Annotated in this window: 25 protein-coding genes, 3 tRNA genes and 39 pseudogenes (2 of these 67 cut by a window edge); 35 read left to right on the top strand and 32 right to left on the bottom strand. The window is 72.1% G+C overall.

Annotated features, from left to right (window positions below; all coding sequences use genetic code 11):
- A pseudogene (locus QIY60_RS19770) lies at positions 1 to 753 on the bottom strand (phosphoribosyltransferase); it reaches 2105 nt to the left of the window's first position.
- Positions 750 to 1908: pseudogene (locus tag QIY60_RS19765) on the bottom strand (HpcH/HpaI aldolase/citrate lyase family protein). The pseudogenes QIY60_RS19770 and QIY60_RS19765 overlap by 4 nt, the downstream one beginning before the upstream one ends.
- Positions 1909 to 2147: 239 nt before the next feature.
- Between QIY60_RS19765 and QIY60_RS19760 the strand changes: the two are divergent.
- Positions 2148 to 3037: pseudogene (locus QIY60_RS19760) on the top strand (TerD family protein).
- Positions 3038 to 3088: 51 nt separating this feature from the next.
- Here QIY60_RS19760 and QIY60_RS19755 read toward each other — a convergent pair.
- The 6 genes and pseudogenes from QIY60_RS19755 to QIY60_RS19730 form a co-directional block, all read right to left on the bottom strand.
- On the bottom strand, positions 3089 to 3823 hold the full coding sequence (locus QIY60_RS19755) for a Tellurium resistance (protein ID WP_283143611.1): 735 nt from the start codon (positions 3821 to 3823) through the stop codon (positions 3089 to 3091).
- A 134-nt stretch (positions 3824 to 3957) separates the two neighbouring features.
- Positions 3958 to 5101: pseudogene (locus QIY60_RS19750) on the bottom strand (DUF475 domain-containing protein).
- Between the two features lie 86 nt (positions 5102 to 5187).
- A pseudogene (locus tag QIY60_RS19745) lies at positions 5188 to 5745 on the bottom strand (TerD family protein); the annotation flags it as partial.
- A 105-nt stretch (positions 5746 to 5850) separates the two neighbouring features.
- Positions 5851 to 6412, bottom strand: a pseudogene (locus QIY60_RS19740) (TerD family protein); the annotation flags it as partial.
- Positions 6413 to 6534: 122 nt separating this feature from the next.
- Positions 6535 to 6993 carry a peroxiredoxin gene (locus QIY60_RS19735; protein WP_283143610.1) on the bottom strand — a complete coding sequence of 153 codons (459 nt, stop codon included), beginning with the start codon at positions 6991 to 6993 and terminating at the stop codon, positions 6535 to 6537.
- Between the two features lie 116 nt (positions 6994 to 7109).
- Positions 7110 to 7531: pseudogene (locus QIY60_RS19730) on the bottom strand (DUF3052 domain-containing protein).
- 389 nt (positions 7532 to 7920) lie between these two features.
- On the opposite strand from QIY60_RS19730, the pseudogene aceE reads away from it, so the two are divergent.
- Both aceE and QIY60_RS19720 read left to right on the top strand, forming a co-directional pair.
- A pseudogene (gene aceE, locus QIY60_RS19725) lies at positions 7921 to 10660 on the top strand (pyruvate dehydrogenase (acetyl-transferring), homodimeric type); the annotation flags it as partial.
- Between the two features lie 106 nt (positions 10661 to 10766).
- Positions 10767 to 11491, top strand: a pseudogene (locus tag QIY60_RS19720) (ion channel); the annotation flags it as partial.
- Between the two features lie 72 nt (positions 11492 to 11563).
- Here the strand turns inward: QIY60_RS19720 and QIY60_RS19715 are convergent.
- Positions 11564 to 11989, bottom strand: coding sequence for a peptidase inhibitor family I36 protein (locus QIY60_RS19715; protein ID WP_349253935.1), 426 nt, complete (start codon positions 11987 to 11989; stop codon positions 11564 to 11566).
- A 320-nt stretch (positions 11990 to 12309) separates the two neighbouring features.
- Between QIY60_RS19715 and QIY60_RS19710 the strand changes: the two are divergent.
- The 7 pseudogenes from QIY60_RS19710 (at position 12310) to QIY60_RS19685 (ending at position 19097) form a co-directional block, all read left to right on the top strand.
- Positions 12310 to 13448: pseudogene (locus QIY60_RS19710) on the top strand (alpha/beta hydrolase).
- Between the two features lie 95 nt (positions 13449 to 13543).
- Positions 13544 to 14395, top strand: a pseudogene (locus QIY60_RS19705) (DUF4429 domain-containing protein); the annotation flags it as partial.
- A gap of 106 nt (positions 14396 to 14501) precedes the next feature.
- A pseudogene (locus QIY60_RS19700) lies at positions 14502 to 15762 on the top strand (sensor histidine kinase); the annotation flags it as partial.
- A 36-nt stretch (positions 15763 to 15798) separates the two neighbouring features.
- Positions 15799 to 16472 (top strand): annotated as a pseudogene (locus QIY60_RS19695) (response regulator transcription factor).
- A gap of 217 nt (positions 16473 to 16689) precedes the next feature.
- Positions 16690 to 17288 (top strand): annotated as a pseudogene (locus QIY60_RS32785) (hypothetical protein); the annotation flags it as partial.
- Positions 17289 to 17347: 59 nt separating this feature from the next.
- Positions 17348 to 17674: pseudogene (locus tag QIY60_RS32780) on the top strand (alpha/beta hydrolase); the annotation flags it as partial.
- Between the two features lie 214 nt (positions 17675 to 17888).
- A pseudogene (locus tag QIY60_RS19685) lies at positions 17889 to 19097 on the top strand (acyltransferase).
- 203 nt (positions 19098 to 19300) lie between these two features.
- On the opposite strand, the gene QIY60_RS19680 reads toward QIY60_RS19685, so the two are convergent.
- A complete protein-coding gene (locus QIY60_RS19680; protein WP_283143609.1) occupies positions 19301 to 19762 on the bottom strand; it encodes a MerR family transcriptional regulator in 462 nt (153 codons plus the stop codon).
- A gap of 68 nt (positions 19763 to 19830) precedes the next feature.
- Here QIY60_RS19680 and QIY60_RS19675 point away from each other — a divergent pair.
- Positions 19831 to 20648, top strand: a pseudogene (locus QIY60_RS19675) (serine hydrolase domain-containing protein).
- 164 nt (positions 20649 to 20812) lie between these two features.
- On the opposite strand, the pseudogene QIY60_RS19670 reads toward QIY60_RS19675, so the two are convergent.
- Positions 20813 to 21468: pseudogene (locus QIY60_RS19670) on the bottom strand (pirin family protein).
- 190 nt (positions 21469 to 21658) lie between these two features.
- Here QIY60_RS19670 and QIY60_RS19665 point away from each other — a divergent pair.
- The 8 genes and pseudogenes from QIY60_RS19665 to QIY60_RS19630 form a co-directional block, all read left to right on the top strand.
- Positions 21659 to 22740 (top strand): annotated as a pseudogene (locus QIY60_RS19665) (helix-turn-helix domain-containing protein).
- A gap of 89 nt (positions 22741 to 22829) precedes the next feature.
- Positions 22830 to 23767, top strand: a pseudogene (locus QIY60_RS19660) (ACP S-malonyltransferase).
- Between the two features lie 13 nt (positions 23768 to 23780).
- Positions 23781 to 24706, top strand: a pseudogene (locus QIY60_RS19655) (ketoacyl-ACP synthase III); the annotation flags it as partial.
- A 125-nt stretch (positions 24707 to 24831) separates the two neighbouring features.
- Positions 24832 to 25080 (top strand): acyl carrier protein, encoded by a 249-nt coding sequence (locus QIY60_RS19650; protein ID WP_283143608.1) that lies wholly within the window; start codon positions 24832 to 24834, stop codon positions 25078 to 25080.
- A gap of 99 nt (positions 25081 to 25179) precedes the next feature.
- The gene (locus QIY60_RS19645; RefSeq protein WP_283143607.1) at positions 25180 to 25647 is read left to right on the top strand and encodes a beta-ketoacyl synthase N-terminal-like domain-containing protein; all 468 of its coding nucleotides are present in this window, start codon (positions 25180 to 25182) and stop codon (positions 25645 to 25647) included.
- Positions 25644 to 25811, top strand: coding sequence for a beta-ketoacyl synthase N-terminal-like domain-containing protein (locus QIY60_RS19640; protein ID WP_283143606.1), 168 nt, complete (start codon positions 25644 to 25646; stop codon positions 25809 to 25811). The genes QIY60_RS19645 and QIY60_RS19640 overlap by 4 nt, the downstream gene beginning before the upstream one ends.
- Positions 25808 to 25873 (top strand): annotated as a pseudogene (locus QIY60_RS19635) (hypothetical protein); the annotation flags it as partial. The gene QIY60_RS19640 and the pseudogene QIY60_RS19635, both read left to right, overlap by 4 nt.
- Positions 25874 to 25965: 92 nt before the next feature.
- Positions 25966 to 26436, top strand: a pseudogene (locus tag QIY60_RS19630) (beta-ketoacyl-ACP synthase); the annotation flags it as partial.
- 97 nt (positions 26437 to 26533) lie between these two features.
- Here QIY60_RS19630 and QIY60_RS19625 read toward each other — a convergent pair.
- Positions 26534 to 27028 (bottom strand): DUF3145 domain-containing protein, encoded by a 495-nt coding sequence (locus QIY60_RS19625; protein WP_101388175.1) that lies wholly within the window; start codon positions 27026 to 27028, stop codon positions 26534 to 26536.
- A gap of 315 nt (positions 27029 to 27343) precedes the next feature.
- On the opposite strand from QIY60_RS19625, the pseudogene QIY60_RS19620 reads away from it, so the two are divergent.
- A pseudogene (locus tag QIY60_RS19620) lies at positions 27344 to 28266 on the top strand (SGNH/GDSL hydrolase family protein).
- A 153-nt stretch (positions 28267 to 28419) separates the two neighbouring features.
- Positions 28420 to 29679, top strand: a pseudogene (locus tag QIY60_RS19615) (pyroglutamyl peptidase).
- Positions 29680 to 29954: 275 nt separating this feature from the next.
- Here the strand turns inward: QIY60_RS19615 and QIY60_RS19610 are convergent.
- Both QIY60_RS19610 and QIY60_RS19605 read right to left on the bottom strand, forming a co-directional pair.
- Positions 29955 to 30386 (bottom strand): hypothetical protein, encoded by a 432-nt coding sequence (locus tag QIY60_RS19610; protein WP_283146005.1) that lies wholly within the window; start codon positions 30384 to 30386, stop codon positions 29955 to 29957.
- A gap of 14 nt (positions 30387 to 30400) precedes the next feature.
- The gene (locus QIY60_RS19605) at positions 30401 to 30751 is read right to left on the bottom strand and encodes an NAD(P)-binding domain-containing protein (protein WP_283143605.1); all 351 of its coding nucleotides are present in this window, start codon (positions 30749 to 30751) and stop codon (positions 30401 to 30403) included.
- 58 nt (positions 30752 to 30809) lie between these two features.
- Here QIY60_RS19605 and QIY60_RS19600 point away from each other — a divergent pair, with 58 nt between their 5' ends.
- Together QIY60_RS19600 and QIY60_RS19595 are read left to right on the top strand one after the other, a co-directional pair.
- Entirely contained in the window at positions 30810 to 31547 is a 738-nt protein-coding gene (locus QIY60_RS19600; protein ID WP_283143604.1) for a LysR family transcriptional regulator, read from the top strand.
- A pseudogene (locus QIY60_RS19595) lies at positions 31544 to 31651 on the top strand (LysR family transcriptional regulator); the annotation flags it as partial. The gene QIY60_RS19600 and the pseudogene QIY60_RS19595, both read left to right, overlap by 4 nt.
- Here the strand turns inward: QIY60_RS19595 and QIY60_RS19590 are convergent.
- From QIY60_RS19590 to QIY60_RS19580, 3 genes and pseudogenes are all read right to left on the bottom strand, one after another.
- Positions 31636 to 32514, bottom strand: a pseudogene (locus tag QIY60_RS19590) (EI24 domain-containing protein). The pseudogenes QIY60_RS19595 and QIY60_RS19590 sit on opposite strands and share 16 nt — an antisense overlap.
- A 125-nt stretch (positions 32515 to 32639) precedes the next feature.
- Positions 32640 to 33065, bottom strand: a complete 426-nt coding sequence (locus QIY60_RS19585; protein ID WP_283143603.1) for an organic hydroperoxide resistance protein — start codon at positions 33063 to 33065, stop codon at positions 32640 to 32642.
- 114 nt (positions 33066 to 33179) lie between these two features.
- Positions 33180 to 34220, bottom strand: coding sequence for an NADP-dependent oxidoreductase (locus QIY60_RS19580; protein ID WP_283143602.1), 1041 nt, complete (start codon positions 34218 to 34220; stop codon positions 33180 to 33182).
- A gap of 116 nt (positions 34221 to 34336) precedes the next feature.
- Here QIY60_RS19580 and QIY60_RS19575 point away from each other — a divergent pair.
- Positions 34337 to 34809 (top strand): annotated as a pseudogene (locus QIY60_RS19575) (MarR family transcriptional regulator).
- Here the strand turns inward: QIY60_RS19575 and QIY60_RS19570 are convergent.
- The 3 genes and pseudogenes from QIY60_RS19570 to QIY60_RS19560 form a co-directional block, all read right to left on the bottom strand.
- Positions 34778 to 35211, bottom strand: a pseudogene (locus QIY60_RS19570) (IS5 family transposase). The pseudogenes QIY60_RS19575 and QIY60_RS19570 sit on opposite strands and share 32 nt — an antisense overlap.
- A gap of 14 nt (positions 35212 to 35225) precedes the next feature.
- A complete protein-coding gene (locus QIY60_RS19565) occupies positions 35226 to 35525 on the bottom strand; it encodes a transposase (protein WP_283143601.1) in 300 nt (99 codons plus the stop codon).
- A gap of 264 nt (positions 35526 to 35789) precedes the next feature.
- Positions 35790 to 36428: a hypothetical protein gene (locus QIY60_RS19560; RefSeq protein ID WP_283143600.1), complete on the bottom strand. Its 639-nt coding sequence runs from the start codon at positions 36426 to 36428 to the stop codon at positions 35790 to 35792.
- Positions 36429 to 36628: 200 nt separating this feature from the next.
- On the opposite strand from QIY60_RS19560, the pseudogene QIY60_RS19555 reads away from it, so the two are divergent.
- The 7 genes and pseudogenes from QIY60_RS19555 to QIY60_RS19525 form a co-directional block, all read left to right on the top strand.
- Positions 36629 to 37171, top strand: a pseudogene (locus QIY60_RS19555) (hypothetical protein); the annotation flags it as partial.
- Positions 37172 to 37672: 501 nt separating this feature from the next.
- Positions 37673 to 38705: pseudogene (locus QIY60_RS19550) on the top strand (rod shape-determining protein).
- Positions 38706 to 38776: 71 nt separating this feature from the next.
- Positions 38777 to 40288: pseudogene (locus tag QIY60_RS19545) on the top strand (GAF domain-containing protein).
- Between the two features lie 201 nt (positions 40289 to 40489).
- Complete coding sequence (locus QIY60_RS19540; RefSeq protein WP_283143599.1) at positions 40490 to 40801, top strand: hypothetical protein; 312 nt, start codon at positions 40490 to 40492, stop codon at positions 40799 to 40801.
- 160 nt (positions 40802 to 40961) lie between these two features.
- Positions 40962 to 41387 carry a hypothetical protein gene (locus QIY60_RS19535; RefSeq protein ID WP_283143598.1) on the top strand — a complete coding sequence of 142 codons (426 nt, stop codon included), beginning with the start codon at positions 40962 to 40964 and terminating at the stop codon, positions 41385 to 41387.
- Positions 41388 to 41477: 90 nt separating this feature from the next.
- Positions 41478 to 42879 (top strand): annotated as a pseudogene (locus tag QIY60_RS19530) (acyl-CoA synthetase).
- A pseudogene (locus QIY60_RS19525) lies at positions 42872 to 44189 on the top strand (carboxyl transferase domain-containing protein); the annotation flags it as partial. The pseudogenes QIY60_RS19530 and QIY60_RS19525, both read left to right, overlap by 8 nt.
- Before the next feature lie 320 nt (positions 44190 to 44509).
- On the opposite strand, the gene QIY60_RS19520 reads toward QIY60_RS19525, so the two are convergent.
- The 11 genes and pseudogenes from QIY60_RS19520 to QIY60_RS19470 form a co-directional block, all read right to left on the bottom strand.
- Positions 44510 to 45553: a hypothetical protein gene (locus tag QIY60_RS19520; RefSeq protein WP_283146151.1), complete on the bottom strand. Its 1044-nt coding sequence runs from the start codon at positions 45551 to 45553 to the stop codon at positions 44510 to 44512.
- Positions 45478 to 45789 (bottom strand): hypothetical protein, encoded by a 312-nt coding sequence (locus QIY60_RS19515; protein ID WP_283143597.1) that lies wholly within the window; start codon positions 45787 to 45789, stop codon positions 45478 to 45480. Before QIY60_RS19515 ends, QIY60_RS19520 begins: the two co-directional genes overlap by 76 nt.
- Complete coding sequence (locus tag QIY60_RS19510) at positions 45690 to 46442, bottom strand: hypothetical protein (protein ID WP_283143596.1); 753 nt, start codon at positions 46440 to 46442, stop codon at positions 45690 to 45692. Before QIY60_RS19510 ends, QIY60_RS19515 begins: the two co-directional genes overlap by 100 nt.
- The gene (locus tag QIY60_RS19505) at positions 46415 to 47311 is read right to left on the bottom strand and encodes a S8 family serine peptidase (protein ID WP_283143595.1); all 897 of its coding nucleotides are present in this window, start codon (positions 47309 to 47311) and stop codon (positions 46415 to 46417) included. Before QIY60_RS19505 ends, QIY60_RS19510 begins: the two co-directional genes overlap by 28 nt.
- A complete protein-coding gene (locus QIY60_RS19500; protein ID WP_283143594.1) occupies positions 47218 to 47589 on the bottom strand; it encodes a S8 family serine peptidase in 372 nt (123 codons plus the stop codon). The genes QIY60_RS19505 and QIY60_RS19500 overlap by 94 nt, the downstream gene beginning before the upstream one ends.
- Positions 47590 to 47663: 74 nt before the next feature.
- Positions 47664 to 47966 carry a hypothetical protein gene (locus QIY60_RS19495; RefSeq protein ID WP_283143593.1) on the bottom strand — a complete coding sequence of 101 codons (303 nt, stop codon included), beginning with the start codon at positions 47964 to 47966 and terminating at the stop codon, positions 47664 to 47666.
- 320 nt (positions 47967 to 48286) lie between these two features.
- A pseudogene (locus QIY60_RS19490) lies at positions 48287 to 49488 on the bottom strand (MFS transporter); the annotation flags it as partial.
- 338 nt (positions 49489 to 49826) lie between these two features.
- On the bottom strand, positions 49827 to 50582 hold the full coding sequence (locus tag QIY60_RS19485) for a class I SAM-dependent methyltransferase (RefSeq protein ID WP_283143592.1): 756 nt from the start codon (positions 50580 to 50582) through the stop codon (positions 49827 to 49829).
- Positions 50583 to 51213: 631 nt separating this feature from the next.
- Positions 51214 to 51290: transfer RNA gene (locus QIY60_RS19480), tRNA-Ile, on the bottom strand.
- A 163-nt stretch (positions 51291 to 51453) separates the two neighbouring features.
- Positions 51454 to 51526: transfer RNA gene (locus QIY60_RS19475), tRNA-Asn, on the bottom strand.
- Positions 51527 to 51529: 3 nt separating this feature from the next.
- A tRNA-Asn gene (locus QIY60_RS19470) sits at positions 51530 to 51602 on the bottom strand.
- A gap of 193 nt (positions 51603 to 51795) precedes the next feature.
- Between QIY60_RS19470 and QIY60_RS19465 the strand changes: the two genes are divergently transcribed.
- The 4 genes and pseudogenes from QIY60_RS19465 to QIY60_RS19450 all read left to right on the top strand — a co-directional run bounded on the left by QIY60_RS19465 (position 51796) and on the right by QIY60_RS19450 (position 57472).
- The gene (locus QIY60_RS19465; protein ID WP_283143591.1) at positions 51796 to 52098 is read left to right on the top strand and encodes a YtxH domain-containing protein; all 303 of its coding nucleotides are present in this window, start codon (positions 51796 to 51798) and stop codon (positions 52096 to 52098) included.
- Positions 52099 to 52181: 83 nt separating this feature from the next.
- Positions 52182 to 53663, top strand: a pseudogene (locus QIY60_RS19460) (FGGY family carbohydrate kinase).
- A 109-nt stretch (positions 53664 to 53772) separates the two neighbouring features.
- Positions 53773 to 55547, top strand: a pseudogene (locus tag QIY60_RS19455) (ABC transporter ATP-binding protein).
- Positions 55544 to 57472, top strand: a pseudogene (locus tag QIY60_RS19450) (ABC transporter ATP-binding protein). The pseudogenes QIY60_RS19455 and QIY60_RS19450 overlap by 4 nt, the downstream one beginning before the upstream one ends.
- A 31-nt stretch (positions 57473 to 57503) precedes the next feature.
- Here QIY60_RS19450 and QIY60_RS19445 read toward each other — a convergent pair.
- Positions 57504 to 57671, bottom strand: a pseudogene (locus tag QIY60_RS19445) (RNA polymerase sigma factor) (it continues 923 nt past the right edge of the window).

Genomic DNA, 57671 nt, shown 5'->3' with positions numbered 1-57671 from the left:
CAGCAGGGCCGGGCGCGGGTCCGGCTCGATCGCGGCCTCGCGCTCGGCCACCAGCGCCATCCCCGGTTCCAGCACCCTCCGGCAGGAGAACCGTTCCTGCCGCCAGGGTCACCAGGGACACCTCCGCGCCGATCTCCGTCGCGAACGCGGTCAGGCGGGAGCGGTCCGCCGGGGAGCGCATGTCGACCAGGGCGACTATCACGTACCGGGAACGGGGGTAGCGCGCGTGCAGCGCCCTGATCGTGTTCAGGACCGTGTTGCCCGTCGAGAACTCGTCGTCGACCAGCACCAGCACCCCGTCCCCGCAAGGAGCGCCGGATCCTCCGGCAGCAGCGGGTGGAGGTCGCGTGGGAGTGGGACTCCTCGAAGCCCCGCCCGCGCGACCCCCTCGACGGGGCGGCGCGTGGAGTGGAGGTAGGGCGCCGTGCCCAGGCCGTCCGCCACCGCGTGGCCGAGGCCCGTCGCGGTCTCCGCGTACCCCAGGACGACCGCCCCGGCCGCCTGCGGGCCGAGCAGTTCCCGCACCTCCTCACCCAGCGCGAACCCCGCCCCGTACACCCGCGAGGGCTGCTGGGGCACGTGCTTGCCCAGCACGTTGGAGACCAGCAGATGTGCCCGCTTGGGGTTGCGGCGCAGGGCGAGGCCCAGCAGCTCGGGCAACTGCTCGTCACCCTGGAGTTCGACTCCGAGCCGCTCGGCGACCCACGTTCCCGACCAGACCACCACGTTGTCGACGCTCTCCGTCTTTGTCATCCGGCCGAGCCGGCGGTCAGCAACTCCACGAAGCCGGTGTCCTCGTTCGCGACGCCGAAGACCTCGGCGCGCAGCAGAATCCGCTCGGCCCACGCGCGGTGCGGCTTCACCTCGTTCATCTTGTTCGTATACGCGGAGCGCAGCACTCCGCCGCCGCCCGCTCCGGCCGCAGGATGTCCTGGGCGTCGCTGTACTCCTCGTGGCTGACCACCGACAGCGCGTGCACCGGCACCACGTGCGAGGGGTGGATGCAGGTCTTGCCGAGCAGCCCGTTGGCGCGGTCGAGCTCTATCTCGCGCAGCAGGCCGTCGATGTCGTGCTCGATCAGCGCGTCGCGCAGCTCCTCCGCGCGCCCTTCGAGGAAGGGCTGCGGCGCAGCTGGGGCTTGAACATGCGCTCCTGGAGCCTGAAGTACTCCCACACCGGGCCGGTGATCGTGAAGCCCGTGCCGTCGGCGCGGCCGAGCACGTTGACCACGTCCGCGATCACCCCGGCCACGATCTGCACGTCGTACGCCGTCATGTCCGGCGAGCGCCGCGGCCCGTACGCCGAGCAGAAGTCGGTCACGCCGAGCCGCAGCGCGAGGACCGGTCGCGGTACTTGTCGACGGTCCGGGCGATGCCGGTCAGCGTCTCGCAGCAGGTCTCCAGATGCAGCAGCTCGGGCGATTCGAGCACCGGCATGGCGAAGAGCCGCCGCCCGCCGGCCGCCTCGGCCGTGCCCAGAACCTCCAGGAACGGCACCCCGCGCTCCTCGGTGAACTTCGGCAGTACGAATCCGGACAGCAGCCGCACCGAGGAGCCGAGCGCCGCACCAGATCGGGGATCTGGGCGGGCTCGCGGACCCGGATGAACAGCAGCGGGTCTGCCCGCCGCGCGCGTCGAGGTCGGCGAACTGGCGGACCAGATTGGCCTCCGCCCCCGCCACCTCGGCGTCGTCGATCGAGTCCTCCAGGCAGAGCACCATGGACACGACACCCCGGCGGGCCTGCTTGAGCACGTCGTCGGCGAGCGTGGGGCGGGTCGCGGGGCTGTAGAGCGTGGCCCCCAGGGCGGCGGACAGCACGCGCGCGGGAGAGTCCGAGTCGAACTCGGCGGGCTCCCGGTGGAACAGGTCCTTACGAGCAGCAGGCGGAACGTGCCCGAAGTGACGCATATGGATTCCCCTGTACTGCAACGATGGCCCGGACTGAGTGAGGGTGGGTGGCCGGTAATAGTACGTAAGAACACATGTCGCGAGTTCCCCGCGTGCGTGAAATCCAGGTAACCCACCCGCGCCCTTCCGTGTCGCGCACGGACGCGGTACGTAAGGTACGTACCGCTCATCCGCAGGACAAGGCCCACCTCGGGCCCCCGCGTTGTCCGGGCGGGCGGCGGGAAGGCAGGATTGCGACCATGACGCACGCGATGCTGAAGGGATCCAACGTCCCGCTGGACGCCATGGCCGTGAGGGCCGTGCTCCGCTGGACGCCGGGCGCCGACGTCCCGGACGTGGACGCCTCGGCGCTGCTGCTCGCCGCCGACGGCCGGGTGCGCTCCGACGAGGACTTCGTCTTCTACAACCAGCCGCGCCACCCCTCGGGCCTGGCGCGGCGGCTGCCCAGAAGCGGGTCGGGGACGGACTGACCGACACCATCGAGGCGGATCTGGCCGCGCTCGACCCGTCCGTCGACCGCGTCCTGGTCACCGCCTCCTCGGACGGCGCGACCTTCGGTCGGTACGTGACCTGCGGGTCCTGCTGTACGACGCGGGGCCGGGCGGCGCCGAGCCGCTGGCCGTCTTCGACGTGAAGGCGGAGACCGGCGAGGAGACCGCGATCATCTGCGGCGAGCTCTACCGGCGCGGCGACACGTGGAAGTTCCGCGCGGTGGGACAGGGCTATCCGACCGGTCTGGTGGGACTGGCGACGGAGTACGGGATCTCCGTGGACGAGGACGGCGACGGGGGCGAGGAGGGCTCGGACACGGGCTCCTCGGGCGCGACCCGGGCCCACGGCCAGAGCGGGGCGCAGACGCACGCCGCGTCCGTTCCGCAGCCGCACGCCGCTCCCCGGCCCAGCCGGGGACCCAGCCCCTGTGCCGCCGCTGCCGTCCGCCTCGCCGCCCTCCTACGGCTATCCGCACCCCGCGCCGCCGCAGCACCCTCCCGTGCACCAGCCCTCGTACGGCTATCCGCGGCCCGCGTCGGCGCAGTCCGGCTACGGCTATCCGCAGCCGGTGGCGGCGCACGCCGGGGACCCGGAGTTCACACTGCCCCCGATGGGGCCGCAGTTCATCCGGCAGTGACGGGCGGGGCCGGGCGGGCGGGGCCCGCCGGGGCCGCTCACGGGTGCACTCTCAGGCCTTCGTCTTGTAGCCGCGCCCCCACTGGAGCCCCCATCCGTAGAGCCGGTCCAGCTCGATTCGGAAGCCGTACACGAACTTCACCTCGCGCCGCACGACCATGTCCCCCTTGATGTTCTCGATGCTGACGACCGCGCAGGAGCGGGCCTGCAGGGCGTGCTCGTCCAGGTCGACCTCTATGCGCGGGCCGTTGCTCGGATAGAGCGTGACCTTGGCGTGCGTACGGTCGAAGGCGGGCGTCTGGTCGTATATGTAGACGAAGACCAGCAGCCGCTTGATGGACTCGCGGTGGTCGAGGTTGACGTAGATCGTCTCGCCGGACGGCGAGCCGAACCGGTCGTCGCCGCTGAGCTGGACGTACGGCGACGCGTTGGTGGCGCCGAAGAAGCCGCCGAGCGGCTGCACCGCGCCCTTGGAGCCGTCGTTCAGCTCGTAGAGGCAGCCGAGGTCGAGGTCGACGTTGACGACGCCCTGGGTGTGCGCCTGGACCACGTCGGGCTTGAACAGCTTGAACGGGTGCCGCTGCACGCTGGGCCCCGACCGGCCGCCGAAGTCGGAGGTGCGCATCCGCCACGACAGGTTGACGCGCAGGGACCCGGAGTTGGCGCCCTGCTTGCCGAGCGAGACCACCGGGTGCCGTTTGGTCAGCTCGATGGCGTTGTTCGCGGCGCTGCCCGTGTCGAACTGCGCCGAGGGCCTGCCGCGCAGCAGGCTGTCCCAGAAGGCCATCTGTTCCCCACCCCTATACGAACCAAAGCGAACGGCCCCGCACCGGAAAGAACGGCGGGGCGGCCGGGAGGCGCGAACCTCCCGGCCGCCCCGCTCAGAGCGTTCCGCAATCGTCGACGGGTCACACCACGGATTCAGACCCCGGTGGAGACTTCCGCCTTCTCACCGAAATCCTCGCCGCCCTCCGCGGCGATCCGCTTGTTGCGGCGCACCGAGGACCAGAAGGACCAGGCGATCAGGATGACGCCGACGAGGCCGGTGATGACCTCGTTGATCTCGTACTGGATGGTGACCAGGAGGATCACGGCGAGGGCGCCGATCGCGTAGTGCGCGCCGTGCTCCAGGTAGACGTAGTCGTCGAGGGTGCCCTGGCGGACCAGGTAGACCGTGAGGGACCGCACGTACATGGCGCCGATGCCGAGGCCGAGCGCCATCAGGACGATGTCGTTGGTGATGGCGAAGGCGCCGATGACGCCGTCGAAGGAGAACGAGGCGTCCAGGACTTCCAGGTAGAGGAACATGAAGAACGCGGCCTTGCCGGCGAGCAGGACCGCCGAGGCGCCGCCCGGCCGCTCTTCTTGGCCTCTTCCTCGGCCTCCAGCTCGGCTTCCTCCTCTTCCTCCAGCTTGTCCTCGAAGTAGCCGGAGAGGCCGCCCACGATCATGTACGGGATCAGACCGGCGATGCCGGAGATGAGGACCGTCTCGCCCTTGTCCGCGTGGGCCCCGCCGTGCAGATGGGCGTGGGTCGCGAAGGTCATCGAGGAGACGAGCAGGACGCCCAGCGCGATGGCGACCGAGAGCATGTCGACCTTGCCGAGCTTGGCCAGCGGCCGCTCGATCCAGCGCAGCCACTGGATGTCCGGTCCTCGAAGACGAAGTCCAGGAAGATCACGAGCAGGAACATGCCACCGAAGGCGGCGATCGACGCGTGCGCGTCGGTCACCAGTTCCTTGTAGTGCTCCTTCTCGTTCAGCGCGAGGTTGACGGTCTCGATGGGGCCGATCTTGGCGCTGATGGCGACGATGACGACGGGGAAGACGAGCCGCATGCCGAAGACGGCGATGAGCACACCGATCGTGAGGAAGATCTTCTGCCAGAAGGCGTTCATCTTCTTCAGGATTCCGGCGTTGACCACCGCGTTGTCGAACGACAGCGAGATTTCGAGGATGGACAGGATCGCCACGATCCCGAAGGCGGTCCAGCCGTCGTAGAGCACCGCTAGAGCAAGACCGACCGCAGTGATCACGAATGACCAGCCGAAGGTTTTCAGAATCACTGACTTCCCCATCTAGCTGGTGGGGTTCCCCCCAGACGGAGTCTGGGGGAGGTCTCCCCCGCGCCGCACCCTACTTGGGCGTGGCTTTACGAAACGTTGACCCCGAAGTCTAGAGCGATCCCCCGCAGTCCGGACGCGTACCCCTGACCCACTGCGCGGAACTTCCACTCGCCGCCGTAGCGGTAGAGCTCGCCGAAGATCATCGCGGTCTCCGTGGAGGCGTCCTCGCTCAGGTCGTAGCGCGCGAGCTCCTTGCCGTCGGCCTGGTTGACCACCCGGATGAAGGCATTGCTGACCTGGCCGAACGCCTGGCCACGGGCGTCCGCCTCATGGATCGACACGGGGAAGATGATCTTGTCGCAGCCGGCCGGCACCTTCGTCAGGTCGACGATCAGCGACTCGTCGTCGCCTTCGCCCTCACCCGTGAGGTTGTCCTCGGTGTGCTCGACCGAGCCCTCGGGGCTCGTCAGGTTGTTGTAGAAGACGAAGTACTCGTCGCCGAGCACCCGTCCGTTCGCGCACAGCAGTGCGCTGGCGTCGAGGTCGAAGTCGGCCCCGGTGGTGGAACGCGCGTCCCAGCCGAGGCCGACCAGCACCTGGGTGAGGTTCGGTGCGGCCTTGGACAGGGAGACATTGCCCCCTTGGCGAGCGTGACGCCCATGATCGTGAGTCCTCCCCGAGTGACGGACGAAGGGTCGAGCGCGTCGGCGCCGCACGGGGTGCGGCGCCGGACGAGGAAGCGACGGCTCAACGTTGACGCCGAAGTCCTGCGCGATGCCGCGCAGGCCCGACGCGTACCCCTGGCCGATGGCGCGGAACTTCCACTCCGCCCGTTGCGGTACAGCTCGCCGAAGACCATGGCGGTCTCCGTCGAGGCGTCCTCGCTCAGGTCGTACCGGGCGAGCTCGGTGTTGTCGGCCTGGTTCACCACGCGGATGACGCGTTGCGGACCTGGCCGAACGACTGCTGGCGGCTCTCGGCCTCGTAGATCGAGACCGGGAACACGATCTGAACGTCGGCCGGGACACCGGCCAGGTTCACCTTGATGACCTCGTCGTCGCCCTCGCCCTCACCGGTGAGGTTGTCACCCTGGTGCTCGACGGACCGTCGGGGCTCTTGAGGTTGTTGAAGAAGACGAAGTTCGAGTCGTTGGCGACCTTGCCCTGGTCGTTGGTCAGCAGTGCGCTGGCGTCCAGGTCGAAGTCACCCCCGGTGGTGGTACGAGCGTCCCAGCCCAGACCGACGATGACCGCGGTCAGGTTGGGGGCGACCTGGGCGAGACGTTGCGCCCTTGCTGAGGCTCACTCCCACGAGTCCTCCCATTGGTGTGAGGGGCCGGCTTAAGTCAGCGTCCCCGTCGTGCGTTGGCATCGGATCAACGTCTGGATCCTAGTGACCGGTTCCCGCCTCAAACAGGCGATTCGACCGATGGATCACAGGGTGTCGAGCGCCTTGACGTAGTCGTTGAGGTCCCAGGCGTCCGGCAGACCGTTCTCGACGGTCCAGCGGACCACGCCGTCCTTGTCGATGACGAAGGTGCCGCGCACCGCGCAGCCCTTCTCCTCGTCGAAGACCCCGTACGCGCGGCTGACCTCGCCGTGCGGCCAGAAGTCCGAGAGCAGCGGGTACTCCAGGCCCTCCTGCTCGGCGAAGACGCGCAGGGTGTGGATCGAGTCGTTGGAGACCGCGAGCAGCTGGGTGTCGCGGTCGGTGAACTGCGGCAGGTTGTCGCGCAGCGCGCACAGCTCGCCCGTGCAGACGCCGGTGAAGGCGAACGGGTAGAAGAGGAGCACCACGTTCTTCTCGCCGCGGAAGTCCGAGAGCTTCACGGTGCGGCCGTGGTTGTCCTTCAGCTCGAAGTCCGGGGCCTTGGTGCCGACCTCGATCGCCATGGAAACGCCTTCCTTCTGTGGGTCTGAGCCGCCGGCCGCAATGGACCGTTGCGGTGAACCCCACCTACGCACAGGGCCCCCACCGGCGGTGCCGGTGGGGACCCTGGCGTGGAGGGTCAGCGCTTGCCGGACTTCAGTCGGGTGCCCGACCAGTCCTTGCCCACGCTGATGCTCTTGGCCATGGAGAGGCCGGCAGTCTGCGCGGCGTCGCTGATGTCGCTGGGCTCGATGTACCGTCCCGGCCCGTCTTGGGGGTCAGCAGCCAGATGGTGCCGCCGTCCTCCAGCAGGCCGATGGCGTCGACCAGGGCGTCCGTAAGGTCGCCGTCCTCGTCACGGAACCAGAGCACGACGACGTCGGCGACGTCGTCGTATTCCTCGTCGACGATGTCCTGGCCAATCAGGGACTCGATGCCCTCGCGGAGATCCTGGTCGACGTCGTCGTCGTAACCGATCTCCTGGACCACCTGTCCGGGCTCGAACCCCAGCCTGACGGCCGGGTTGGTCCGCTCCTCCGCGTGGTCCGCGGTCGCGCTCACGGCTTGCCTCCTGATCTTGATTCGGTAAGTAATGCGGCCCCACGCACGCGCGAGGCTTGGGCGTAGTCCACACGGGCGGGACGAATCGCGCAAGTACCAGGCCCCGAACCCGCCCTTTGGGGTGCACTGTGCCCCCAGTCAGGGGCGAACCCGGGCCCGGTGGTGATTCATCCCACACCCTTGCAGATGGTTTGCACGCTTCTGCTCCGTGCGTACGCCAATCGGGGTGACGCGCCCTTTGGGGAACACGCGCACGGCTTGGGCGTAAGGTTGCGATTTGGGCGGCCGCACGCCTCGTTACCCTCGGTAGAGATGACGTTTGCGTCCTCGCGGTCCACGATGGGATGCGGCGCACCAGCCCCGCACGCCCCCGACAGCGAAGGAACAGCGTGGCTTCCGGATCCGATCGCAACCCGATCATCATTGGCGGCCTTCCCAGCCAGGTCCCGGACTTCGATCCGGAGGAGACCGAGGAGTGGCTCGCCTCCCTGGACGCGGCGGTGGACGAGCGGTCCGCGAGCGCGCCTGCTATCCGATGCTCCGCCTCATCGAGCGCGCCCGCGAGAAGCGCGTGGCCGTGCCCGAGATGCGCAGCACGGACTACGTCAACACGATCGCCACCAAGGACGAACCGTTCTTCCCCGGCAACGAGGAGATCGAGCGCAAGGTCCTCAACGCGACCCGCTGGAACGCCGCGGTGATGGTCTCCCGCGCCCAGCGCCCGGGCATCGGGGTCGGCGGCCACATCGCCACCTTCGCCTCCTCCGCCTCCCTCTACGACGTGGGCTTCAACCACTTCTTCCGGGGCAAGGACGACGGCACGGGCGGCGACCAGATCTTCTTCCAGGGGCACGCCTCCCCCGGCATCTACGCCCGCGCCTACCTCCTGGACCGCCTCTCGGAGCAGCAGCTCGACGCGTTCCGCCAGGAGAAGTCCAAGGCGCCGTACGGGCTGTCCTCGTACCCGCACCCGCGCCTGATGCCGGACTTCTGGGAGTTCCCGACCGTCTCGATGGGCCTGGGCCCGCTCGGCGCGATCTACCAGGCCCGGATGAACCGCTACATGGAGGCGCGCGGCATCGCCGACACCTCCGACTCGCACGTGTGGGCGTACCTGGGCGACGGCGAGATGGACGAGCCGGAGTCGCTGGGCCAGCTCTCCATCGCCGCGCGCGAGAACCTCGACAACCTGACCTTCGTCGTCAACTGCAACCTCCAGCGCCTCGACGGCCCGGTGCGCGGCAACGGCAAGGTCATCCAGGAGCTGGAGTCGCAGTTCCGCGGCGCCGGGTGGAACGTCATCAAGCTGGTCTGGGACCGCTCCTGGGACCCGCTGCTCGCCCAGGACCGCGACGGCATCCTGGTCAACAAGCTGAACACCACGCCGGACGGCCAGTTCCAGACGTACGCCACGGAGACCGGCGGCTACATCCGCGACCACTTCTTCGGCGGCGACCACCGGCTGCGCGCCATGGTCGAGAACATGACCGACCAGCAGATCCAGCACCTGGGCCGCGGCGGTCACGACCACAAGAAGGTGTACGCGGCGTACGCGGCGGCCAAGGCGCACAAGGGCCAGCCGACCGTGATCCTCGCGCAGACCGTCAAGGGCTGGACGCTCGGCCCGAACTTCGAGGGCCGCAACGCGACCCACCAGATGAAGAAGCTGACGGTCGAGGACCTCAAGCGCTTCCGCGACCGGCTGCACATCCTGATCACGGACGCCCAGCTGGAGGCCGGCGCCCCGCCGTACTACCACCTGGGCCGCAACTCCGAAGAGATCCAGTACATGCACGACCGCCGCAAGTCGCTGGGCGGCTATGTGCCGACCCGCGTCGTGCGCGCGAAGCCGCTGGCGCTGCCGGAGGACAAGACGTACGCGGCCGCGAAGAAGGGCTCGGGCCAGCAGTCGATCGCCACCACCATGGCGTTCGTCCGCATCCTGAAGGACCTCATGCGGGACAAGGAGATCGGCAAGCGGTTCGTGCTGATCGCGCCGGACGAGTACCGCACGTTCGGCATGGACGCGTTCTTCCCGAGCGCGAAGATCTACAACCTGCTCGGCCAGCAGTACGAGGCGGTCGACCGCGATCTGCTGCTCGCCTACAAGGAGTCCCCGACCGGTCAGATGCTGCACGACGGCATCTCGGAGGCGGGCTGCACGGCCTCGCTGATCGCCGCGGGCTCGGCGTACGCGACGCACGGCGAGCCGCTGATCCCGGTCTACGTCTTCTACTCGATGTTCGGTTTCCAGCGCACCGGCGACCAGTTCTGGCAGATGGCCGACCAGCTCTCGCGCGGTTTCGTCCTGGGCGCGACCGCCGGGCGCACGACGCTGACCGGCGAGGGCCTCCAGCACGCCGACGGCCACTCGCACCTGCTCGCCTCGACCAACCCGGGCTGTGTCGCCTACGACCCGGCGTTCGGGTACGAGATCGCGCACATCGTCCAGGACGGTCTGCGCCGGATGTACGGGGAGACCGCCGACGGCAAGCCCGGCGAGGACGTCTTCTACTACCTGACCGTCTACAACGAGCTGATCCAGCACCTGGCCGAGCCGGCGGACGTCGACGTGGAGGGCATCCTCAAGGGCATCCACCGCTACGCCCCGGGGACCGCGGGCACCATCCCGGCGCAGATCATGGCATCCGGCGTGGCCGTCCCGTGGGCCGTCGAGGCGCAGCGGATCCTCGCCGAGGAGTGGAACGTACGGGCCGACGTCTGGTCCGCGACCTCCTGGAACGAGCTGCGGCGCGACGCCGTCGAGGCGGAGGAGCACAATCTGCTCCACCCGGAGGAGGAGCAGCGCGTCCCGTACGTCACGCGCAAGCTCTCCAGCGCCGAGGGCCTGTTCGTGGCCGTCTCCGACTGGATGCGGCCGTGCCGGACCAGATCTCGCGCTGGGTGCCCCGCGGTACACCTCGCTGGGCGCCGACGGGGTCGGCTTCGCCGACACCGGGCGCGGCGCGGCGCTTCTTCCACATCGACGCCCAGTCGATCGTCCTCGCGGTGCTCACGGAGCTCGCGCGGGACGGGAAGGTGGACCGGTCGGTGCTGAAGCAGGCGGTCGACCGGTACCAGCTGCTCGACGTCACGGCGGCCGACCCCGGCGCCGCGGGCGGCGACGCGAGCGCTCCGCGGGGGCGTAGTCGTTCGGCCGTAGGCCGTGCTGGGCCGGTCGCGCAGTTCCCCGCGCCCCCTTGGGGCGCAGGGTAGCGACCAGCCCGCTTTTACTATGCCCTTTGTGAAGCAACTACCCGCGCAAACGCGGTGGGAGCGGCGCACCCAGTGGCCGCTGCTCGCGCTGGCCGTCGCCTTCGCCCTCGCGTACACCGTGCTCGTCGTCCACCTCGGGGCGGGCACCGGGGTGCAGGACGTGTGTGTCGGTGTGGAGTGGGTGGTGTGGGGCGCGTTCGCCTGCGACTACCTGGTGCGGCCGCCCTGTCGGGGCAGCGGCTGGTGTTCGTCCGCACGCACTGGCTGGACCTGCTCGCGGTCGTGCTGCCGCTGATCCAGCCGCTGCGGCTGCTCCGGGTCGTCTCCACGCTCGCCCTGGTGGGGCGGCGGGCGCGGATGGCCCTGCAGATACAGCTGACCGTCTACGTCGGCGGGGCGGTGGTCGGGCTGCTGATGTTCGGCTCGCTGGCCGTCCTGGAGGTGGAGCGGGGCGCTCCGGCCGGGAACATCAAGACGCTGGGCGACGCGGTGTGGTGGTCGTTCACCACGATGACCACCGTCGGCTACGGCGACCACGCGCCGACCACCGGGCTCGGGCGGCTCATCGCGGTGGGCCTGATGCTCTCCGGCATCGCCCTGCTCGGTGTGGTGACGGCGAACATCGCGGCCTGGTTCATCTCCCGCTTCGAGCGCGACGGCGAGGAGGAGCGGCGCCAGACCGCGCTCCTGGAGGCGCTCACCCAGGAGGTGCGGTCGCTGCGCGGGCAGGTGGCGGCGCTGGCGGGCGGGACCGGGTGCGCCTGCGAGCAGGGCCCCAGGGCGCGCCCCTGGCCTGAAGGGGCACTCACGGCCGCCTCAGCTCTCCCAGACCTTGAACGCCCGTACCCGGTAAGGACTTTGGGGCACCCAGGATCCGCCGCCCGGATACGTGTCGAACTCGGCCGTCTCCGCGCACGTCTCGGACTGGTACGCCGCCACCGGGCGGCCCGTCCGGTTGGCCAGGGACGCCGCGTCCGTGCCGGGCGGTAACGCCGTACAGCTCTCGATCTCGATGCTCCTCAGGTCGTACACCTGCCGGGCGCCCTTGAAGTCCGGCCGCTTCCAGAGGCACAGCTCGCCGGGCGCGCAGGAGCCGAGGCGCGGCGGGGCGGCCGCGCGCCGGGCGGGCAGCAGGAAGCGGTCGCGGCGAGGACGGTCGCGGCAGTTGCTCGTGTTCGCATGGCGGGTGAACCCCCGTGTCGTCGGCTGATCTTGTCCCGTTGAACGCGTCCCCGCTGCCACCGGTTTCCGTACCGCCCCGCTTCACCCGGATAGGTGAAAGCCCCGCCGGATCGCCCAGCTGGAGAGGGAGACCACCCGACTGATCGCCGAGCGCGACGGTCCAGACACGGAAAGCGATCGACCTGCCGCACGGAGCGTGCGCCCGCGCGCGCGGTGGGTGAGACCTCCCCACCCTCCACGACCCGTTCAAACGTGATCCGAGTCACTGTCACCCCAGTGGACCTTCCAGGCCTCCTACTCTGTACCGCAGTGACTTCCTTCGACTCCTCCCCCACACTCAACGTCTGGCGCGCGTGCTCGCGCTCGCCGTCGTGTTCGTGATGCTCGCGACCTCGGGCTGGACCGCGGTCCGCGGCCACCAGGTGTCGACCGAGCCGCGCGCCGTCGCCCTCGCCGCCTGGGCGAAGGGCACCCTCGACGGCGAGAAGCTCCCGGCGCCGGACACCTCCGCCCGCCGGATGGCCCGCTTCTTCGCCTCCCTGACGGCCACCGAGCGCACCGATCTGGCCCGGCGCTACCCGCTGGTCGTCGGCAACCTCAACGGCGCACCGATCCCGCTGCGCTACGAGGCGAACCGGCTGGCCCTCGTCGAGGCGCGCGACACCGAGCGCGCCTGGATGCACGACGCCCGGCTCACCCCCGACGGGCGCCGGGGCGCGGGCCGCCTGATGCACCGGTACGAGTCGCTGCTCGACGGCGACCGGCAGATCCTCGCCTTCGACCCGTCGGACAGCGGCCGCGTCGCCGAGGTCTTCGGCGACCTCGAACACGCCGAGCGCATCTCGATGGTCGTCCTGGGCGTCGACACGAACGTCATGACGTTCGAGAAGACCTCGCGCAAGTACTCCGCCCCGGTGGGCATGGCGCAGTCGCTGTACGCGGCGGAGCGCGCGGCAGGTCCCCGCACCCGCACCGCGGTGATCGCCTGGGCCGACTACACCACCCCGTCCGGGCTCGGCATCGACTCCGCGATCGGCCGGCTGGCCGAGGACGGCGCGGTCCGGCTCGACAAGCTGGTCCGCGCCCTGCCGGGGAACGCGCCGGTCTCCCTCTTCTGCCACAGCTACGGCTCGGTGCTGCGCGGCGTCGCCGCGCACCGGCTGCCGCCGCGGTGGTCGACATAGCGGTCGCGGGCAGCCCCGGCATGCGCACCCAGAACGCCTCCCACCTGGGCACCTCGGCCCGGGTGTGGGCGATGCGGGACCGCGACGACTGGATCGAGGACGTGCCGCACCTGGACGTCGCGGGCCTGGGCCACGGCGCGGACCCGGTGTCCTCCGGGTTCGGCGCGCAGGTGCTCTCGGCGGCCGGCGCGGTCGGCCACGCGGGCTATTTCGAGCCAGGCACACAGAGTCTCGCCAACTTCGCCGCGATAGGCGTCGGTTCGTACGATTCCGTCAGCTGTCTCAAAGGCAATTCGGCCTGCCAGCGCGGTATTTCCGGCGCGGACGCGGCCTGACGCGCGTAGAAATCGGCGCCGTCGCGGACGTACGTCTGACATTGCTGCCGGTGCCGAGGGGGACGCGCGGGCGTGCGCCGCCTACGATGAGGCGCATGGGTGATGTGCTGGCCGGAATTCATGCCACCTGGGAGTTCGAGCCCGACTCCGTACTCATCCGCTTCGAACGGGGATCCGCACGCCGAAGCTGTTCACGGCGCTGCGCGAACGGCGCATCCCCCACGAAGCGCTGGAGTCGGTGACGCTGACCCCGGGCAAGCGCGGCACGGTGGTGCTGCACGCGGTGCCGAGACCGGGCGCCGACCCGCTGATGGAGGCAGCGGCGGGACAGCTCAAGGACGGGTGCGACCGTACCGCCTGGTGCTGCCGCCGAGCGCGAGACGCTCGCCGAGTACTACGCGGACGAGCTGCGCGCGCTGCTCGGCCCGGACGCGGCGGAGCCTTCGGGCGGTACGTGGTGGCGGCGCCGGAGTTGCCGCAGAGCTTCAAGGCGTACGACGGGAAGGCCTCCTTCGACGGCCGCCAGGTCTCGTTCCGCTGGTTCTGGACGGGTGCCTCCTCGGCGAAGTGGAAGGCGGGCGACCAGACGTTCCCGCTGGCGTCGCTGTGCGGGGTCGAGTGGCGCTCGCCGGAGGTCTTCGACGGCTATCTGCGACTGCTGCGGCGGGACGCCGACGCGGTCGCGCCGCAGGCCGACCAGGACCCGGCCACGGTCGTCTTCGGCCTCGGGTACGGGCCGGTCCACGAGTCGCTGCCGTTCGCGGCGGCCGTCCTCCAGGCGATTCGGGGCACGTCCGGGCACCGGTCCCGGTGGCCCACGCGTCCCCGGGCGGCGCGACCCGGCGGACATCGCCGAAAGGATCCGGCACCTGGGTGAACTCCATCGGGCAGGGCTGGTGACGGACGCGGAATTCAGCGCGAAGAAGGCGGAACTGCTGGCGGAGCTATGCCAGCCCCTGGGGGTCCCCCCTGGACGGAGTCCTGGGGGTTTGAGGAGCGGGGTCCGGGCGGAGCCCCGCGGCCGCCTCCCCGGCCGCCTAGGCTGATCACGCCATGAACCACGCACCCCGCAATGGGCTGAGCTCACTCGGCCTGGCCCTCCGTACCCCGGCCGAGTCCGCCGGCCACTCCTCGCGCGCGCCCCGCGACGGCAGCGGCTGCTGCCGTACGTCGTCGTGGCCTGCTTCGTCGTGGTGCTGCTCCCGATCACCGTCACCGTGCTGGTGCACGACTACAAGGCGCCCGGCGGCTGGGCGGGGGCGCTCGCCGTGGCGCAGACCGCGCCGCTGCTGCTCGCCGTGGCCCGGCCGCTGCGGGCGTGGTGGATCGTGTTCGCCGCCGACGTGGTGGGCGCGGTGGTGCTCTCGGGCACCCAGGGGATGGAGGGGCGGCCCTGGCCGTGGACGCCGATGGTGATCGTCGGCTATGTGCTGCTGATGGCGTGCCTGGGGCTGCGCGCCGCGCCCGTACGCTCGTCGCGGTCTGGCTGGTCACCGGTGCGGCCGGGGTGGCGCTCTCCGCGATGAAACCGGTGTACGCGACGTCCGCGACCAACATCCACGTCCTGATGTTCGTGCTCAGCGGGGTGACCCTGCTGCTCACCGGCGCGCTGCGCGGCCGGGGCGAGGCGGAGCGGCTGCTCGCCGAGCAGGAGGCGATCAGCGAGGCGGAGCACGCCCAGCGGACCCTCCTGGAGGAGCGCGCCCGGATCGCCCGCGAGCTGCACGACGTGGTCGCCCACCACATGTCCGTGATCACCGTGCAGGCCGACTCCGCGCCGTACCGCATCCAGGGGCTGCCCGCCGAGGCGCGGGAGGAGTTCTCCACGATCGCGGCGAGCGCGCGGGAGTCGCTGAGCGAGATGCGGCGGCTGCTCGCGGTGCTGCGCAGCGACGGGGCGAGGGCGAGCAGGCGCCGCAGCCGGGCGTCGACCGGGTGCAGCAGCTGGTCGAGGCGACGGTACGGGCCGGGGTGCCCGCCGAGCTGGCGCTGTCGGCGGACCTGCCGTCGCTGCCGCCCGCCGTGGCCTGTCGGCGTACCGGATCGTGCAGGAGGCGCTGGCGAACGTGGTGCGGCACGCGCCGGGCGCGACGACGCGCGTCTCGGTCCGCTCGGACGGCACGGACCTGCTGGTGGTGGTCGTCAACGGGCCCGCCGCCGAGCCCGTTCGGCCCTGGAGACGAGCGGGACGGGGCACGGGCTGGTCGGGATGCGCGAGCGCGTACGGTTGACCGGCGGGACGCTGGACACCGGTCCACTGCCGGACGGCGGCTTCCAGGTCGCGGCCCGGCTGCCCCTGCGCACCCGCTCTCCGACAGCTCCGACAGCACCGACCGTTCAGAGGACACCGTTGACCATTCGCGTGATCATCGTCGACGACCAGGCCATGGTGCGGGCGGGGTTCGCCGCGCTGCTCTCCGCACAGGCGGACATCGACGTGGTGGGCGAGGCGCCCGACGGCAGGCAGGGCATCGACGTCTCCCGCCGTACGCATCCCGACGTGGTGCTCATGGACGTCCGCATGCCGGAGATGGACGGGCTCGCGGCGGCGCGCGAGCTCCTCGACCTGCCGCCGGGGTGGTGCACCGGCCGAAGGTCCTGATGCTGACGACGTTCGACGTGGACGACTACGTGTACGAGGCGCTGCGGGCCGGGGCGTCCGGGTTCCTGCTGAAGGACGCGCCGCCGGCGGATCTGATCGCGGCGGTACGGGTGGTGGCGGCGGGCGAGGCGCTGCTCGCGCCCTCGGTGACGCGCCGTCTGATCGCGGACTTCGCCAAGCAGCGCCCGGCGGTGCGCAAGGACCCGTCCCTGCGGCTGAACGGGCTCACCCCGCGCGAGACGGAGGTCCTGGAGCTGATCGCCCGGGGGCTGTCCAACCAGGAGATCGCGGCGCGGCTGGTGTTGGCGGAGCAGACCGTGAAGACCCACATCGGCCGGGTCCTGGCCAAGTTGGAGCTGCGGGATCGGGCGCAGGCGGTGATCTTCGCGTACGAGTCGGGGCTGGTGTCTCCGGGGGCGTAGCCCCGGCCCCGTCGCGGGGCCTGCGGCCCCTGCACCCCGCTTCGGGGCTCCGCCCCGGACCCCGGCGTGAGGGTGGGTGGGCTACCTGGGCTCCGCCCCAGCCCCGTTCGTCTGCGGGCCGCCTGTGGCTGGTCGCGCAGTTCCCCGCGCCCCTTAGGGGCGCCCCCGCTGGTCGCGCCCGCGGCGGAGCCCCATGTCACAGCCCCGCGCCCCTTGAATGCCGCTCCGCGGCATCCCCGGGCGCCCCGGAGGGCTGGATCTGCACCACCCCCCCAGTACCACCCCCACTTGGCACCCCGGTGTGACGCCCCCGTACCCACCCCTTCCTACCTTCCTCCTCGCAACGCCACACACCAGCGAGGAAAGGCGGGACCGCAGCATGCGCCGCTTCAAGAGGACCCTCGTCGCCGCCGCGCTGGCCGTGACGGCCGTCGCGGGGACCGCGGGGTGGGCGTCGGCGGGGAGTCAGCGGGCTGTGGTGGGGCCGCCGCCAGGGGCCGGGGCCTGGGTGGCCGACGACGTGCTCGGGCGGCCGCTGCCCGACCCGGCCACCGCCTCGCCGCGCGAAGTGGCGCTGTTCTTCGCCGGGTTGAGCCGGCAGCAGTGCCAGGAGCTCGTGCGGCGGCATCCGTTGATCGTGGGGAATCTGGACGGGGCTCCCGTCTCCCTGCGGTACCAGGGCAATCGGCTCGCCCTCGCCGCCTCGCACGATCCCCGCTACGACCGGCTCGCCGGGCCCGGGCACCGCGTCCTCGCCTTCGACCCGCGCGGGCGCGGACAGGTGGCCGAGGTGTACGGGGAGTTGGAGGACGCCGAGCACGTGGCTGTGGTCGTACCGGGGTCGGACATCGACGCCGGCAACTTCGACCGGAGCAGTGATCCGTACGGCACCCCGCCGGGATGGCCTCCTCGTTGCGGGCCGCGACCGGGGGCGTACCGCCGTCGTCGCCTGGACCGGGTACACCACCCCCGTCGGCCTCGGCGTCGACGCGGTCACCGAGGACCTGGCGAAGGCGGGCGCGACCCGGCTCGCCCGGTTCACCGAGGGCCTGGCGGCCGTCGGCCTCCCGGACCCGGCGCTGTTCTGCCACAGCTACGGCTCGGTGGTGTGCGGCCTCGCCGCCCCGCGCGTCGTCGCCTCCGACATCGTCGTGCTCGGCTCCCCCGGCATGCACGCCGACACCGCCGCCGACCTGGGCACCAGCGCCCGGGTGTGGGCGGCCAAGGACCCCTCGGACTGGATCTCGTACGTACCCAACGTGCGGTTCCTCGGGATGGGGCACGGGGAGGATCCCACCGATCCGGACTTCGGGGCGCGGCGCGTGGACGCCTCCGACGCGCAGGGTCACACCGGCTACTTCGCGCCCGGCACCGCCTCCTGCGCCAGTTCGCCGCCATCGCGGCAGGTGAGGTGTGATGTCCGGGCCGCTCGCCCGCCTCTCGGCCGCCGTCGAGGCCGGGACGCCCGCCCACCGCGACCGCGCCCTCGACGGCTGCGGGCCCTCGCGCTGCTCGCCGTGCCCACCGGGCACTGGCTGCTCGGCGGTCTCACCCGTGACGACGGCGGCGCGCTGCACAACGCCAGCCGCTCACCGCCTTCGGCGGCTTCGCCCCGGTCAGCTGGATCCTGCAGATGCTGGGGATCTTCTTCCTGGTCGGCGGCCACGCCTCGGTCCTGTCCTACCGCCGCCGTCAGGGCTCGACCGGGGCCTGGCTGAAGGGGCGCCTCGCCCGGCTCGGGCGGCCGGTGCTGGGGGTGACGGCCGTGTGGGCCGCGCTGCTCCCGGTCCTGTACACGGCCGGGGTGCCCGGCACCACCCTGCGCACCGCCTCGACCCTGGTGGTCCAGCCGCTGTGGTTCGTGGGGGTGTACGCGGTGGTCACCGCGCTCACCCCGTACTGCGTACGCGCGGCGCGGACTCGGCGGGTGGGCGGCTGCGCCGCTGCTCGGCGCGGTCGCCGTCGTCGACTTCCTGCGCTACGGCCCGTACGCCGACGCCATGCCCTCCTGGCTGTCGGTCCTGAACATCCTGCCGGGCTGGCTCTTCGCGTACCAACTGGGCGTCAGCTGGGGCGAGAAGCGGATCGGCAGGCGCGGCGGGTGGCTGCTCGCGGCCGGTGGCGCGGCGCTCTTCGCCGTGCTGCTGCTCGTCTTCCACTACCCGGCGTCGATGGTCGGCGTGCCCGGCGAGGCCCGTACCAACTCGCATCCGCCGTCGCTGCTCGTCCTGGCGCTCGCGGCGGCGCGGCGGCGCGGCCGTACTGCTGCGGGAGCGGATCGCGAAGCTGCTGCGCGGGCCCGCGCTGTGGGCGCCGGTCGTGGTGGTCAACCTGTCCGCGATGACGATTCTGTGCTGGCACCAGACGGCGATGCTGGCGGCGGCCGTACCGGGCTCGCTGCTGGGGCGGGTGCCGGGGCTGACCACCGCGCCCGACACCCCCGCCTGGGTCGCCGAACGGCTCGCCTGGATGCCGGTGTTCGCGGTGCTGCTCGTGGTGATCGCCCGCTTCGCCCGCCGCTTCGAGGCGCCCTGGACGAAAGCGACGAGGACGTCGAAGGCCCGCCGGACGGCGGCGGGTCTGCTGGCGGCGGGCTTCGCGGTGTTCGCGCTGGGGATCGCGTAGCGATGGTGCCCAGGTGTCTGCGGGCCGTCTTGGTTGCCGCGCAGTTCCCCGCGCCCCTAAAGCGCCCCTCCGGGGCGCTCCCGAGGAGCCGCGCAGCCGGCATCTAAGGGGCGCGGGGAACTGCGCGACCAGCCACAGACGGCCCGCAGACGAACCCGGCCGCCCGGCTGAAGTGCGGACGGCCCGGTGCCGCAGGTAGCCGGTCAGGCGCTCTCCGACGCCCGCCGGGCGCCTGCGTAAAAGTCGATCTTGTGATCGAGGACGGCGAGCGTGTCCTGGAGCTCCGCCATGCGCGTGACGACGTCGCGCCGGGTCTGCTCCAGGAGCTCCTGCCGTGCGCCGAGGGTGTGCGCGCCCTCGCGGACCAGCTCGGCGTACCGGACCATGTCCGCGACCGGCATCCCGGTCAGCCGCAGCTTGCCGACGAAGGACAGCCAGTCGAGGTCCTTGTTCGTGAACCGCCGCTGCCCGGTGTGCGAGCGGTCCACGTGCGGCATCAGGCCGATCCGCTCGTACCAGCGCAGAGTGTGCGCGGTGAGCCCGCTGAGGGCGGAGACCTCGCTGATCGTGTAGCGGTCCTGGCCCTCGGGGCGCGGGTGCGTCGGGCGGGTCTTGCACAGGTCCACGACCGTCGACTTCACAGGGATGCTCTCGATCACCGTCATGGCCACCACGCTAGAACGTTGGAGTGCACTCCAAGCAAGCGGTAATCCCCGGCGGACCGTTTAGGCTCGTGCGCATGAAGAGCCTGGCGCTGATCGAGAACTGGCCCGTGCCGCACGCGGCGGCCGCCGTCGTCCGTGCGGACGGCACCGTCGCCGGGTCGCACGGCCCGACCGGGCAGCGCTTCCCGCTCGCCTCCGTCACCAAGCCGCTGACCGCGTACGCCGCGCTCGTCGCGTACGAGGAGGGCGCCGTCGAGCTGGACGAGCCCGCGGGGCCCGAGGGCTCGACCGTGCGGCATCTGCTCGCGCACACCTCGGGGCTCGCCTTCGACGAGCACCGGGTGATGGGGGCGCCCGGGGAGCGGCGGCTCTGCTCCAACGCGGGGTTCGAGGTCCTGGGCGACCACATCGCGAAGCGGACCGGGATCCCGTTCGCGGACTATCTGCGCGAGGGCGTCCTCGAACCGCTGGGGATGAAGTCGACGTCGCTGGACGGCTCGCCCGCCAAGGACGGCGTCTCGACCGTCGACGACCTGGTGCAGTTCGCGGCGGAGGTGCAGGCGCCGCAGCTGCTGCATCCGATGACGGTGGCTGAGGCGATGACGGTGCGTATCCGGGGACGAAGGGGGTTCTGCCGGGGTACGGGCACCAGAGTCCCAACGACTGGGGGCTCGGGTTCGAGATCCGGTCCGGCAAGTCTCCGCACTGGACGGGTGGTTCGTCCTCGCCCCGTACGTTCGGGCACTTCGGGCAGGCCGGGACGTTTCTGTGGGTCGACCCGGAGGCGTCGGCGGCGTGCGTCGCCCTGACGGATCGGGTGTTCGGGGCGTGGGCGGTGGAGGCGTGGCCCGCGTTTACGGATGCGGTGCTGGCGGAGCTGGGTTAGTTCCCACCCCGCCCCTTCCCGAAAGCCCTCTGGCGGGCGGCCGGATCTTCGTCTGCGGACCGTGCTGGGTTGCTCGCGCAGTTCCCCGCGCCCTGACCACCTAGGGGCGCGGGGAACTGCGCGACCAGCCACAGACCTCCCGCAGACAAACCCCGAGCCCCCGCCTACGTTTCGTTCAGCTCCCAGAACAGCACTTCCGCCCGCGTCGTCGCCACCGCGTCCAGGCCCGCCTCGGCCGTCAGCCTCGCCGAGTCGCCCGGCCCCAGTCGCTCGCCCGCCAGGGCGGCCTCGCCGCGACCACGTGGACGTAGACGCCGGGCGCGTCCGGGACCGCCGTGCGCTCGCCCGCCACCAGCCGCCGGACGTACAGCATCGCGCCTGCCGCAAGCACCGCGTACGGCGTGGAGTCGGCTATGCCGCGGACGATCTCGTACGACGGGGTGCCGCCGGGCTGCTTGGGAGCCAGCCACATCTGGACGAAGACCAGGGGACGGTGCCGTCGTTGCGCTCCGCGTGGCGGACGCCTCCGGCCGAACTGAGGTGCTGGACGTCCCCGCCCGTCGACCGTGGCGCGGCCCGTCGAGTCGCGGTGGGTGAGCTCGCCCTCCACCACCCAGGTGACGATCTCGGTGTGGCTGTGCAGGTGCTCGTCGAAGCCCGCGCCCGGCGCGAGCCGCTCCTCGTTGCAGGCCAGGACCGGGCCGAAGCGCAGGTTGTCCGGGTCGTAGAAACGGCCGAAGGACAGCGCGTGCAGGGACTCGATGCCGACCGCCGCGTCGCCGCCCCGGTAGCGCTCGTCGGCTCGCTTCACGGAAATCACGGGGTCCACGGTAGGGCCTGTCCGGGCGCCCGAACCCCGGCAGGGCACGCACCCGTCCTGATAAGGCAGTCTTGTCCCCGTGTCCGAACCCGAATCGCCGCAGCCTCCGAACGCCGCCCATCCGCACGCCGCGACCCTCAAGCGCCTTGAGCAGTCCTCCGGCCGGCTCGCCGCGAACGCCATCGCCCGCATGGACGCGACGCTGCCGTGGTACCGGGCGATGCCGCCGGAGAACCGGTCCTGGATCGGTCTGGTCGCCCAGGTCGGCATCGCGGCCTTCACCGAGTGGTTCCGGCACCCGGACACCCGCAGGCCATCTCCACCGACGTCTTCGGGACCGCGCCCCGCGAGCTGACCAGGGCCATCACCCTGCGCCAGACCGTCGAGATGGTGCGCACCACCATCGAGGTCATGGAGACCGCGATCGAGGAGGTCGCGGCGCCCGGCGACGAGTCGATCCTGCGCGAGGCGCTGCTCGTCTATGCCCGCGAGATCGCCTTCGCCACCGCCCAGGTGTACGCCCAGGCCGCCGAGGCACGCGGTGCCTGGGATGCGCGTCTGGAGTCGCTGGTCGTCAACGCCGTCCTCTCCGGTGAGGCCGACGAGGGCGCCGTCTCGCGGGCCGCCGCTCTCGGCTGGAACTCGCCCGAGCACGTGTGTGTCGTGCTCGGCACCGCCCCCGACGGCGACAGCGAGCTCACCGTCGAGGCCATCCGCCGGGCCGCCCGGCACGCCAAGCTCCAGGTCCTCACCGGGGTGCTCGGTGACCGCCTGGTCGTCATCGCGGGCGGCAGCGACAGCCCGCTCCAGGTCGCCAAGGCCCTGATCGGGCCGTACGCGGCCGGTCCGTGGTGGCCGGCCCGGTCGTCCCCGACCTGCTGGCCGCCACCGCTCCGCACAGGCCGCCGCCGCCGGGCTCAAGGCGTGCTCGGCCTGGCAGGACGCCCCCGGCCCGTTCTGGCGGACGATCTCCTGCCGGAGCGCGCGATCGCCTCCGATCCGGCCGCGCGCGAGCAGCTGGTGGAGGAGATCTACAGACCGCTGGAGGAAGCGGGCTCGGCGCTCCTGGAGACCCTGAGCGTCTATCTGGAGCAGGCGAGCAGCCTGGAGGGCGCGGCCCGGATGCTCTTCGTGCACCCCAACACCGTTCGCTACCGGCTACGACGTGTGACGGACGTCACCGGCTGGTCGCCCTCCGATGTGCGTTCCGCCTTCACGCTCAGGATCGCCCTGATCCTGGGGCGTCTGGCCGACGGAGATCCACAGTCCTAGACTTTTGTCGGACACCCACAATTCCCCCGACGGTTCTTCGTCCCTGTCCCCACGGGCGAGCAGGGCCGTCCACAAGAGAGAGTGTGAGAGTGCTCGTACTCGTCGCTCCCGGCCAAGGCGCTCAGACGCCCGGCTTCCTGACTCCCTGGCTCGAACTGCCCGGCGCCCGTGACCGGCTCGCCGCGTGGTCCGACGCCATCGGGCTCGACCTCGTCCACTACGGCACGCAGGCGGACGCCGACGCGATCCGCGACACCTCCGTGGCCCAGCCCCTGCTGGTCGCCGCGGGGCTGCTCTCCGCCGCGGCACTGGGTGACATCACGCCCGGCGCGGTGGCCGGCCACAGCGTCGGCGAGATCACCGCCACCGCGTACGCCGGTGTGCTCGGACGAGGCCGACTCGGCTTCGTCCGCACCAGGGGCCTGGGCATGGCCCGGGCCGCGGCCGTCACCGAGACCGGTATGTCCGCGCTGCTCGGCGGCGAGCCCGAGGTCGTCTTCCCGCACCTGGAGAAGCTCGGCATCACCCCGGCCAATGTGAACGGCGCGGGCCAGGTCGTGGCCGCGGGCACCCTGGAGCAACTGGCCGCCCTGGAGCGGACAAGCCCGAGGGCGTGCGCCGCGTCGTGGCGCTGAAGGTCGCCGGCGCGTTCCACACGCACCACATGGCCCCGGCGGTCGAGGAGCTGCGCGAGGCGGCGGCGTCGCTGGACATCGCCGACCCGAAGATCGCCTACGTCTCGAACGCCGACGGCCGGACCGTCGCCACCGGCGCCGAGATCGTCGCCCGCCTGGTCAACCAGGTTTCGAACCCCGTCCGCTGGGACCTCTGCATGGAGACGTTCCAGGAACTGGGCGCCACCGCGCTGATCGAGGTGGGCCCCGGCGGCACCCTGACCGACCTGGCCAAGCGCGCGCTGCCCGGCGTGAAGACCGTCGCCCTGAAGTCCCCGGACGACCTCGAAGCGGCCCGCGCGCTCATCGCCGAGACCGGGACACCTGCCGCTGACGCGGCGGGCGCCGAATAAGGAGCCGTACAGCATGTCGAAGATCAAGCCCAGCAAGGGCGCGCCGTTCGCCCGGATCATGGGCGTCGGCGGCTACCGGCCGACCCGGGTGGTTCCCAACGAGGTCATCCTGGAGAAGATCGACTCGTCCGACGAGTGGATCCGCTCCCGCTCCGGCATCTCCACCCGGCACTGGGCCTCCGACGAGGAGACCGTGACGGCGATGTCGGTGGAGGCCGCGAGCAAGGCCATCGCGGACGCCGGTCTCACCCCCGAGCAGATCGGCGGTGTGATCGTCTCCACGGTCTCGCACTTCAAGCAGACCCCGGCCGTCGCCACCGAGATCGCGGACAAGATCGGCGCGGTCAAGCCGGCCGCGTTCGACATCTCCGCGGGCTGCGCGGGCTTCGGCTACGGACTGACCCTCGCCAAGGGCATGATCGTCGAGGGTTCGGCCGAGTACGTGCTGGTGATCGGCGTCGAGCGGCTCAGCGACCTGACCGACCTGGAGGACCGCGCGACGGCCTTCCTGTTCGGTGACGGCGCGGGCGCGGTCGTGGTCGGCCCCGCGGACGAGCCGGGCATCGCCCGTACCGTCTGGGGCTCCGAGGGCGACAAGTCCGAGACCATCAAGCAGACCGTGCCGTGGACGCAGTACGACAGCTCCGGCAAGTTCCCTGCGATCACGCAGGAGGGCCAGGCGGTGTTCCGCTGGGCCGTGTTCGAGATGGCGAAGGTCGCCCAGCAGGCGCTGGACGCGGCCGGAATCACCGCGGACGACCTGGACGTCTTCATTCCGCACCAGGCCAACATGCGGATCATCGACTCGATGGTGAAGACCCTCAAACTGCCGGAGCACGTCACGGTCGCCCGTGACGTGGAGACCACCGGCAACACCTCGGCCGCCTCGATCCGCTCGCGATGGAGCGGCTCCTGGCGACCGGACAGGCGAAGAGCGGCGACACCGCGCTCGTCATCGGCTTCGGGGCGGGTCTCGTCTACGCCGCGACGGTCGTTACCCTCCCCTAGGCACACCGGATCTTCCGGATGCCCACAAACCCGTAAAAACACCGAAGGAGCGCCACATGGCCGCCACCCAGGAAGAGATCCTCGAGGGTCTCGCCGAGATCGTCAACGAGATCGCCGGTATCCCCGTCGAGGACGTCCAGCTGGACAAGTCCTTCACGGACGACCTGGACGTCGACTCGCTGTCCATGGTCGAGGTCGTCGTCGCCGCCGAAGAGCGCTTCGAGTGCAAGATCCCGGACGACGACGTCAAGAACCTGAAGACCGTCGGCGACGCCGCGAAGTACATCCTGGAGCACCAGGCCTGATCCGGTACCCCCGGAATCAGTCCCGGACTCAACTCCGCGTGACTGCCGCCACCCGGCGGTGGCGCCGCTGATCCCCCTTACACCGTGGAGAATTTTCCTGTGAGCTCGACCAATCGCACCGTGGTCGTCACCGGTATCGGCGCAACCACACCGCTGGGTGGCGACTCCGCCTCGACCTGGGAAGGTCTGCTGGCGGGCCGTTCCGGCGTCCGGCCCCTGGAGGGCGAGCGCTTCGCCGACCTCCCGGTCCGCATCGCCGCCACCGCCGCCGTCGACCCGGGCGAGGTACTGCCCGCCGCTCGCCCGCAAGCTGGACCGCTCGGCGCAGTTCGCGCTGATCGCGGCCAAGGAGCTCGGGCCGACGCGGGCTACACCGCCCCCGCCGGCGAGGACCAGCCGATCGCCCCCGAGCGGCTCGGCACGGTCATCGCCTCCGGCATCGGCGGTGTGACCACCCTGCTCGACCAGTACGACGTGCTGAAGGAGAAGGGCGTACGCCGTGTCTCCCCGCACACCGTCCCGATGCTGATGCCGAACTCCCCTCGGCCAACGTCGGTCTTGAGGTGAACGCCCGCGCGGGCGTGCACACCCCCGTCTCCGCCTGTGCGTCGGGCGCCGAGGCGATCGGCTACGCCGTGGAGATGATCCGCACCGGCCGTGCCGACGTCGTGGTCGCCGGCGGCACCGAGGCGGCCATCCACCGCTGCCGGTGGCGGCGTTCGCCAACATGATGGCGATGTCCAAGAACAACGACCACCCCGAGCAGGCCTCGCGCCCGTACGACAAGGCCCGTGACGGCTTCGTCCTCGGCGAGGGCGCCGGTGTCGTCGTCCTGGAGTCGGCCGAGCACGCCGCCGCGCGCGGCGCCGGGTCTACTGCGAGGTACTCGGCCAGGGCCTGTCGGCCGACAGCCACCACATCGCGCAGCCCGAGCCGACCGGCCGCGGTGTCGCGGCGGCCCTGCAGAACCTGCTGGACTCCACGGACCTCAAGCCGTCCGAGGTCGTCCACCTCAACGCGCACGCGACGTCCACCCCGCAGGGCGACGTCGCCGAGATCAAGGCGCTGCGCAAGGTCCTCGGCGACGACATGGACCACATCGCGGTCTCCGCGACCAAGTCCATGACCGGGCACCTGCTCGGCGGCGCCGGCGGCATCGAGACCGTCGCGACGGTCCTGGCGCTGCACCACCGGATCGCGCCCCCGACCATCAACCTCGACGACCTCGACGAAGAGGTCGAGGCCGACATCGTCCGCGGCGAGCCGCGCGCGCTGCCGTCCGGGTCGATCGCCGCGATCAACAACTCGTTCGGCTTCGGCGGCCACAACGTCGTGCTGGCGTTCCGCTCCGTCTGAGACGCGCGCCGAGACTCGCGTACGTAACCGGAAGGGCCCCACCGAGCGGTGGGGGCCCTTTCCGTTACGCACTTTCCGTTACGCGTCGGACGGCGGGTCAGACGACCTGGTGCAGCCAGCGGACCGGGGCGCCCTCGCCCGCGTACCGGAACGGCTCCAGCTCGTCGTCCCAGGGCTTGCCGAGGAGGCGGGCGATCTCGGCCTCCAGGTCGGTCTCGCCCCGCACCGAGCGGGCGAGCGCGGCCCGCAGCCGGTCCTCGGGGATCAGGATGTCGCCGTGGATGCCGGTGACCGCGTGGAAGATCCCCAGGTCGGGCGTGGCGCTGTAGCGCTCGCCCTCGGCCTTGGCGCACGGCTCCGCCGTGACCTCGAACCGCAGCATCTGCCATCCGCGCAGGGCGGACGCGAGTTTGGAGGCGGTGCCGGGCTCGCCCTGCCAGGAGAACTCCGCTCTCCAGGTGCCGGGCGAGGCGGGCTGGCGGATCCAGTCGAGCTGGACGCGCACACCGAGCACCCCCGCCACCGCCCACTCGACGTGCGGGCACAGCGCGCGGGGAGCGGAGTGGATGTACAGAACTCCACGTGTCGTCACCGGGACCTCCAGTGCGGTTCGAGGTTCGCCTTCCCCAGCGGCCTCGCGCCCCTACCGGTCTCGGTCAGGACAGCACCTGACATTCTGCCCCGGGGTTCAACAGTAAACAGCATCGGGAGTTAATCTCCTGAATGGGGACAGTATGTGACGTGATGTAATTTACCGGAGCCGTCTGGCGTGGTTCCTCTGGCTGGACGGGCCAAAGCTACCGCGCGGAGCAGACAGAAAGGTGTCGTACGGTCGGTCCTGGGCCCGGGAAACACGAAGCTTTCACTCGCCAGGACGCCAGGGGCACCCGAGGGAGGGGACCAGGGGATGGACCACGGGACGTTGCCGACGCGCCGAAGCCGCCCCGCGCGGCGCCGCACCGCGGCCGCCGCCGCTCTCACGGCGGTGACGCTCGCCGTCACGGCGGGTGCACCGGCTCGGAACCACCGGCGCGACACCGCGCCGAAGCGGCCCGAAGCCGTCGCCGACACCGACCCCGCACTGGAACCCCGCCCGGCGTCGATCGCGGCCGTGGGCGACTCCATCACCCGGGGCTTCGACGCCTGCATGGTCCTCTCCGACCGCCCCGAGGCGTCCTGGGCGACCGGCAGCGACAACGGTGTGCGGTCGCTGGCCACCCGGCTGCTCGGCGCCGGACAGGCGGCCGCCCGCAGCTGGAACTACGCCAAGACCGGCGCCGGATGTCCGACATCCCGGCCCAGCTGACCCGGGCGGCGGCCCACCGCCCCGAGCTGGTCACGGTGATGGTCGGCGGCAACGACGCCTGCCGCAAATCGGTCGACGGCATGACGTCGGCGGCCGCCTTCCGCGCGGGCTTCGAGACGTCCCTGCGCCAGCTGCGCACCACCCTGCCCAAGACCCAGGTGTACGTGTCGAGCGTGCCGGACCTCAAGCGCCTCTGGTCGGAGGGGCGGGGGAACGCCTTGGGCAAGCGGATCTGGAAGCTGGGCATCTGTCAGTCCATGCTGAGTGATGCGGATGATCTGGGGGCGGCGACCGTCGAGCGGCGGGACGCGGTGTACGAGCGGGTGGTGGCGTACAACAAGGCGCTGAAGGACGTGTGCGCGAAGGACCGCTACTGCCGTTACGACGGGGGCGCGGTCTTCGACTACCGCTTCACCGACGACCAGCTGAGCCACTGGGACTGGTTCCACCCCAGCAAGGACGGCCAGGGCCGGCTGGCGGAGATCGCGTACCGCAATGTGACGGCGGCGAGCCCGCCGAGGTAACGGAGACGGCCGGATCCCTCCCGTGGTTTTCCGTCCCCCTGTTCACACGGGAGTTCCTTCTCGATACTGGCCGCCCAGGCCTCGACGGAAGGATGCGCGGTGGTACGTGTACGGGGTGTACGGGTGGCGCGGCTGGCCCTGCTGGTGGCTTCGATGACGGTGGGCGCCGTGCTCGCGCCGGTCCCGGCGCAGGCGCAGGCCCCGGCCGCGACGGGGGCGCCGCCGACCGTGGAGGAGCGGCGCCTGGACCTGGCCGTACCGCAGGAGATGCTGCGGCGCTCCGGGTTCGACGGCGCGGCTCCCCGGTTCGCACGCGAGCTGAGCGGCGTACGGTCCTACCGGCAGGCCCAGCAGCTGGTCGCCCGCGAGGGCGGGGCGCTGTGGCGGCGGGCCGTGGACCAGGCGCAGGGCCGCGGCCCTGCGGGCGGCGACCTGAGCCGGGACGACGACCGGCCGCTGTACTGGGCGCGGCTGGGGATGACGCGGGAACTGCGGGGCTGGGAGCCGGGGTTCGGCCTGTCGGCGGGGCGGCGGGCGGCGCTGCTGGACGGGTTGGAGCGGTCGTCACGAGGCCAGGACTCTCTTGTCTACGGCTCGGGTTCCGGTTACAAGCGAATCCTGGTCACCGGCTTCGACCCCTTCACGCTCGACCGGGACATCCGGATCAGCAATCCGTCGGGCGCGACGGCGCTGGCGCTCGACGGCACGTGGATCTCGACGGCCGCCGGGCCCGCCCGGATCGAGACGGCCGTGTTCCCCGTCCGCTGGGACGACTTCGCGGCGGGCACGGTCGAGCGGACGCTGCGGCCGGTGCTGCCGAAGGTCGACCTGTTCACGACGGTGAGCCAGGGGCGGTCGGGCGGATCGACGTCGAGCGGTTCAACAGGGCGTGGCGGGGCGGGTTCCCGGACAACGAGAACGTGTCGCGGACGGAGACGGTGCCGGTGTCCGACCCGGCGAGCCAGCCGCAGTGGACGTCGACGACGCTGCCGTACAGGGCGATTGTGGCGGCTCGGACGGGGCCGTTCCCGGTCTACGACCACACGTCGGTGACGGAGATTCCGGTGGGTGGGGCGGGGCCGGTGGTGCGGGACGGCGGTCCTACGCCGGGGTCTGTGGCGCGGGCGGGGGTGGGGGCGACTATCTCTCCAACGAGATCGCGTACCGGGCGACGCTGCTGCGGGATCGGCTGGGGCTGTCCATTCCCGGGGGTCATGTGCACACCCCGGTGCTCCAGTTCGCGCCCGGCAACACGGATCCGTCGACGGGTTCGATCACGGATCCGGAGTTCGTGCGGAACCGGGGGAGATTGTGGGGCAGGTGCGGGCGATAGTGACGACGGCGGCAGCGTCCCCCACCCCGCCCCTTCCCGCTGTGACATTTGCGGCTCCGCCGCGTGGCCTCCGGGGGTAGGTGGGGGCGAAGGCGGCGCTCCCGGGGCTGCGCCCTGGACCCCGTTCGTCTGCGGACCATGTGTGGCTGGTCGCGCAGTTCCCCGCGCCCCTTAGGGAGCTCCGCTCATCAAACGCCGGAGGGCTGGAGGTGCCGGTCTTTAGGGGCGCGGGGAACTGCGCGACCAGCCCCCCCACCCGCAGACGAACGAGGGGTCCGGGGCGCAGCCCCCGGCAGGCCTCAGCCCGCCATCCGGCCGCCCGCCCAGGGCCCTAAGGGAACGGGCGGGGTGGGGGCTAATCCCGGAGGCCGACGGGTCCGCCCCGGCAAGATCCTCCCGCCCCACCAACACCCCCGCACCGCCTCCAACACCGGCAACCCCCCACCCCCGTCGCCAGCGCCACATCCTTCGCCGCCAGCTCCACGGGAAAGTACGCCTCCGTCGCGAACGCCCGCCCCCCCAGACCCCCCACCGGACTCGCCTCCAGCGAAGCCCGCGTCAGCGAAGCCGGCAGGCCAAGCGCCGCGGCCAGGCGCAGGGACTCCGCCACCAGGGCCACCCCGCCGATCACCGCGCTGATCAGCACCAGCTTCAGCGAAGCCCCCGTACCCACCTCCCCGCACCGCGTCACCGACCCCAGCTCGGCGAGCAGTTCGGCCACCGGCTCGGTCTCGCCGCCCGCCAGGATCAGGAGTTCGCCGGTCGCCGCCCGGTCCACGCTCCCCATCACCGGCGCGTCGATCAGCGCGACCCCGTCGGGAGGCGGGATGCCAGTTCGCGGACCGTGTCCGGGCCGACCGTCGACGTGTCGATCCACGTCGTCCCCGCCCGCAGCGCCGGAAGCATCGCGTCCGCCACGGCGAGCGCCGCCGCCGGATCCGCCAGCATCGTGATGACCACGTCGGCGTCACGCACCGCCGAGGCGGGGGTCGCCGCGACCACGGCCCCCTCGGCCACAAGCGCCTCGACCTTGCCCGCCGTACGGTTCCAGACCGTCAGCCCGTACCCCGCCGCGAGCAGCCGACGCGCCATCGGCGCCCCCATGTTGCCCAGCCCCAGAAACGCAACCGTCTTCGTCTTCTCGCTGTTCATGGGACGACGGTACGAAGAGCCTCACCCATGCCACAAGCGAATGTCTAGCATGGAAGCCATGAGCACCCCGCATACATCCGCGCATGCCACCACCCACAGCCTCTACGACGTCTTCCTCCGCGTCGCCTCCGACGGCTCCTTCACCGCCGCCGCCCAGGCCCTCGGCTACACCCAGTCCGCCGTATCGCGGCAGGTCCAGGCGCTGGAGGACGAGTTGGGGAGCGTGCTCTTCGACCGGCTGGCCCGGGGGTGCGGCTCACCGAGGCCGGGCGGGTGCTGGTGCGCACGCCGAGGCCGGACGGGACCGGCTCGCCGCCGCCCGCGCCGAGCTCTCCGCGCTGCGCACGCTCGACGGCGGACTGCTGCGCGTCGGGGCGTTCTCGACCGCCGACGCCGCGCTGCTCCCCGCGCCCTCGCCGCGTTCCGGCGCCGCCACCCCGGGGTGACCCTCGCCCGTACCGAAGGGCCCTCCGTGAAGCACCTCGGGCTGCTCGCCGCCGAGGAGCTGGACATCGCCGTGGTCAGCGCCACCGCCGGGCGCGCCCTCGACGGCTGTGCGCTGCGGCACCTGCTCGACGAGCCGATGTTCGTGGCGATGCCGCAGGACCACCCCTTGGCGGGCCGGAAGCGGCTGCGGCTGGCCGAGCTCGCCGACGAGGAGTGGGTCGCGGGCAGCACCCGGCCCGAGGACACCCTGATGCGGCCGGTCCTGGAAGCCGGGTTCCGGCCGCGCACGACCCTCGTCGTACGGGACTGGATCGCCAAGCAGGGCTTCGTCGCGCCGGGCTCGGCGTGACCCTGCTGCCCGCCCTCGCCGCCGACTCGGTCCGCGCGGACATCGTGCTCGTCCCCGTGCACCCGGACGACGTACCGACCCGGGCGGTCTACGCGGCGACCCCGCACGGCCGCGCCGACTCCCCCGCCGTCGCCGCCTTCCTGGCCGAACTCCGGTCGGCGGCGCGGCAGATCACCCGCCGTCGGACCGCCCATAGGTTCCCCTCCGGCTCCGGCTGCGGCTCCGCCGCCGTCTCGTCGCGCAGGTCCCGCACCATCAGCGTCGCCCCCGCCACCGCCCCCGGCATCAGGAACACCGCCACGAACGGCACCAGGAACGCCAGCGTCGGCGGGACGCCGAAGCCGAGGACCAGCAGGCGGCGCGTGCGCAGCAGGGCGAGGCGGTCCGCCAGCTCCACCCCCGGCGCTGGAGCGCCACCGCCGTCAGCTCCTCGGTGAGGAAGAAGCCGGAGACGCAGAAGCCGATCGCGGGCACCACCGTCTGCCCGACCACCGGCAGGAAGCCGAGGCCGAAGAGGAGAACGCCGTACAGGACGACGCGCGTCAGGACGCGTACAGAGTCACGCGCGGAGATCCACAGCTCGCGCCACAGCGGCAGGCCGGACTCCGGCGCCTCGCCGCCGCTCTCCGCGCGGTCGACGTCCTCGGACAGCTTCTCGTAGAAGGGCTGGCCGACCAGGAGCGTCACCGCGGTGAAGGTGATCACCGCGAGGAACAGGCCGAACGCGAAGACCAGCGCCGTCAGGAACCCCGGAACAGGCTCAGCCACGGCGACGACCAGCCGTCGGCGAACAGGGTCGCCCAGCCGACGAAGTCGTCCGCCCCGTAGGCGAGCCCGGTCAGCGCCGCCGCGTACAGGACCAGGGTGACCAGGCCGGGCAGCAGTCCGACCCCAGGGACCGGCCGTGCCCGGTGACCCATCGCTGCCCTTTGACCAGATAACCGAAGCCCGCCCCGAGATCACGCATGGCCGAACTCTATCGGCCGGTAACCGCCCCTCTCGTACGGGAGTTCCACCGCCGAAGGACGTACGAAGGGCCGCACCCCAACGCGCTGGGGTGCGGCCCTTCGTAGGGATGCGAGCTTACCGGCGTCAGGCGACCGCGAGGTCGACCGTGATGTTGCCGCGCGTGGCCTTCGAGTACGGGCACACCTGGTGCGCCTTCTCGACGAGCTCGCGCGCGGTGGCCGCGTCCACGTTCGGGATGGCCGCGGAGATCTTGACGATGATGCCGAAGCCGTCGTCGTTCTTGCCGATGCCGACCTCGGCGGTGACCGTCGAGCCGGATATGTCGGCGTTCTCCTGGCGTGCGACCACACCGAGGGCGCCCTGGAAGCAGGCGCTGAAACCGGCCGCGAACAGCTGCTCCGGGTTGGTGCCCGCGCCGCTGCCGCCCATCGCCTTCGGCGGGTTCACGACCACGTCGAGCTGACCGTCGTCGGTGGCGACCCGGCCGTCCCGGCCGTTCTCGGCGGTGGCGACGGCGGTGTACAGAACGTCGGACTGCTGGATGGACATGCTGGGTGCTCCTCCTGCTCGTTCCCGGCCGCTCGCGCCCACGGCAGCCGTGATGTGGAAAGACCTTATCGGATGGCGGAAGTCACCCGATAAGGTCTCCAGGAGTGGCGGAGGTCACTGGCCCGGGTCACTCGCCCAGCGAGCGACCATCTTTCCGGTGTTCTCGCCCGGGAGCATGCCGAGGAACGCGTCCACACCGTTGTCGATGCCCGCGACGAACGTCTCGCCGTACTTCAGCTCGCCGGAGGCGGCCCAGCCGGCCACCTCCTGGACGAACTGCGGCTGGCGCGCCGCGTGGTCGCCGACGAGGATGCCCTGGAGGCGCAGCCGCTTGCCGATGATCATGGCCATGTTGCGCGGGCCCGGGGTCGGCTCGGTGTCGTTGTAGCCGGCGATCATGCCGCAGATGGTGGCGCGACCGTGCACGTTCAGCGAGGAGATCGCGGCTTCCAGGTGCTCGCCGCCGACGTTGTCGAAGTAGACGTCGATGCCGTTCAGGGCGGCCGCGCGCGGCTGGTCGCGGACCGGGCCGTTCTTGTAGTTGAAGGCGGCGTCGAAGCCCAGCTCCTCCACCAGCCACTTCACCTTCTCGTCGGAACCGGCCGAGCCGATCACCCGCGAGGCGCCCTTGAGACGGGCCATCTGGCCGACCTGGCTGCCGACCGCGCCGGCCGCGCCGGAGACGAAGACCGCGTCGCCCTCCTTGAAGGAGGCGACGTCGAACAGACCCGCGTACGCGGTCAGACCCGTCATGCCCAGCACGCCGAGGTACGCGGAGAGCGGGGCCAGCGAGGCGTCGACCTTGGTGGCGTGCTTGGCGTCCAGATCGGCGTACTCGCGCCAGCCGAGCCCGTGCAGCACGTGGTCGCCGACGGCGAAGCGCTCGTCGTTCGAGGCCACGACCTCGCCCACCGCGCCGCCGTCCATCGGCTTGTCGAGCTGGAACGGCGGGATGTACGACTTCACGTCGTTCATGCGACCGCGCATGTACGGGTCGACGGACATGAAGAGGTTGCGGACCAGGATCCGGCCCTCGGCGGGCGCGACGACCGGGACCTCGCGGAGCGCGAAGTCGGCCGGGACCGGCCAGCCGTGCGGGCGGGCGACGAGGTGCCATTCACGGCTGGTGGCGGGGAGTGCGGACGGTGCGGACATGAGGGTGCGTCCTCCTGCGGTGCGGGGCCGCCGGATCCGGCGGATTACTTCAGGTACTGAAACAACCATGCTCCTGGATATTTGAGATTGTCAAGTAACTCGGTAGGCTGGTACCCATGGCCATGCGTATGGATCCCCTCACCGTCGAAGTCGTCGACCTCATCGGCTCGGTGGTGGCGCGCTACACGAGGAGTACGAGCAGGCCGCCGCCGAGCACGCGCTCACCGGCGCGCAGGCGCGCGTCCTCGGGCTGCTCTCGCTGGAACCGGTGCCGATGCGGAAGATCGCGCGGAAGCTGAAGTGCGAGCCGTCGAACGTCACCGGGATCATCGACCGCCTGGAGGCCCGCGGCCTCGTCGAACGGCGCCCCGACCCGGCCGACCGCCGGGTCAAACTGGCCGCACCGACGGAGGAGGGCCTGGCGACGGCGACCCGGCTCCGCGACTCCTTGGACTTCGCCCGCGAGCCGCTGGCGGAGCTGTCGACGGAGGAGCGCGCCGTGTTGCGGGACTTGCTGAAGCGGATGCTGGGCACCCCTAGGAGTTGTCGTCAAAGTGTCAGGCCCACATCAGGAGCGATGCGAGGGTGACGGCTGCCTGGTAGGACTCGGCGGTCTTGTCGTAGCGGGTCGCGATGCCGCGCCATTGCTTGAGGCGGTTGAAGCAGCGTTCCACGACGTTGCGCCGCTTGTAGAGCTCCTTGTCGAAGCGGGGCGGGCGTCCGCCCCGGCTGCCGCGCCGGGCCCGGTTGCGCACTTGGTCGGCCGCTCGGGAATGGTGTGGCCGATGCCGCGGTGTCGCAGCCAGGTCCGGATCGCCTTCGAGCTGTAGCCCTTGTCGCCCAGGACATGGGCGGGCCGCACCAGGGGCCGTCCCGGGCCGATCAGGGGCACCCGTATCGCCTGCATCACGGCGGTGAACTGGGTGCAGTCGTTGGTGTTCCCGCCTGTGACCGTGAAGGCGAGCGGTCGGCCGAACGCGTCGCAGGCCAGGTGGATCTTGCTGGTCAGGCCGCCTCGCGAGCGTCCGAGCGCGGGGCGGTGGAGCCCCCTTTTCGGGCCCCGGCGGCGTGCTGGTGGGCCCGCACGACGGTGGAGTCGACCGACACCAGCCAGCCGATGTCACCCGCCGCATCGGCTTTCGCCTGCGCGACCTGGAGCATCCGCTCGAAAGTGCCGTCCTTGGCCCAGCGGCGGAAGCGGGTATGGAGCGTGGCCCACGAGCCGTACCGCTCAGGCACATCCCGCCAGGCCACACCCGTGCGGAACTTCCACACGATTCCGTTGAGGACCACCCGGTCGTCCAACCGCTTCCGCCCCGCAAGGAGGCGGGCAGCAGCGGACAGACGAACTCCCACTCGGCATCGGACAGTTCATGACGACGTATCACCCGACCATGATCCACCACTCAAGATCATTTGACGACACAACCTAGCTGGGCGCCCCTAAGGGGCGCGGGGCTGTGACATTTGCGGCTCCGCCGCGCGGGCGCGACCAGCAGGGACGCCCCGGAGGGGCGCCTTCAGGGGCGCGGGGAACTGCGCGACAAGCCCCACCGACTCGCAGTGAAGCTACAAGCACCACCAGAGGAAGCGGTTGCAGGTCGGCGTCGGCGTGGGGGACGGCTGTGGGGCCGGGGCGGAGTCCGACGCGGACGGCTGAGGCGAGGTCGACGGCAGGGGGAGCCGCCCGGGCCCGTCGGCGTGGGCGCCGGGGCGCTGGGCGCGGTGGTCGGGCCGGTGGCCGGGTGGGAGCCGCCCGGGGCAGGGCGCCGGTTCCGGTGCCGCCCGGCCCGGGCCGCGTACCGCCCGAGGCCGGATGCCTCTTCCCGCGCCCCGTCCCCGCGGGCACCGCGCTCGGCCGCTTGGGCCGCCCGCATCACTCGCGTCGGGCACGGGCGCGGCCGTCTCCTGCGAGATCTGCTCCTCCTCGTGTACGGAGGTGGCGGCGCCGCGCTCGTCCGGCGGCGGCTCAAGGGCGAGCTGGGCGATGCCCAGCGCACCGGCCGCGAGGACCACACCCGCCGAGCCGAACAGCACGAGGCGGCCGCGCCGCTTGCGGGCGCGGCGGCGCGGGCGGGCGGCCCGGGGCAGTTCGCGGCGCGCGCGGCGGTGACCGACGGGGGCCGGGTCCGCACCGGATGCGGCGGCCTCGTACACCCCGAGGTCGATGGTTTCGGCTGCCGCAGCTCCTCCGCGGGGGTGCCGCATCCGGCGCAGGCCAGTGCGCCGTTGAGGTGCCGCCGGCAGGCGTGGCGTAATCCATGGCCAACGGAGGCTATGCGGGGAGCGGTCAACAATTGGGGCCGGGAATGTGCGGATCTTGTGTGGAACCCCGCCTTCCAGGGCGTGTCGGGGGCACGAAGTCGGGCGTTCGGTGCGTTGTCGGTGGGGCCGGGCAGGATGGGGTCATGACGGACGCGCAGCCTCACCTTTTCGGCCCGCTCGACTTCCAACTCGTCCTGCTGCGGCGGATGGCCGACCACCAGCCGGAGCTGGTCGACGACGCCCGCCGCGAGCTGGGGGTGTCGATAGCCGGGATGCGGGAGGCCAACCGCCGCTGGCAGGCGATGACCCGCTCGCCGCGCTCCCGGCGCGGCCGCGCGGTTCCGGTCGGTGCTGGGCGAGCCCGAGACGGTGGTCCCGCGCAAGGTCGGCGACCTGGCGAGGCCCGGCCGTGGCCGGTGCCGCTGGGCCGACGCGGCGGTTCGAGGTGCTGGCCGGGCCGGACGGGACGGTGTGGAACGAGTGGCTGGTCCGCGCCCCGGCGAGCCCGGCCCTGCCCTGGCGACGGCGGCGGACCTGCGCCCGTGGTCCTGCACGGTCGACGAGGCGGCCCGCGCCTCCCCGGCCTGCCCGATGGAAGGCAGCGCCCCCACCCGCTGGCAACGACCGTCCCCGGCGGGGAGAAGTGCGTGGCGGAGTTCTCGTGGGGGTTGCTGCAACGGCTGTTGAGGGTGAGTGGGGGTGCCCGGGGTTCGTCTGCGGGCCGGTGGGGGCTGGCCGCGCAGTTCCCCGCGCCCCTAGGGGGTTGCGGCTCAGCCGGGGTGCGACTTCGGCGGGGCCCGTGCCCCTGACGCTGCCTCGCCGAGCAGCCACCCCCCCCGGGGCGCGGGGAGCTGCCGTCAGCCCCGACGGCCCGCAGACAAAAACAGACCCGGGCCACCCCTCCAAGGGGCGCGGGAACTGCGCGACCAGCCGACGACGGCCCGCAGACAAACGCCGGGCCCAAAAGGGGCGCGGGGAACTGCGCGACCAGCCCCCACCGGCCCGCAGCCGAAAGCGCACCCAGGACCCAGCCCGCACCCCGCAACGCCCGCAGGCACGCCGCACTGTCACCCAATTGGCTCTCGGGAACTCGCACTCCATCAGCCGACGCCCAACCGGCGCATCCCAGCGCGCGCGCACCCCGGGGCCGGACGATTCGATCAAGAGCCGCCAGCGGGAGGATCGCCGTGACCGTCAGTCTGGAGCAGTTGCGCCGTTGCCATGTAGCCGTCGACCTCGGGGCCGCGAGGACGCGCGTATTCGTCAAGGGACTGGGACTCGTCGTGGACGAGCCCAGCGTCGCGGCCGTCAACACCCGTACCGGCGCGCTGATCGCCGTCGGCGCGTTCGCCGAGAAGATGACGGGCCGTACGCCCGACTACATCCGCGTCGCCCGGCCCGTGACCGGCGGGACCGTCGTCGACATCGAGATGGCCCAGCGCATGCCGCGGCATCTGGTCGGCGAGAAGCTGCGGCGCCAGCTGCGGCGCAAGCCGAGGCTGCGGGCCGCCGCCTGCACCCGCACGAGGCCGACCCGCTCGCCCAGCGCGCCGCCGTCGAGACCCTGGTGGGGCTCGGCGCCCGCCGGTCGAGCTGGTCGACACCCTGATCGCGGCCGCGGTCGGCTGCGGACTCCCGGTCGAGCAGCCGACCGCCACCATGATCATGGTGTGCGGCGCGGCCACCACCCAGATCGCGGTGCTCTCGCTCGGCGCGATCGTCACCGCCGAGCGGATCCCGGTCGGCGGCGACGCGATCGACCACGCCGTCATCCAGCACCTGCGCCACCAGCACGAGCTGATGCTGCCGAGCCAGTCCGTGCGCCCCCTCCAGCTCGCCCTCAGCGGCAACGGCTGACCCCGCACGGCCCGCCTCCACCGAGATCCACGGCCGGGACGTCGCCACCGGCCTCGCCCGCTCGGTCCAGGTCGACACCGCGGCCGTCCGCGACGCGATCCACACCCCGCTGACCGCCGTCCTCGACGGCATCAGCAAGGTCCTGCGCGACTGCCCCCCGACCTGGTCGCGGACCTCGCGGACCGGGGGATCATGATGGTCGGCGGAAGCGCCCTGCTGCCGGGCCTGGACCAGATGCTGCGCAAGGCGACCGGCATGCCCGTGGCCATCGCCGAACGCCCGGACGTCTGCGCCATCCTGGGCCTCGGCGCGATGCTGGACGGCAAGATCGAGCCGATGGTCCTCGACCCGCTGGCCGAGTGAGGCGAGGGGCGGCAAGAGAGCGAAGAGAGGGGTGCGGTGCGCGCGGACGACCGGTCCGGGGACGGGGCACCCTGCCCGTCCTGCTCGAAGCCGTCCTCGGCGTCGGCTCGAGCTCGAACTGCACACCACCCTCCAGCACATCGTGGACACCGCGGCCGAGCTGACCGGCGCCCGGTACGGGGCGCTCGGCGTCGTCGACCCCGAGCGCGGCCGGCTCACCGAGCTGTTCGACCGAGCTCACCGACGCCGAGCAGGAGCGGATCAGGGCGCTCCCGGACGGGCGTGCCGGGGTGCTCGGCGCGCTCGTCCAGGACCCGCGGCCGCTGCGCCTCGACGACCTCACCACCGACCCGCGCTCCTCGGGCGTGCCGCCCGGCCACCCGCCGATGCGCTCGTTCCTGGGTGTCCCCATCCGCGTACACACCGAGGTGTTCGGCAACCTCTACCTCACCGAGAAGCGCGGCGGCCCGTTCACCGAGGAGGACCTGACGCTGCTGCGGGTGCTCGCCTCGCAGGCGGGGATCGCGATCGGCACGCCCGCCTCTACGAGACCGCCAGGCGCCGCGAGCGGTGGATCGAGGGCGCCGCCGCCGTCACCACCTCCCTGCTGACCGGCGACAGGCGGCGAACGCGCTGACGACGGTCGCCGAGCAGGCCAGGCTGCTCGCGGACGCGGCGGCCGGTGTGGTGCTCCAGCCCGCCCAGGAGGGCGGGATGGAGATCGTCGCCGCGTCCGCGCCGGACTACCCGGACGACATCCTGGGAACGACCATCGCGCCCGGCTCCCCGTCCTGGTCCAACTGCTCGGCGGCGAGCCGGTGTTCATCGAGGACTCGGCGACCGATCCCCGGATGACCACGCACGTACGGACCCGGTTCGGGCCGAGCATGATGCTGCCGCTGCAGAGCGGCGGCAAGCTCATCGGTACGCTCGCGCTCCCCCGGCGCCGCGGGGCCGAGCCGTACACCGCGGTGGACCGGCTGCTGGCCGCGCAGTTCGCCTCGCAGGCCGCGCTCGCGCTGGTCCTCGCGGACGCGCAGCACAACCAGGAGCGGCTCGCGGTGTACGAGGACCGCGACCGGATCGCCCGCGACCTCCACGACCTGGTCGTCCAGCGGCTGTTCGCGACCGAGATGATGCTGGAGTCGACGCGCCGCCGCGCCGCGAAGGCCTCCGGCGACGACACGGACGAGCTGCTCACCCGGGCCGTGGACGAGCTGGACTCCACGATCCAGGAGGTCCGCACCGCCATCTTCGCCCTCCAGCAGCCGCCCGCCGACGCGCCGACGACCGTACGCGGCCAGGTGCTGCGCGAGACGGACGGCGCGGGGGCGCTGCTGGGGTTCCGGCCGTCGGTGCGGTTCGAGGGGGCGGTGGACGCCGTGGTGGGCGACGCCGTCGCCAGGCGGCTGCTGTCGGCCCTGCGCACCGCGTTGGCCGCCGCGCACCGCCGTCCCGGGGTCTCGTCCGTCGCGGTCGTCGTCGATGCGGCCGCCGTCCTGCCGGACGGGCGTCGCGGGGTGCGGCTCACCGTCACGGACGACGGGGAGAGCGCCGCTGTGACGTGGGAGGCGCCTCTGTAGGGCGGTGGATGTGCGTCGGCGGCTGCGGGCCGTCGTGGGCTGGTCGCGCCCACGCGGCGGAGCCGCAAATGTCGCAGCCCCGCGCCCCTAGGGGGTGCGGCTCTGGGCAACCTGCCGGGGCAATCCGCGTGCCCGTGTCCCCATTCAGCCCGGGTCGATATTCGGATGCGTACCCGGCGGGCATGGCCGGACAGTACCCCCATGAGCAGGATGTGGACGACGGCGGTGGCGGGTGCGGCGGCGGGCCTGGGTGTGGCGATGCCCGTGGGCGCGGTCGGGGTGCTGCTCGTCCAGGAGGGCATGCGCGACCGGCGCGGGGCGGTCGCGGCGGCGTCGGCGGTGGCGGTGGTCGACCTGGCGTACGCGGCGGCGGCGACGGCGCTGGGCCCGTGGGTGGCGTCGACGCTGTCGGGGGTGGAGGCGTGGGTGCGGCTGGTGGCGGCGGCCGTGCTGGCGGGGATCGCGGGGCGGGGGCTGTGGGGGTCGCGGGGCCCGGCGGCGCCCCGGCTGTGACACCCGGCCGAGGGGCGGCCAAGCGAACTTGTGGAAGTCCGGTGCGATACCGCGCCCCTTCAGGGGCGCGGGGCTGTTCATTGTGCGGCTCCGCCGCGATGGGGTTTCCCCCTGTTCGAGCGAAGCCGAGAACTTGGGGGAGCGACCAGCGCCCGTAGGGGTGCGGGGAACTGCGCGAGCAACCCAGCACGGTCCGCAGACGAACGAAGCGGGGTGCAGGGGCCGCGGGCCCAGCAGGAGGTCCGGGGGCGGGGACGGCCGACGGGCTGCCGGGGCCACGCTCCCGGCCCGGTCCCCCGCCCGTACCTTCGGCCGCTTCGCCGCCCTCACCCTCGTCAACCCCACCACCGCCCTCTACTTCACCGCCCTCACCACCGCCCAGGGCAGCACCCTCCACGGCGGCGGCGGCGGGGCCGTGTTCGTCTCGGCCGTGTTCGCCGCGTCCTTCGTGTGGCAGCAACTGCTCGTCGCGGCGAGCGGGTTCGCCGGGGCGCGGATCTCCGACGCGGCCCGGAGGTGGACGTTCCGGCTCGGGTACGGGCTGGTCGCGCTGTACGCCGTCAAGGTGGCGCTGCCGCTTCCTTGATCACGGCGCCGCGTAGGGTTTCCAGTGGCCCTTCAGGGCCGGTGCCGTCGACTGCGAGGAGCCCTTTTCCGTGTCCCTCTCTTTCCCGCGCTGCGAACCGCCGACCGCAAGGGAGCCCTTCGGTTCGGCGAGCGCGCCCTCACCTACGCCGAACTCGCCGGGGCGGCCGGCCCGTTGGCGGCCCGGATCGCCGGGGCCGGCCGCGTCGCCGTCTGGGCGACCCCGACCCTGGAGACGGCCGTCGGGGTGGTCGCGGCGCTGCTTGCCGGGGTGCCCCGCTGAACCCCAAGACGGGCGAGCGCGAGCGGCGCACATCCTGACGGACAGCGCGCCCACGGCCGTCCTGGCCGCCCCCGGCGACCTCCTGCCGCCCGCGCTGGCGGCGCTGACCAGGATCGACGTGGTCCCGGAGGCGGGACAAGGGCCTTTGGCCGACGAGCCCGCCGAGCCCGCCGACGCCGAGTCCCCGCGCTCATCGTCTACACCTCCGGCACCACCGGCCCGCCCAAGGGGGCCGTACTCCCCGGCGGGCGATCTCCAGCACGCTCGACGCGCTCGCGGAGGTCTGGGCGTGGACGCCCGACGACGTCCTCGTACACGCTCTGCCGCTCTTCCACGTCCACGGCCTGATCCTCGGCATCCTCGGCCCGCTGCGGCGCAGCGGCTCGGTCCGGCACCTGGGCAGGTTCTCGGTGGAGGGCGTGGCCCGCGAGCTGACGGCGGGCGCGACGATGCTCTTCGGAGTGCCGACGATGTACCACCGCATCGCCGAATCCCTCGACACCGACCGGAGTTGGCGAAGGCGCCCGCCGGGGCGCGGCTCCTGGTGTCGGGGTCGGCGGCGCTGCCCGTCCACGACCACCGGCGGATCGCGGCGGCGACCGGCCGTACGGTGATCGAGCGGTACGGGATGACCGAGACGCTGATGAACACGAGCGTACGGGTGGACGGCGAGCCGCGCCCCGGCACGGTCGGCGTGCCGCTGCCGGGCGTGGAGCTGCGCCTTGCGGACGAGTCGGACGGCATCGGCGAGATCCAGGTGCGCGGCCCGAACCTGTTCGGCGGCTATCTCAACCGGCCGGACGCCACGGCCGCCGCGTTCACCGAGGACGGCTGGTTCCGCACCGGCGACATGGCGAGCCTGGACGCCGACGGCTACGTACGGATCGTCGGCCGCAAGGCGACGGACCTGATCAAGAGCGGCGGGTACAAGATCGGGGCGGGCGAGATCGAGAACGCGCTGCTCGACCACCCCGGGGTGCGCGAGGCCGCCGTCACCGGTGAGCCGGACGCCGATCTCGGGGAGCGGATCGTGGCGTGGGTGGTCCCGGCCGACCCCCAGTCCCCGCCCACGCCCGAGGAGTTGGCCGGGCACGTGGCCGCCCAGCTCTCCCCGCACAAACGGCCGCGTACGGTCCGCTTCCTGGAGGCGCTGCCGCGCAACGACATGGGCAAGATCATGAAGCGCGCGCTGGGGAACGGGAATGGCTGACCGCCTGAGCGCGAGGGCGGCGATCGAGGCGGCGACGTCCGGCTTCACGGAGCCGCACGCGCCGGAGCGGGAGACGGCGGAGGAGGGCCCGCTGGGGTGGGAGGGGTACGCGGCGTCACGGGCGCGCGCGACGGAACGCACGGGCGAGCGGGAGTCGGTGATCTACGGCCTGGCGGACGTGGAAGGTCGGGCTTGCGTGGTGCTCTCCTTCGAATTCGGCTTCCTGGGCGGCTCGTTGGGCGAGCGGACGGGTGACCGGCTTGAGGCGGCGTACCGGGCGGCGCGGGAGCGGCGGCTGCCGCTGGTCTCGCTGATCGCGACCGGCGGCGGCCGGATGCAGGAGGGCATGGTCGCGCTCACCCAACTCCAGCGGGTGGCCCGGCAGTCCACCTGCTGCGCTCCGCCAGGCTGCCGCAGATCGCGGTCCTGCGCGACCCGACGACAGGCGGCGGCTGGGCCACGCTCGGCGCGGGCGCGGACGTGGTCCCGGCGCTGCCAGGGGCGCAGGTCGGGTTCGCGGGTTCGCGGGTACGGCCCGCCGACGCGGATCCGGCGGCGTACGCGGCGGAGGGGCAGCTGGCGGCCGGGGCGGTGGACGCGGTGGTGCCGGTGGCGGGGCTGCGCGGGGTGCTGGGTCGGTGGCTGGGGCTGCTCTCCGGCGGGGTCCCGGGCGGCCCGGTGGCCCCGGCGGAGGTGCCTTTCGCGCTCGGCGGGTCGGGCCTGCCGGGGACGGGGTGGGAGGCGGTGTCGCAGCCGCGCTCGTCGTCCTGCCCCCGGGCGACGGCGTACCTGGACGCGTACTTCACGTTCCGCCTCCCCGTCGGCGGGGACCGGTGCGGGGGTGTGGATTCCGGGATGCTGTGCGGGTTCGGGGAGCGGGGCGGGCGTACGGTCGCGTACGCGGCCCCGACGGCACCGCGACCCGCCCGGCGGGCTACCGCACCGCCGCCCGCCTCCTCCGCCTCGCCGACCGCCTCGGCGTCCCCGTCCTGACCCTGGTCGACACACCGGGCGCGGCGAACGACGCGGCGGCGGAGCGGGCGGGGCAGGGCGCGGCGGTCGCGGACTGCTTCGCGGCTGTGGCGGGGGTGGGGGTGCCGGTCACCACGCTGGTGATCGGCGAGGGCGGGTCGGGCGGGGCCCTCGCCCTCGCCTCTCCCTGGCGTACGTGGGTGACGCCGGACAGCTACTTCTCCGTGATCGCGCCGGAGTTGGCGGCGGCGATCTTGAAGAGGGGGTGGGAGGTGCGGAGCACTGCGGACCAGTTGGGGGTGCGGCCGCGGGATTTGGTACGCCTGGGGGTGGCCCGGGGTGGTCTCCCCCACCCCGGCCCCTTCCCTGAACCCTCCGGGGGTGGGCGGGGGTGGAGGTGGCTCTCCCGGGGGCGCCCCCGGCCCCCGGGCCTTGGTTCGTCTGCGGACCGTACTGGGTTGCTCGCGCAGTTCCCCGCGCGCCTAAAAGCACCCCTCCGGGGCGCCCGGGGATGCCGCGTAGCGGCATTCAAGGGGCGCGGGGAACCGCGCGACCAGCCCCCACCGACCCGCAGACGAACCGGGGTTCCGGGCGCGGCCCGGCGCCCGCCGGAGGGCTTTCGGGAAGGGGCGGGGTGGGGGCAAAACAGCAGGTCAGCCTACCCCCACCGCCCGCACCACCTCCGCCGCACCGCCCCACCCCCGTCATCCCCGCCGCCCCCGAAGCGACACGAACCGCACCCCCGCCGGCACCCGCAACTCCCCCGCCACGCCGCAGAACCCGCAGAACCCGCACCCACACGCGACAGCCCCACCGCCCCCCACGTCACCCCGTCGTCGTGCGACACCTCCAGCGACGCCGAGTCGATCCGCCCCGTCCCCACCGACGCCCCCGCCACGTACGACGCCCGAAGCCCCACCGGGACCCGGCGCCCCGAGACGTTCCCCGACAGATCCGTCAGGACGTCGAAGGCCAGGTTCAACAAGGGAAGCGTCGTCGCGCGGTCGGCCGGCGTCTCGGCGGAGCGGAACGTCCACTCGGCGCGGCCACGGGTGGACAGCCGCCACACCGAGGGGTCCAGCGTGGTGTCCGTGGTCGCCCGGAAGGTGTGCGGCGCGGGGTCGACGCCCCACGCGTACGCCCCCGAGCCGGTCCGCCGGTCGACCTGGACCCCGTCCACGTACACCGACGTGACCTGCGTCATCGACGACCGGCTCCAGACGTCCCCGAACCCCGTGTGGTCGAAACCCCCGTCCCCCCACCCCGGCGTGTTGAACTGCAGGTCGTTGCCCGTGCGCTGCTGCCCCAGCCCAGGCCCGTGCCGAGCCGGGGTGCCACACCGGGCCGAACCAGTCCAGCGCGGTCCGGGTGCCGCGTAGGCCACCAGGCCGCTGCGCTCCTCAAGGGCCGACTCGCCCAGCGTCACCGACTCGTGCCAGCGCTGGCCGGGGCCGGTGCTGACGTAGTCGGTGCGCCGCACCGGGTACGCGATCCGCTCCGCGAAGCCGAAGCCGATCAGGAAGGCGCCGGTGATCGAGTAGCGGAACTCCCCACCCGTGGCCGGGCCGGCCGGCGCGTGGAACGCCGTCTCCACCGTGGCCAGTTCACGCCCACGCGGCCGGTACGTCAGATCGCGGTCCGGGACGGCGCCCGGATGGCCTTCGGAGAGGTCGTAGACGTACGGGGTGTAGCGGGTGCCCACCAGACGGCCGTACCGCCGGCGGGAACCTCCCGCAGCCGCGCCGCGTCCGCCGCGTTCACCGACGCCACCGCCAGCGGCGCGGCCGCGCCCTCGTCCGTGCCGAACCACTCGCTGAGGCGGCCCGGCGCGTCGTCCGTCACGAACAGCGCGGCCACGCCCGCCCGTTGGGCCGCCGCGGCCTGCTGCCGCCGGGTGACCCCGGCGGCGGCGCGGACGACGACGGCCTTGCCGCGCACGTCCTTGCCCGCGTACTCGGCCTCGCTCCCCGTTCCGGCGTCCGCGACCCCACCCGGCGATGCCCGTCGAACGGCGTCGAGCCCGCCTGCACCAGCGCGTCGCCGAGCCGCTTCCCGCCCGCCTCGACGTCGAGGAGCGGCTTGCCGAGCCGCCAGACCGTGCGGTACTCGAAGGTGCCGGTGCGCACCTTCCGCGTCGGCGCCGCGAAGACGCTGTCGTACGCGACCGGCACCTGCACCGCGCCCGAGACGGTCGCGCCGTTGGCGCTGCGGTCGTACTCCATCAGCAGCTGGCGCGTCTCGGTGCGCCGGTCCACGTCGGCCCGCAGCTCGCGCAGCCGCCGCCCGTCCAGGGTGATCTCGCGGTCCCGGTCGAGCACGACCTCGGGGTCGGAGAGGTAGCCGAGGCCGAGGGAGTCCTCGCCCTTGCTGCCGCGTACGTCGAGGAACGAGTCGACGGTGTACGTACCGGGCCTCAGCCGCAGGGTGAGCGTGCCGGAACCGCCGACCGTGGCCCCGAACGGGTCCTGGCCCTGGGCGAGTTGCTGTACGGAGAGGTTCGCGGGACTCGGGGCGCCGTCGCGGTCCTTGACGTGCACGGTGAGGTCGTACCGCTCCTCCTCCTTCACCAGCTCGAACGCGGTGTGCGCCACCGGCTTCCGTCGACGGACGCCGTGACGCGGCCGCCGGTCCGCCCCACGGCCGCGTGCGTGCCGTCGCCGGTGACGGTGGTGTGCGCGGTGCCGTGGGCGGGACGGTGAGCCCGGTGTCGGCGAGGGAGACGGCACCGGCGGCGCGCCTCGTCGACGGACAGCGTCAACCGCACAGCCGTGTCCGAGGAGTTGGTGTAGGTCAGCGTCCGCGTCACCGGCTTGTCGTCCCCGTACGGCCAGCGCACGAAGCCCAGGTCGGCGCTGCCGGTCGCGGTGACGGACGCGGTGGTCGCGGCCGGGACGTCGACGCGGCCCGCGCCCAGCGCGTACGGCTCGGCGTCCAGCACCTTCGCCGTGGACATCAGCGCGTCCTTCAGCCGCTGCCCGCTCCAGTCGGGGTGCTCCTCGGCGAGCAGGGCCGCGACGCCCGCGACGTGCAGGGTGGCCATCGAGGTGCCGCTCATGGCCGTGTACGGGCCCGATCCGGCCGTGTACTGGGAGCGGGCGGCCAGGATGTCGACGCCGGGGGCGGAGAGGTCGGGCTTGAGGGCGTTGTCGCCCAGGCGCGGGCCCTGGCTGCTGAAGTAGGCGACCTGGTCGGCGGAGTCGACCGCGCCGATGGTCAGGGCGGCGTCAGCGGCGCCCGGGGAGCCGATGGAGGGGGCGCCGGTGTTGCCCGCCGCTATGACGAACAGGGCGCCGGTGTCGCGCGAGAGCGTGTTGACTGCCTGGGCCATCGGGTCGGTGCCGTCGCTCGCCTCCTGCGAGCCGAGGCTCATCGAGACGACCTTGGCGCGGACGTCCTCGGCGGCCCACTCCATCCCGGCGATGATCTGCGACTCGGATCCGGAGCCCGCGTTGGAGAGCACCTTGCCGACGGCGAGGTCGGCGCCGGGCGCGACCCCTTCTCCTTGCCGTCGGATGCGGCGCCGGAGCCGCCGACCGTGGAGGTGACGTGGGTGCCGTGGCCGCTGCGGTCGGCGACCTCCTCGCCCTCGATGAAGGACTTGGTCGCGCTGACGCGGCCGGTCAGGTCGGGGTGGGCCGCGTCGACGCCGGTGTCCAGGACGGCGACCTTCACCCCCTTGCCGGTGAGCCCGGCGGCCCACGCCTGCGGGGTGCCGATCTGGGCGTTGGACTCGGCCATCGCGGCCGACGCGGCCGTCGAGCCAGACCTTGGCGATGCCGCCGGAGGCGGCGCCGCGCGTCTTCGGGCACCGGTCAGGGCGCGCCAGAACGCCCCGTCCCCGGCGGCCCGGACGGCCGCGCCACGGATGCTGGGAAGCGTACGGACCGGCTGGCGCCGGGCGGGAGGGCGTCATGTACGGAACGGCCCTTCCCGTACGTGACGATGAGCGGCAGCGCACCGCCGCCCAGCCCCTGCTCGATGAGCCCGCTGACGTCGAAGAGCCGGGGATCGAGAGTCCCGTCGGCGAGGTACGGCCGGGCCTCGTCCGGGACGACGCGGACGCGGCCGTCGGCGGTCCGGCTGCGTACGGCCCCGGTGCCGCGCGGCCGCTCCACCGTGACGGTCTTCCGGCCGCCGCCGAGGTCGGTGACGGTGACCTTGTCGCCGGTGACGAGCGTGACGGTGTGCGCGGCGGAGGCCGTGTTCCTGCGGGAGCTGCGGGTCCTGCGGAGAGCCGACGGCAGGGCCCGCGGGGACCAGGACGAGTGCGAGCCCGATCAGGACCAGCCGGGCCCACGTCTCCCGGGTGCTCTGGTCATGAAGACTGCCCTCTCTTCGCCGGGGTGGTGCGAAGAGTGTCGGGCGTTTCATGCCCCCGGAGGGTGAACTTCCGTGGCGGATAAGCGACTTGGCAGCAACCCGCCAGGTCCTGCCGTTACGCCTCGGGGTCGCGGGAGTCGTACCGCGCGAACCGGCGGCGGGTGACGCCGAGCAGCGTCACCGCGAGCACGCACGCGAGGCCGCCGCCGGTGACGGCGACCGTGGGCGAGGCGAGGTCGGCGGTGGTGCCCGCGAGGAAGTCCCCGAGCCGGGGCCCGCCGGCGACGACCACGATGAAGACGCCTTGCAGCCGCCCGCGCATCTCGTCCGGCGCGGCGACCTGGAGCATGGTGTTGCGGAACACCATGGACACGGTGTCGGCGCACCCCGCGAGGGCGAGGAAGAGCAGCCCCAGCCAGAGGTTGCGGGTCAGCCCGAACACGGCGATCGCGGCGCCCCACGCGCCACGGCCAGCGGATCGCGAGCCCGTGCCGGTGGATGCGGCTGAGCCACCCCGAGAACACCCCGCCGAGCAGCGCGCCGAGCGCAGGCGCGGCGACCAGGGGCCCGGTGGTGCGGGCGTCACCGCCGTACCAGAGCGCGGCGACGACCAGGAACAGAGCGCGGGGTGCGCCAGGATCATGGCGCAGAAGTCGGAGAAGAACGTCATACGCAGGTTGGGCCGGGTGGCGAGGAAGCGGAACCCGTCGAGGACGGAGGCCCGCTTGGCGGCCGTACGGTCCCGGTCGGGCAGCATCGACGGCGGCCGCCACGTCGCGTAGAGGGAGGCGGCGAAGGTGACGGCGTCGATGAGGTACGCCGACTGGTACCCGGCGAACCCGACGATCAGCCCGCCCAGCATCGGGCCGAGCAGGGTCCCGAGGTCATGGTGATGGAGTTGAGCGCGTTGGCGGCGGACAGCTGCTCGGGAGGCAGCAGCCGGGGCATCATGGAGGACCGAGCGGGCCCGTTGAGCGCGGCGCACACGGACTGCAGCGCGACGATCCCGTACAGGAACCACACGTGCGTGAACCCGGCGATCGCGGCGGCGGCGAGCCCCGCCGAGAGCACGGCGGATCCGGACGCACTGGCCAGCCCCAGCCGGCGCCGGTCCACGGTGTCCGCGATCGCCCCGCCGTACAGCCCGAACACCATCAGGGGTACGAGCGAGAACAGCCCGACGAGCCCGACGCTGAAGCTGGACCCCGTGATGTCGTACACCTGAAGCGAGATCGCCAGGGAGGTCATTCCCTGCCCGACCCACGAGATGGTGTTCCCGAACCACAGCCGGCGGTAGTCCGGCGAACTGCGGAGGGGGTGAGGTCGGCGAGTATTCGGGTTCTGGTCGGGGGCTGGTGTCGGCGGTCACGGAGGATGCTAACCGGTGCCCTTCGGGGGGGGGGTGGGGTGCGTTTTCATCCGCGGGCCGGTGGGGGCTGGTCGCGCAGTTCCCCGCGCCCCTGAGATGCGCCCTGCAGGGCGCCCGGGGTGCCGCGCAGCGGCATTTTCAGGCGCGGGGAACTGCGCGACCAGCCACACTCAACCCGCAGACGAACAGGGTCCGGGCGAAGCCCCGGCGCGGCTCCACCCCCACCCACCCCGGAGGCCACGCGGCGGAGCCGCAAATGTCACAGCGGGAAGGGGCGGGGTGGGGCTCAAAACCTCAGACGCGCTCCGCGTGCACGTACGACATCGGGTACACGATGCGCCCCTTCGCATCCACATCGAACGCGTTCGGATCGAACGGCAACGTCCCCCGTCTCAGCCCGCTGCTTCTCGAAGTACTCACGCGTGTGATTAGTCGTACACAGACTGTCCTCGATCGCGAGGATCCGCCACGTCCCCTCCAGGTTGACCCGGAAGTTGTCCTTGCTGACCCGCAGCTGCTGCGGCAGCAGCCCGACCAGCTCGGACTCCGCGAACGCGAACAGGTGCAGCCGGGCCCCCGGCGCCGTCACCCGGTGCAGCGCGGCCGCGTACTCGCGCCGCTGCTCGTCGGTGAGGACGTGGTACAGCCCGTAGTCGAGGACCGTCTCGAAGCCGCCCTCCACGCCCTCGAAGGCCGTCGCGTCCGGCACGGCGAACGTCACGTCGAGCCCGCGCTCCCGCGCCCGCTCCTGCGCCTGCCCGATCGCGGAGGGCGAGAAGTCGAGGCCGGTGACCTGGTGGCCGCGGCTCTTCAGGTGCAGCGAGTTCTGCCCGGTGCCGCACCCCGCGTCCAGCACCTTCCCACGGAACGCGCCGGACGCCTCCAGGGCCACCACGACCGGCTGCGGCTCGGGGATGTTCCAGGGCGCGAAGTCGAACTTCATGCCCAGGCCCTCCGTCCGCACCTTCCCCGCGTACAGCGGATCGAAGTTGGCACTGCCGGCCGTGTAGACCTCGCCGCCCTGCGGTTCTTCCGTGCTCACCTGGTGCCTCCCCTTTGCGGTTCGTGATGCGGTCAATCTCCCGGACCGAATCGCCTCCGGACAAGCCCGAGCGGCTGATCAGACGTTCAATCGCGGGAACTCCGCGGTTGAACACCGGCCTGACAATTAAGGAAAAGAAATGCGCCACGGCCGCAGGGCCGCTCCCGCGCGGCGCGGCGCGACGGCGCCTCCGGCACGGGGTCGGCCGCCCGCACCCCCACGGGCCCCAGCAGCCCGCCCGGGCCCTCCAGGCCCCCGCGCACGGCCGCCGCGGCACCGCCTCCCGGGGTCGCGTCGCTCCGGGCGGCCACCACCCCGACGAATTCCCCCGAATTCCGGACCGGGGAATTTCCTCCCGGCCCGCCCCTCCCCGTACTCGGGAATTCACGCCCCCGGAACGCCACCCGGAAGTCCGAAAGCGCGACCCGGAGGTCAGGAAAGAAAGCCCGCACCCCCGACGCGCCGCGTCGGACGCAGGCGCGCCCCCGATCCCCCGCCCCCGGCCCGACTCACTCCGCCGTCACTCCGATCGGGTGGGTGCCACGATGCCCCCGGTGTGTCGTCGTGGAGTACGACGCCCCAGGGGCATCCTGGTCTCGCCTGCCCGAAACGTTCCTGCAGGAACGCCTCGTGGTGGGGCGGGTGGGACTCGAACCCACGGCCGACGGATTATGAGTCCGCTGCTCTAACCGGCTGAGCTACCGCCCCTAACGGCGCGTCGCGCACATTTGTGCGCGCCGTCTGCCGCACATAGCCGCTCATACGATCTCCTGCCTCGGATGGTCGGCAACGCACGACCATGAGGACCCGCCGGCAGCCCGCGCGGTTCCAGCGGGCATGAAAAAGGACCCTCAAGGGGTCCTTTTCACTGCTCTCCCGACTGGACTCGAACCAGTAACCTGCCGGTTAACAGCCGGCTGCTCTGCCAATTGAGCTACAGGAGACCGAGCTCCCCGACTGGACTCGAACCAGTAACCTGCCGGTTAACAGCCGGCTGCTCTGCCAATTGAGCTACAGGGGAATGTCTCGTTGCATCGAACGTACTACCCCGGGTGTCCCCAGGCGGCGTGCGCTCGCTGCGACACATACATTAGCGCAAGCAGGGGGTGCTCCGCCAATCGGTTCCACCCCGGGTGATCACGGGGCTGCACGGGTAGGCGCAGCACACGACGCCACAGCGACGTCGAACAGACGCCACAGAAGGGTGACCGCCATGCGCTACCGGCTCACGTTCGCCGTCGGACTCGTCGTCGGGTACGTGCTCGGGACCCGGGCCGGACGCGAGCGGTACGAGCAGCTGAAGAAGTCCGCCCGGCAGGTCGCCCAGAACCCGGCCGTCCGCAACACCGCGGAGTCGGCCGCGCAGAACAACCGCGCGTTCGCGGGCAAGGCCTTCCACGCGGTGAGCGAGAAGGTCGGCGACAAGGTGCCGGACTCGATCAGCGAGCGGGTGCGGGGACTGCGCGAGCGCGGCCAGGGCTCCGCCGAGGACGACTGGGGCACCAGCAACACCTGACGGACCCCGTGCACCGACGGCAACCGGCGACACCTTGACCGACGCGCGGCCCGGTGGCCCCCGCGTGATGCAGAATCGTGCGCATGGGGATAGTCGCCGGGCTGGACAGCTCTTCCGCCTTCACTCGCATCGTCGTCTGCGACACCGACACCGGTGCCGTCCTGCGGCAGGGGTACGCCCGCATCCCGTCGACCCGAAGGCCACCGAGGTCGATCCGCAGGCCTGGCTGCTCTCGCTCGGCGAGGCCGCGGCGGGCGGGCTGCTCGAAGGCGTGCAGGCCATCGGCGTCGCCGCCCAGCAGCACGCGCTGATCGCGCTGGACGGGCAGGGCGCTCTCGTACGGGCGGCGCTGACCGGCACCGACAAGCGCGCCCAGGCCGCCGCTGCGGATCTCACCGACGGCCTCGGCGGGCGCGAGGCGTGGGCCAAGGCCGTCGGCTCCGTGCCGCAGGCCTCCGGCCGTGGCGAAGCTGCGCTGGCTGGCCCGTACCGAACCGGAGGCCGCCCAGCGCACCGCCGCGATCGTGCAGGCGCACGACTGGCTGGTGTGGCAACTGCTCGGCCGCCCGGCCCGCCGGACCACCGACCGCGGCGCCGCCTCCGGCACCGGCTACTGGTCGGCCGCGACCGGCTTCTACCGCCCCGACCTCGTCGAGCTCGCGCTCGGCCACCGCGTGGCGCTCCCCGAGGTGCTCGGCCCCTCCGACGCGGCCGGCACCACCCCGAGGGGCTGCTGATCTCGGCCGGCACCGGCGAGACGATGGCCGCCGCGTTCGGGCTCGGCGTCGGGCCCGGCGACGCGGTCGTCTCGCTCGGGGCATCGGGTTCGGTCATGGCCGTGCACCACGAGGCGCTGGCCGACCCGGCCGGGATGATTACGTCGTTCGCCGATGCCACCGGCCGCCATCTGCCGGTCGTGCATACGAGCAACGCGGTACGGGCGCTGCGCGGCACGGCGGAGATGCTCGGCGCGGAGAGTCTGGAGGAGCTCTCCGCCCTTGCGCTGAAGTCCACTCCGGGCGCCTGCGGGCTGGTCCTGCTGCCGTATCTGGAGGGAGCGCACGCCCCGGCTGCCGCACGCGGCCGGCACGCTGGCGGGGGTGCGGCGCGAGTCGATGAAGCCCGAGCACCTGGCGCGGGCCGCCTTCGAGGGCATGCTCTGCTCGCTGGCGGACGCGCTGGACGTGCTGCGGCTGCGCGGCGTCGAGGTGCGCCGGGTCTTCCTGCTCGGGGCGGCGGCCGAACTGCCCGCCGTGCAGGCGGCGGCGCCCGCGATCCTGGGCACCCAGGTGGTCGTGCCGCAGCCCGCCGAGTACGCGGCCCTTGGCGCGGCCCGGCAGGCGGCCTGGGCGCTGGGCGTCTCGCAGGGCAGCCTCGCCGCGCACACCCCGCCGGCCTGGCAGGGCGCGGCCGCGCAGGTCTTCGAGCCGGGCGAGGAGCTGGCCGTGGGGCAGGCGGTGCGCCAGCAGTACATCGCGACGCGTGACGAGATCCACCCGGGCGCGTTCGACACGGGCGCCGGAGGCGGCGGCTTCCGGTCACCGGAGGCGGAAAACGAGCCATAAGGGGTGATCTCCGGCGTGTCGCCTTGACCGCGCCGGAGGCCGTCCTTGACTCATCCTTTTGACTCGCCCTTGGCAATCCCTTGGGGTTCCAGGGGTGGAGTGTCGCAAGATGGGAGGTCGAACCCCTCGATCTTGCCGACCCGGAGAGCCTCCACGTGCTCTACGACTCCTGCGGACCCATCTGGATCCGTACAAGAAACCGATCGCGCTCCTGGTGCTGCTGCAGCTGCTCCAGACCTGCGCGACCCTCTATCTGCCGACCCTGAACGCCGACATCATCGACAACGGTGTCGTCAACGGGGACACCGGCTACATCCTGGAGTTCGGCGGCATCATGATCGCCGTCAGCCTCGTCCAGGTCGTCTGCAACGTCGGCGCCGTCTACTTCGGCGCGCGCACGGCGTCCGCCGTGGGCCGGGACATGCGCGCGGCCGTCTTCGGGCGCGTCCAGTCGTTCTCCTCGCGCGAGGTGGGCCACTTCGGGGCGCTGTCCTGATCACCCGGACCACCAACGACGTGCAGCAGGTCCAGATGCTGACGCTGATGGCGTTCACGCTGATGGTGTCCGCGCCGATCATGTGCTTCGGCGGCATCATCATGGCGCTCGGCCAGGACGTGCCGCTGTCGGCGGTGCTGCTCGCCGTGGTGCCGGTGCTCGGCGTCTCCGTCTCGCTGATCGTGCGCAGGATGCGCCGCTGTTCCGCACCATGCAGACCCGTCTGGACACGGTGAACCGCGTGCTGCGCGAGCAGATCACCGGCAACCGTGTGATCAGGGCGTTCGTGAAGGACGACTACGAGAAGGACCGCTTCAGGGGCGCCAACACCGAGCTGACGACGTCTCCCTGGGCACCGGCCGGCTGATGGCGCTGATGTTCCCCACCGTCATGACGGTGGTCAACGTCTCGTCCGTGGCCGTGGTGTGGTTCGGCGCCCACCGGATCGACGACGGGTCCCTGCAGATCGGCCAGCTCACCGCGTTCCTCACGTATCTGATGCAGATCGTGATGGCCGTGATGATGGCCACGTTCATGTTCATGATGGTGCCGCGCGCCGAGGTCTGCGCCGAGCGCATCGAGGAGGTGCTCGACACCCAGACCAGCGTGGTGCCGCCGGTCGCCCCGGTGCGCGAGCTGCGCCGCAGCGGCCATCTGGAGGTCCGGGGCGCCGACTTCACGTATCCGGGCGCCGAGGAGTCCGTCCTGGACGGGGTGGACCTGGTGGCCCGCCCCGGCGAGACCACCGCGATCATCGGGTCGACGGGCAGCGGCAAGTCGACGCTGCTCGGGCTCGTACCGCGGCTGTTCGACGTGACGGACGGCACGGTGCTGGTCGACGGCGAGGACGTGCGCGGAATCGATCCCGTACTGCTCGCCAAGACGGTGTCGATGGTGCCGCAGAAGCCGTATCTGTTCTCCGGGACGGTCGCGACCAATCTGCGGTACGGCAATCCCGACGCCACCGACGAGGAGCTCTGGCACGCCCTGGAGGTCGCCCAGGCCAAGGAGTTCGTCGCCGCGCTGGAGGGCGGGCTGAACGCGCCGATCGCGCAGGGCGGCACCAATGTCTCCGGCGGCCAGCGCCAGCGGCTCGCGATCGCGCGGACCCTGGTGCAGCGCCTGGAGATCTACCTCTTCGACGACTCGTTCTCGGCGCTCGACTACGCGACGGACGCGGCCCTGCGGCGGCGCTGCTGCGCGAGACGCGCGAGGCGACCGTCGTCATCGTGGCCCAGCGGGTCTCCACGATCCGCGACGCCGACCGGATCGTCGTCCTGGACGAGGGCCGGGTCGTCGGCACCGGTCGCCACCGCGAGCTGATGGCCGGGAACGAGACGTACCGGGAGATCGTGCTCTCCCAGCTGACGGAGGCCGAGGCGGCATGAGCGGAAACATGGCCCGGATGATGGGCCAGGGCGACGGCAAACGCTCGATGGACTTCAAGGGCTCCTCCAAGCGGCTGCTGCGGCAGCTCGCCCCGGAGAAGGGCACGCTCTATGTGATGGTCGTCGCCGCGGTGCTCGCGTGGCGCTGTTGGTGGTCGGGCCGAAGATCCTCGGCAAGGCGACCGACCTGGTCTTCGCGGGCGTCGTCGGCCGGCAGATGGCGGACGGGACGACCAAGGAGCAGGCCCTGGAGCGGCTGCGCGCCAAGGGCGACGGCGGGCTCGCCGACATGCTCTCCGGGGTGGACTTCACCCCCGGCCACGGCATCGACTTCGGCTCGGTCGGCGGTGTGCTGCTGTTCGCGCTCGCGGTGTACGTGGGCGCGGGGCTGCTGATGCTGGTGGCGACCCGGCTCTCCAACCGGGCGATCAACCGCACGGTGTTCCGGATGCGCGAGCAGGTGCAGGCGAAGCTGCCGCGGCTGCCGCTGTCGTACTTCGACCGCGCCAAGCGCGGCGAGGTGCTCAGCCGCGCGACCAACGACATCGACAACATCTCGCAGACGATGCAGCAGACGATGGGCCAGCTCATCAACTCCCTGCTCACCATCGTCGGCGTGCTCTCGATGATGTTCTGGATCTCGCCGCTGCTCGCCCTGGTGGCGCTGGCGACCGTACCGCTGTCGGTGTTCATCGCGACGAAGATCGGCAAGCGGTCGCAGCCGCAGTTCGTGCAGCAGTGGAAGACCACGGGACGGCTCAACGCGCACGTGGAGGAGATGTACACCGGGCACAGCCTGGTGAAGGTCTTCGGGCGCCAGGAGGAGTCGGCGCGGCAGTTCGACGAGCAGAACGAGGCGCTGTACGAGGCCGGGTTCAGGGCGCAGTTCAACAGCGGTGAGATGCAGCCGCTGATGATGTTCATCTCGAACCTGAACTATGTGCTGGTCGCGGTCGTCGGCGGGCTCCTGGCGCCTCCGGCGCGCTGTCGATCGGCGATGTGCAGGCGTTCATCCAGTACTCGCGGCAGTTCTCGATGCTGCTCACCCAGGTCGCCTCGATGGCGAACCTGGTGCAGTCGGGGGTCGCCTCCGCCGAGCGGATCTTCGAGCTGCTCGACGCGGACGAGCAGGCGCCGGAGCCGGACGCGAAGTCGGCCGAGCGGCCGGTGGAGCGGCGGGGCGCGGTGACGCTGGAGAAGGTGGCGTTCCGGTACGACCCGCAGAAGCTGCTCATCGACGACCTGTCGCTGAAGGTCGAGCCGGGCCAGACGGTCGCGATCGTCGGCCTGACCGGCGCGGGCAAGACGACGCTGGTCAACCTGCTGATGCGGTTCTACGAGGTGACGGACGGGCGGATCACCCTGGACGGGGTGGACGCGGCCCGGATGTCGCGCGAGGAGCTGCGGGCGGGCATCGGCATGGTGCTCCAGGACACCTGGCTGTTCGGCGGGACGATCGCGGACAACATCGCGTACAGGGCGTCGCGGCCGGTCACCCGCGAGGAGATCGAGGAGGCGGCGCGGGCGGCGCACGCGGATCGGTTCGTCCGGACGCTGCCGGACGGGTACGACACGGTGATCGACGACGAGGGTACGGGGGTGAGCGCGGGTGAGAAGCAGCTCATCACGATCGCCCGGGCGTTCCTGTCCGACCCGGTGATCCTCGTGCTCGACGAGGCGACGAGTTCGGTGGACACGCGGACGGAGGTGCTGATCCAGAAGGCGATGGCGCGGCTGGCGCATGGGCGACGAGCTTTGTGATCGCCCACCGCCTCTCCACGATCCGGGACGCGGACGTCATCCTCGTGATGGAGAACGGGTCCATCGTCGAGCAGGGCACGCACGACGAGCTGCTGGCGGCGGAGGGCGCGTACGCGCGTCTGTACGCGGCGCAGTTCGCACAGGCGGTGGCGGAGGTGGACTGACAGTGGGCGGGCCACGCGAGGCCCTGCCTGTTCAGTCCAGGTAGCCCCGAGCTGGTCTGCGAACGCGTGGTCCCTCAGCTTGTTCAGGGTTTTTGATTCGATCTGGCGGATGCGTTCGCGTGTGACGCCGAAGATCCGGCCGATCTCCTCCAGCGTGCGGGGGCGGCCGTCGGCGATGCCGTAGCGGAGCTGGACCACC

It is taken from the genome of Streptomyces sp. BPTC-684 (genome assembly GCF_030028635.1).
GTDB classification, from domain to species: domain Bacteria; phylum Actinomycetota; class Actinomycetes; order Streptomycetales; family Streptomycetaceae; genus Streptomyces; species Streptomyces noboritoensis.
This window is presented reverse-complemented; position numbering and strand designations above follow the sequence as displayed.

Excerpts from the sequence above, each read along its gene's own strand:
- QIY60_RS19755 (WP_283143611.1), bottom strand. The coding sequence starts at position 3,823 with ATGGCCTTCTGGGACAGCCTGCTGCGCGGCAGGCCCTCGGCGCAGTTC.
- QIY60_RS19735 (WP_283143610.1), bottom strand. The coding sequence starts at position 6,993 with ATGGCGATCGAGGTCGGCACCAAGGCCCCGGACTTCGAGCTGAAGGAC.
- QIY60_RS19680 (WP_283143609.1), bottom strand. The coding sequence starts at position 19,762 with ATGACGGTGATCGAGAGCATCCCTGTGAAGTCGACGGTCGTGGACCTG.
- QIY60_RS19650 (WP_283143608.1), top strand. The coding sequence starts at position 24,832 with ATGGCCGCCACCCAGGAAGAGATCCTCGAGGGTCTCGCCGAGATCGTC.
- QIY60_RS19610 (WP_283146005.1), bottom strand. The coding sequence starts at position 30,386 with ATGGGGAGCGTGGACCGGGCGGCGACCGGCGAACTCCTGATCCTGGCG.
- QIY60_RS19605 (WP_283143605.1), bottom strand. The coding sequence starts at position 30,751 with ATGAACAGCGAGAAGACGAAGACGGTTGCGTTTCTGGGGCTGGGCAAC.
- QIY60_RS19600 (WP_283143604.1), top strand. The coding sequence starts at position 30,810 with ATGAGCACCCCGCATACATCCGCGCATGCCACCACCCACAGCCTCTAC.
- QIY60_RS19585 (WP_283143603.1), bottom strand. The coding sequence starts at position 33,065 with ATGTCCATCCAGCAGTCCGACGTTCTGTACACCGCCGTCGCCACCGCC.
- QIY60_RS19580 (WP_283143602.1), bottom strand. The coding sequence starts at position 34,220 with ATGTCCGCACCGTCCGCACTCCCCGCCACCAGCCGTGAATGGCACCTC.
- QIY60_RS19560 (WP_283143600.1), bottom strand. The coding sequence starts at position 36,428 with ATGCGGCACCCCCGCGGAGGAGCTGCGGCAGCCGAAACCATCGACCTC.
- QIY60_RS19540 (WP_283143599.1), top strand. The coding sequence starts at position 40,490 with ATGAGCAGGATGTGGACGACGGCGGTGGCGGGTGCGGCGGCGGGCCTG.
- QIY60_RS19500 (WP_283143594.1), bottom strand. The coding sequence starts at position 47,589 with ATGGCCGAGTCCAACGCCCAGATCGGCACCCCGCAGGCGTGGGCCGCC.
- QIY60_RS19465 (WP_283143591.1), top strand. The coding sequence starts at position 51,796 with ATGCGCTACCGGCTCACGTTCGCCGTCGGACTCGTCGTCGGGTACGTG.